This is a genomic window from Curtobacterium flaccumfaciens (genome assembly GCF_004361695.1).
GTDB lineage: Bacteria > Actinomycetota > Actinomycetes > Actinomycetales > Microbacteriaceae > Curtobacterium > Curtobacterium flaccumfaciens_B.
On record NZ_SNVW01000003.1, the window covers coordinates 1 to 57,671 of the forward strand.

50 protein-coding genes, 3 tRNA genes and 1 rRNA gene are annotated in these 57,671 nt (G+C 72.0%); 39 read left to right on the forward strand and 15 right to left on the reverse strand.

Annotated features, from left to right (window positions below; genetic code table 11):
• The first annotated feature begins 145 nt into the window (after positions 1-145).
• From rrf to EDF64_RS04865, 4 genes are all read left to right on the forward strand, one after another.
• Positions 146-262, forward strand: a 5S ribosomal RNA gene (gene rrf / locus EDF64_RS04850).
• Between the two features lie 136 nt (positions 263-398).
• The gene (gene gltX, locus EDF64_RS04855; RefSeq protein WP_133518961.1) at positions 399-1,886 is read left to right on the forward strand and encodes a glutamate--tRNA ligase; all 1,488 of its coding nucleotides are present in this window, start codon (positions 399-401) and stop codon (positions 1,884-1,886) included.
• Positions 1,887-1,897: 11 nt separating this feature from the next.
• Positions 1,898-2,875, forward strand: a complete 978-nt coding sequence (locus tag EDF64_RS04860; RefSeq protein ID WP_243736258.1) for an NAD(P)/FAD-dependent oxidoreductase — start codon at positions 1,898-1,900, stop codon at positions 2,873-2,875.
• Positions 2,876-2,919: 44 nt separating this feature from the next.
• Positions 2,920-2,991, forward strand: a tRNA-Gln gene (locus EDF64_RS04865).
• A gap of 134 nt (positions 2,992-3,125) precedes the next feature.
• Here EDF64_RS04865 and EDF64_RS04870 read toward each other — a convergent pair.
• Together EDF64_RS04870 and EDF64_RS04875 are read right to left on the reverse strand one after the other, a co-directional pair.
• On the reverse strand, positions 3,126-4,010 hold the full coding sequence (locus EDF64_RS04870) for a glycoside hydrolase family 16 protein (protein WP_133518962.1): 885 nt from the start codon (positions 4,008-4,010) through the stop codon (positions 3,126-3,128).
• Positions 4,000-6,180, reverse strand: coding sequence for a hypothetical protein (locus EDF64_RS04875; protein ID WP_133518963.1), 2,181 nt, complete (start codon positions 6,178-6,180; stop codon positions 4,000-4,002). Before EDF64_RS04875 ends, EDF64_RS04870 begins: the two co-directional genes overlap by 11 nt.
• Before the next feature lie 293 nt (positions 6,181-6,473).
• Between EDF64_RS04875 and EDF64_RS04880 the strand changes: the two genes are divergently transcribed.
• The 5 genes from EDF64_RS04880 (at position 6,474) to EDF64_RS04900 (ending at position 14,819) form a co-directional block, all read left to right on the forward strand.
• The gene (locus tag EDF64_RS04880; protein WP_208108838.1) at positions 6,474-7,805 is read left to right on the forward strand and encodes a glycosyltransferase family 2 protein; all 1,332 of its coding nucleotides are present in this window, start codon (positions 6,474-6,476) and stop codon (positions 7,803-7,805) included.
• Between the two features lie 153 nt (positions 7,806-7,958).
• Positions 7,959-10,775, forward strand: coding sequence for a non-ribosomal peptide synthetase (locus tag EDF64_RS04885; protein WP_133518964.1), 2,817 nt, complete (start codon positions 7,959-7,961; stop codon positions 10,773-10,775).
• A gap of 273 nt (positions 10,776-11,048) precedes the next feature.
• Complete coding sequence (locus tag EDF64_RS04890) at positions 11,049-11,879, forward strand: glycosyltransferase family 2 protein (RefSeq protein ID WP_133518965.1); 831 nt, start codon at positions 11,049-11,051, stop codon at positions 11,877-11,879.
• Positions 11,876-12,850 (forward strand): glycosyltransferase family 2 protein, encoded by a 975-nt coding sequence (locus EDF64_RS04895; RefSeq protein ID WP_133518966.1) that lies wholly within the window; start codon positions 11,876-11,878, stop codon positions 12,848-12,850. The genes EDF64_RS04890 and EDF64_RS04895 overlap by 4 nt, the downstream gene beginning before the upstream one ends.
• A 55-nt stretch (positions 12,851-12,905) precedes the next feature.
• A complete protein-coding gene (locus tag EDF64_RS04900; RefSeq protein WP_133518967.1) occupies positions 12,906-14,819 on the forward strand; it encodes a DUF7402 domain-containing protein in 1,914 nt (637 codons plus the stop codon).
• A gap of 267 nt (positions 14,820-15,086) precedes the next feature.
• Here the strand turns inward: EDF64_RS04900 and EDF64_RS04905 are convergent, their stop codons facing one another.
• The 5 genes from EDF64_RS04905 to EDF64_RS04920 form a co-directional block, all read right to left on the reverse strand.
• Positions 15,087-16,418, reverse strand: a complete 1,332-nt coding sequence (locus EDF64_RS04905) for a glycosyltransferase family 4 protein (RefSeq protein WP_166645609.1) — start codon at positions 16,416-16,418, stop codon at positions 15,087-15,089.
• Entirely contained in the window at positions 16,415-17,989 is a 1,575-nt protein-coding gene (locus EDF64_RS04910; RefSeq protein ID WP_133518969.1) for a lipopolysaccharide biosynthesis protein, read from the reverse strand. The genes EDF64_RS04905 and EDF64_RS04910 overlap by 4 nt, the downstream gene beginning before the upstream one ends.
• Complete coding sequence (locus EDF64_RS04915) at positions 17,986-18,897, reverse strand: beta-1,6-N-acetylglucosaminyltransferase (RefSeq protein ID WP_133518970.1); 912 nt, start codon at positions 18,895-18,897, stop codon at positions 17,986-17,988. Before EDF64_RS04915 ends, EDF64_RS04910 begins: the two co-directional genes overlap by 4 nt.
• Positions 18,898-19,043: 146 nt before the next feature.
• Positions 19,044-19,211 carry a hypothetical protein gene (locus EDF64_RS18095; protein WP_166645610.1) on the reverse strand — a complete coding sequence of 56 codons (168 nt, stop codon included), beginning with the start codon at positions 19,209-19,211 and terminating at the stop codon, positions 19,044-19,046.
• 98 nt (positions 19,212-19,309) lie between these two features.
• Positions 19,310-20,641, reverse strand: a complete 1,332-nt coding sequence (locus EDF64_RS04920) for a glycosyltransferase (RefSeq protein WP_133518971.1) — start codon at positions 20,639-20,641, stop codon at positions 19,310-19,312.
• Positions 20,642-20,934: 293 nt separating this feature from the next.
• Here EDF64_RS04920 and EDF64_RS04925 point away from each other — a divergent pair, with 293 nt between their 5' ends.
• The 12 genes from EDF64_RS04925 (at position 20,935) to EDF64_RS04980 (ending at position 29,208) form a co-directional block, all read left to right on the forward strand.
• The gene (locus EDF64_RS04925; RefSeq protein WP_133518972.1) at positions 20,935-22,218 is read left to right on the forward strand and encodes an ABC transporter substrate-binding protein; all 1,284 of its coding nucleotides are present in this window, start codon (positions 20,935-20,937) and stop codon (positions 22,216-22,218) included.
• Between the two features lie 149 nt (positions 22,219-22,367).
• Positions 22,368-23,345, forward strand: a complete 978-nt coding sequence (locus EDF64_RS04930) for a carbohydrate ABC transporter permease (protein WP_243736277.1) — start codon at positions 22,368-22,370, stop codon at positions 23,343-23,345.
• Positions 23,342-24,253: a carbohydrate ABC transporter permease gene (locus EDF64_RS04935; protein ID WP_133518974.1), complete on the forward strand. Its 912-nt coding sequence runs from the start codon at positions 23,342-23,344 to the stop codon at positions 24,251-24,253. Before EDF64_RS04930 ends, EDF64_RS04935 begins: the two co-directional genes overlap by 4 nt.
• Positions 24,254-24,258: 5 nt before the next feature.
• Positions 24,259-24,756 (forward strand): hypothetical protein, encoded by a 498-nt coding sequence (locus tag EDF64_RS04940; protein ID WP_133518975.1) that lies wholly within the window; start codon positions 24,259-24,261, stop codon positions 24,754-24,756.
• Between the two features lie 13 nt (positions 24,757-24,769).
• A complete protein-coding gene (locus EDF64_RS04945; protein ID WP_133518976.1) occupies positions 24,770-25,888 on the forward strand; it encodes a LacI family DNA-binding transcriptional regulator in 1,119 nt (372 codons plus the stop codon).
• Between the two features lie 306 nt (positions 25,889-26,194).
• Entirely contained in the window at positions 26,195-26,836 is a 642-nt protein-coding gene (locus tag EDF64_RS04950) for an MBL fold metallo-hydrolase (RefSeq protein WP_133518977.1), read from the forward strand.
• 179 nt (positions 26,837-27,015) lie between these two features.
• Positions 27,016-27,091: transfer RNA gene (locus tag EDF64_RS04955), tRNA-Glu, on the forward strand.
• 72 nt (positions 27,092-27,163) lie between these two features.
• Positions 27,164-27,239, forward strand: a tRNA-Glu gene (locus tag EDF64_RS04960).
• Between the two features lie 109 nt (positions 27,240-27,348).
• Positions 27,349-27,756, forward strand: coding sequence for a RidA family protein (locus tag EDF64_RS04965; RefSeq protein ID WP_208108839.1), 408 nt, complete (start codon positions 27,349-27,351; stop codon positions 27,754-27,756).
• 2 nt (positions 27,757-27,758) lie between these two features.
• Positions 27,759-28,220 (forward strand): fluoride efflux transporter FluC, encoded by a 462-nt coding sequence (locus EDF64_RS04970; RefSeq protein ID WP_133518978.1) that lies wholly within the window; start codon positions 27,759-27,761, stop codon positions 28,218-28,220.
• Positions 28,217-28,606, forward strand: coding sequence for a fluoride efflux transporter CrcB (crcB, locus tag EDF64_RS04975; RefSeq protein ID WP_133518979.1), 390 nt, complete (start codon positions 28,217-28,219; stop codon positions 28,604-28,606). Before EDF64_RS04970 ends, crcB begins: the two co-directional genes overlap by 4 nt.
• Positions 28,603-29,208, forward strand: a complete 606-nt coding sequence (locus EDF64_RS04980) for a histidine phosphatase family protein (RefSeq protein WP_133518980.1) — start codon at positions 28,603-28,605, stop codon at positions 29,206-29,208. The genes crcB and EDF64_RS04980 overlap by 4 nt, the downstream gene beginning before the upstream one ends.
• Positions 29,209-29,283: 75 nt before the next feature.
• On the opposite strand, the gene EDF64_RS04985 is transcribed toward EDF64_RS04980, so the two are convergent.
• Positions 29,284-30,351: an FUSC family protein gene (locus tag EDF64_RS04985; protein ID WP_133518981.1), complete on the reverse strand. Its 1,068-nt coding sequence runs from the start codon at positions 30,349-30,351 to the stop codon at positions 29,284-29,286.
• 171 nt (positions 30,352-30,522) lie between these two features.
• Here EDF64_RS04985 and leuC point away from each other — a divergent pair, with 171 nt between their 5' ends.
• The 6 genes from leuC (at position 30,523) to EDF64_RS05015 (ending at position 37,050) form a co-directional block, all read left to right on the forward strand.
• Positions 30,523-32,031: a 3-isopropylmalate dehydratase large subunit gene (leuC, locus tag EDF64_RS04990; protein WP_243736259.1), complete on the forward strand. Its 1,509-nt coding sequence runs from the start codon at positions 30,523-30,525 to the stop codon at positions 32,029-32,031.
• A complete protein-coding gene (gene leuD, locus EDF64_RS04995) occupies positions 32,031-32,627 on the forward strand; it encodes a 3-isopropylmalate dehydratase small subunit (protein WP_133518982.1) in 597 nt (198 codons plus the stop codon). Before leuC ends, leuD begins: the two co-directional genes overlap by 1 nt.
• Entirely contained in the window at positions 32,627-33,994 is a 1,368-nt protein-coding gene (murA, locus tag EDF64_RS05000; protein WP_133518983.1) for a UDP-N-acetylglucosamine 1-carboxyvinyltransferase, read from the forward strand. Before leuD ends, murA begins: the two co-directional genes overlap by 1 nt.
• Positions 33,995-33,999: 5 nt before the next feature.
• Positions 34,000-34,824, forward strand: a complete 825-nt coding sequence (locus EDF64_RS05005; protein WP_133518984.1) for a lysophospholipid acyltransferase family protein — start codon at positions 34,000-34,002, stop codon at positions 34,822-34,824.
• A 91-nt stretch (positions 34,825-34,915) separates the two neighbouring features.
• Positions 34,916-35,929 (forward strand): NAD(P)H-dependent glycerol-3-phosphate dehydrogenase, encoded by a 1,014-nt coding sequence (locus EDF64_RS05010; protein WP_133519281.1) that lies wholly within the window; start codon positions 34,916-34,918, stop codon positions 35,927-35,929.
• 38 nt (positions 35,930-35,967) lie between these two features.
• Complete coding sequence (locus tag EDF64_RS05015; protein WP_133518985.1) at positions 35,968-37,050, forward strand: D-alanine--D-alanine ligase family protein; 1,083 nt, start codon at positions 35,968-35,970, stop codon at positions 37,048-37,050.
• A gap of 22 nt (positions 37,051-37,072) precedes the next feature.
• Here EDF64_RS05015 and EDF64_RS05020 read toward each other — a convergent pair whose 3' ends face one another.
• Positions 37,073-37,558: a DUF3515 family protein gene (locus EDF64_RS05020; RefSeq protein ID WP_133518986.1), complete on the reverse strand. Its 486-nt coding sequence runs from the start codon at positions 37,556-37,558 to the stop codon at positions 37,073-37,075.
• 24 nt (positions 37,559-37,582) lie between these two features.
• Here EDF64_RS05020 and thiL point away from each other — a divergent pair, with 24 nt between their 5' ends.
• Positions 37,583-38,572, forward strand: a complete 990-nt coding sequence (gene thiL / locus EDF64_RS05025; RefSeq protein WP_133518987.1) for a thiamine-phosphate kinase — start codon at positions 37,583-37,585, stop codon at positions 38,570-38,572.
• A gap of 26 nt (positions 38,573-38,598) precedes the next feature.
• On the opposite strand, the gene EDF64_RS05030 is transcribed toward thiL, so the two are convergent.
• Positions 38,599-39,162 carry an RsmD family RNA methyltransferase gene (locus EDF64_RS05030; RefSeq protein WP_133518988.1) on the reverse strand — a complete coding sequence of 188 codons (564 nt, stop codon included), beginning with the start codon at positions 39,160-39,162 and terminating at the stop codon, positions 38,599-38,601.
• A gap of 129 nt (positions 39,163-39,291) precedes the next feature.
• On the opposite strand from EDF64_RS05030, the gene EDF64_RS05035 reads away from it, so the two are divergent.
• The 7 genes from EDF64_RS05035 to EDF64_RS05065 all read left to right on the forward strand — a co-directional run bounded on the left by EDF64_RS05035 (position 39,292) and on the right by EDF64_RS05065 (position 48,588).
• Positions 39,292-41,484 (forward strand): ATP-dependent DNA helicase RecG, encoded by a 2,193-nt coding sequence (locus EDF64_RS05035; RefSeq protein WP_133519282.1) that lies wholly within the window; start codon positions 39,292-39,294, stop codon positions 41,482-41,484.
• 48 nt (positions 41,485-41,532) lie between these two features.
• Entirely contained in the window at positions 41,533-42,027 is a 495-nt protein-coding gene (gene coaD / locus EDF64_RS05040; protein WP_133518989.1) for a pantetheine-phosphate adenylyltransferase, read from the forward strand.
• 143 nt (positions 42,028-42,170) lie between these two features.
• The gene (locus tag EDF64_RS05045) at positions 42,171-42,752 is read left to right on the forward strand and encodes a YceD family protein (protein WP_133519283.1); all 582 of its coding nucleotides are present in this window, start codon (positions 42,171-42,173) and stop codon (positions 42,750-42,752) included.
• A gap of 47 nt (positions 42,753-42,799) precedes the next feature.
• Complete coding sequence (gene rpmF / locus EDF64_RS05050; protein WP_071292475.1) at positions 42,800-43,003, forward strand: 50S ribosomal protein L32; 204 nt, start codon at positions 42,800-42,802, stop codon at positions 43,001-43,003.
• A gap of 13 nt (positions 43,004-43,016) precedes the next feature.
• Entirely contained in the window at positions 43,017-43,742 is a 726-nt protein-coding gene (rnc, locus tag EDF64_RS05055) for a ribonuclease III (protein ID WP_133518990.1), read from the forward strand.
• 4 nt (positions 43,743-43,746) lie between these two features.
• Positions 43,747-44,718 (forward strand): bifunctional DNA-formamidopyrimidine glycosylase/DNA-(apurinic or apyrimidinic site) lyase, encoded by a 972-nt coding sequence (gene mutM / locus EDF64_RS05060; RefSeq protein WP_133518991.1) that lies wholly within the window; start codon positions 43,747-43,749, stop codon positions 44,716-44,718.
• 102 nt (positions 44,719-44,820) lie between these two features.
• Positions 44,821-48,588, forward strand: coding sequence for a chromosome segregation SMC family protein (locus tag EDF64_RS05065; protein WP_133518992.1), 3,768 nt, complete (start codon positions 44,821-44,823; stop codon positions 48,586-48,588).
• A 175-nt stretch (positions 48,589-48,763) separates the two neighbouring features.
• On the opposite strand, the gene EDF64_RS05070 is transcribed toward EDF64_RS05065, so the two are convergent.
• Positions 48,764-49,789: a TerC family protein gene (locus EDF64_RS05070; RefSeq protein ID WP_133518993.1), complete on the reverse strand. Its 1,026-nt coding sequence runs from the start codon at positions 49,787-49,789 to the stop codon at positions 48,764-48,766.
• Positions 49,790-50,023: 234 nt separating this feature from the next.
• Between EDF64_RS05070 and ftsY the strand changes: the two genes are divergently transcribed.
• Positions 50,024-50,893, forward strand: coding sequence for a signal recognition particle-docking protein FtsY (gene ftsY, locus EDF64_RS05075; protein ID WP_133518994.1), 870 nt, complete (start codon positions 50,024-50,026; stop codon positions 50,891-50,893).
• 99 nt (positions 50,894-50,992) lie between these two features.
• Positions 50,993-51,151: a DUF4175 domain-containing protein gene (locus EDF64_RS18100; protein ID WP_137767577.1), complete on the forward strand. Its 159-nt coding sequence runs from the start codon at positions 50,993-50,995 to the stop codon at positions 51,149-51,151.
• An 87-nt stretch (positions 51,152-51,238) separates the two neighbouring features.
• Here the strand turns inward: EDF64_RS18100 and lipA are convergent, their stop codons facing one another.
• Both lipA and lipB read right to left on the reverse strand, forming a co-directional pair.
• Positions 51,239-52,222, reverse strand: a complete 984-nt coding sequence (lipA, locus tag EDF64_RS05080; RefSeq protein ID WP_208108840.1) for a lipoyl synthase — start codon at positions 52,220-52,222, stop codon at positions 51,239-51,241.
• Positions 52,219-52,908, reverse strand: a complete 690-nt coding sequence (lipB, locus tag EDF64_RS05085) for a lipoyl(octanoyl) transferase LipB (protein ID WP_133518995.1) — start codon at positions 52,906-52,908, stop codon at positions 52,219-52,221. The genes lipA and lipB overlap by 4 nt, the downstream gene beginning before the upstream one ends.
• Positions 52,909-53,117: 209 nt before the next feature.
• Between lipB and EDF64_RS05090 the strand changes: the two genes are divergently transcribed.
• Together EDF64_RS05090 and ffh are read left to right on the forward strand one after the other, a co-directional pair.
• Entirely contained in the window at positions 53,118-53,795 is a 678-nt protein-coding gene (locus tag EDF64_RS05090) for a VOC family protein (protein WP_133518996.1), read from the forward strand.
• Between the two features lie 44 nt (positions 53,796-53,839).
• Positions 53,840-55,396, forward strand: a complete 1,557-nt coding sequence (gene ffh, locus EDF64_RS05095) for a signal recognition particle protein (RefSeq protein WP_133518997.1) — start codon at positions 53,840-53,842, stop codon at positions 55,394-55,396.
• Positions 55,397-55,680: 284 nt separating this feature from the next.
• On the opposite strand, the gene EDF64_RS05105 is transcribed toward ffh, so the two are convergent.
• Together EDF64_RS05105 and EDF64_RS05110 are read right to left on the reverse strand one after the other, a co-directional pair.
• On the reverse strand, positions 55,681-56,361 hold the full coding sequence (locus EDF64_RS05105) for a response regulator transcription factor (protein WP_071292193.1): 681 nt from the start codon (positions 56,359-56,361) through the stop codon (positions 55,681-55,683).
• Complete coding sequence (locus EDF64_RS05110; protein ID WP_071292192.1) at positions 56,358-57,524, reverse strand: sensor histidine kinase; 1,167 nt, start codon at positions 57,522-57,524, stop codon at positions 56,358-56,360. The genes EDF64_RS05105 and EDF64_RS05110 overlap by 4 nt, the downstream gene beginning before the upstream one ends.
• Positions 57,525-57,671 lie beyond the last annotated feature (147 nt).

A 57,671-nucleotide genomic window follows, 5' to 3' on the forward strand; every position in this document is an offset into this window, starting at 1 on the left:
ATTTCCCACACTTTCGGGTGTGGGGCTCGCGTCCACTTTGTGGTTCCCGACAGACGATCGGGAACATGAAACTGAATACCGCTACACCCGCATTCTTTGGGGTGTCAGCCGGGACAGCTTTCGGATCCGTTCGGGTCGAAGGTGTTCCGGTGGTCATAGCGAGAGGGAAACGCCCGGTCACATTCCGAACCCGGAAGCTAAGCCTCTCAGCGCCGATGGTACTGCAAGGGGGACCTTGTGGGAGAGTAGGACGCCGCCGGACTCAACGTGCAACACCAGGGAACCCCTGACCATCCGTGGTCAGGGGTTTTCTGCGTTTCGGGGCGCAAGCAGAGTGCTCGAGGCGGTTCTGCACAGCCTCGTGGTGGCCGGTGCACGGCCGGTAGGATCGACGAGTCATGACTGCGCCATTCACCACCGCCTCCGGCTCCGACGTCCGTGTCCGCTTCTGCCCGAGCCCGACGGGCACGCCGCACGTCGGACTCATCCGCACCGCCCTGTTCAACTGGGCGTACGCGCGCCACACCGGGGGCAAGCTCGTGTTCCGCATCGAGGACACCGACGCCGCTCGTGACAGCGAGGAGTCGTACGAGCAGATCCTCGACGCGCTGCGCTGGCTGCGGCTCGACTGGGACGAGGGCGTGGAGGCCGGGGGACCGCACGGCCCGTACCGGCAGTCCGAACGCGCGGACGTCTACGAGGACGTGATCGCGAAGCTCAAGGCCTCCGGGCACGTGTACGAGTCGTACGTCACCCCCGAGGAGATGGAGGCCCGCAACCGGGCCGCCGGCCGTGACCCGAAGCAGGGCTACGACAACCACGAGCGCGACCTCACCGAGGCGGAGCGTCAGGCCTTCCGCGACCAGGGGCGCGAGCCCGCGCTGCGGCTCCGAGTGCCCGACCGTGACCTGAGCTTCCAGGACCTCGTCCGTGGCGAGATCACGTTCAAGCAGGGCACGTTCCCGGACTTCGTCGTGGTGCGCCCGAACGGCAAGCCGCTCTACACGTTCACCAACCCGGTGGACGACGCCCTCATGCAGGTCACCCACGTGCTCCGCGGCGAGGACCTGCTGTCGTCGACGCCGCGGCAGATCGCCCTGTACGAGGCGCTGTACGAGGTCGGGATCACCGAGTACATCCCGGTCTTCGGGCACCTGCCCTACGTCATGGGCGAGGGCAACAAGAAGCTCTCGAAGCGCGACCCCGAGTCGAACCTGTTCCACCACCGTGCCGCCGGCATGATCCCCGAGGGCCTGGTGAACTACCTCGCGCTCCTCGGCTGGTCGATCGGTCCCGACCGCGACGTGTTCTCGATCACCGAGATGGTCGCGGCGTTCGACGTCACCGACGTCAACCCGAACCCGGCCCGCTTCGACCACAAGAAGGCCGAGGCGATCAACGGGGACCACATCCGGCTGCTCGACGCCGACGACTTCCGCGGGCGGCTCGTGCCGTACCTGTCCGACTTCGTGTCCGATCCGATCACGCCGGAGCAGCAGGCCGTCCTGACGAAGGCGGCGCCGCTCGTGCAGGAGCGCATGCAGCTCCTCGGCGAGGCACCGGCGATGCTCGGCTTCCTGTTCACCGCCGACGACGACCTCGTGGTCGAGGACGACGCGCTCGCGACGCTGAAGGCCGATGCCGGCGACGTGCTCCGGGCAGCGATCACGGCGCTCGAGCCGCTCGACGTCTGGACGACCGAGGCGATCGAGGGCGCGCTGCGCGAGGCACTCATCGACGGTCTCGGCCTGAAGCCCCGTCTGGCGTTCGGGCCCCTGCGTGTGGCCGTCTCCGGCCGTCGCATCAGCCCGCCGCTGTTCGAGTCGATGGAGATCCTCGGGAAGGACTCCACCGTCACCCGCCTCCGCCGCCTCGCGGACCGCTGACGGACCGCACGGTGGACGCTGCTCCCACTGCCGACCCCGGAGCGCCGGACGCCGGTGCACGGCTGACGGTCGACGTCGTCGTGATCGGTGCCGGCCCGGCGGGCCTCAGCGCCGCGCTCAACCTCGTGCGGGCACGGCGGACGGTCCTGCTCGTCGACTCGAACCGGCCGAGGAACGCGGCGACGCTCCGGTCGCACGGGTTCCTCACGCGAGACGGCGTCTCGCCGCTCGAGCTCCGGAAGCTCGGGCGCGCAGAGGTCGAGGGGTACGACGAGGCGACGGTCGTGCAGGCCGTCGTCGACCGGGTGACCCCGGACGGCGACCGCTGGCTCGTGCACGGATCCTGGCGCGGGGCCGAGGTCGAGGCATCCGCCCGGGCCGTGGTGCTCGCGACCGGGCTGCGCGAGGAGTTCCCCGCGCTGCCGACGCTCCGTGCGTTCTACGGCACCGCCGTGCACAGCTGCGTCGAGTGCGATGCGTACGAGAAGGCCGGTGAGCCGCTGGCGTTCATCTGCGAGACCGACGACGTCGTCGACCGCGCCCTCTTCATCGCCGCGTGGACCGACGACCTCATCGTGTACACCAACGGTGCCGACGTGCTCGACGACGCGGGCCGGGCGCGGCTCGCCGCCGAGGGCGTGCGTGTCGACGAGCGGCGCGTTGACGACCTCGAGGGGGACCGGTCCGGGATGACGGGCGTTCGCCTCGCAGACGGGCACGTGGAGCCGCGCACGGGCGGGTTCGTCCGCCCGCGCTGGTCCGCCGACCTCGACTGGGTCGACGCCGACCTCGTGCGCGACGCCGAGGGCCTGGTGGTCGTCGACCGCTCGGGCCGGACCGCGGTCGACGGGCTGTACGCGGTGGGTGACGTGACGCCGCCCGGGCCGGAGCAGCTCATCGTCGCCGCCGGTCACGGAGCCGTCACGGCGGCCGCGGTGCACCGAGACCTCGTGGGTGGTCTCACGGACTCTCGGGATGCTGTACAGTAGTTGATCGTGCCCCGGGCAACCGGGACCGAAGGCCTCCGGGCCTTTGGGGTATGGTGTAATTGGCAACACAGCGGTTTCTGGTACCGTCGTTCTTGGTTCGAGTCCAGGTACCCCAGCACTCAGAGAACAAGCCCCCGGGATCCCCGGGGGCTTGTTCCGTTTCCAGCCTCGTTCTCGTTCACTTCCGTCGCAGTCGGGCCCAGCACGACACGCCGACGGCGCCGATCAGGACCAGCGCCGCCGATCCGGATCAGGAACGCGCGCGGCTCTGCCGGTACGCCACGACCCAGTCGACCTGCACGTGCCCGGACGCGTTCGTCGGGACCTCGTCGTCGTGGATGATCGTCTCCGCCTGCAGGGTGACCCGCATCGGGGTGGTCGGGACCGCGCCGGTGACCGTGTCGAGCAGCTCGTCGTCCCAGAAGAAGCGCACGGCGTCGGCGGTCCACTCCACGGTCGCGACGTGCCAGTCCGTCTGCCCGCCCGGGACGACCGGCGGGTCCTCCGGCAGGAACGTCATCGCCTCGGTGTCGGGGTCGTAGCTACCGGGGATGGCCGACACCGGCCGGACGTCACCGGACAGGTCGCCCTCGGGCCAGTCGATCTCGCCCTCGTTCCAGTCGCCGGACAGCGGCCAGAGGATCATCACGAACTTGTAGCCGGGTACTTCGTCCGCGCGGTAGCGGATCGACACCCGCTGGTGCGTGTACGCGCGGTAGCCAGCCGGCAGCACCGTGGCGACGAGGGGCTGCGACCCGCTGCTCCGCAGGTGGAAGTCGAGCACCGAATCGTGCACGGAGACCACCTGGTCCGGCGCGTAGAGGCCCTTGCCCGAGGTGTCCCGCATGCCGCTGTACTCCGCCATCCGCGGGTAGACGGCGAGCAGCTCGCCGAGTCCGGCGTCGAGGTCGAAGTCCTGCGCGAGGTAGGGGACCCACCGGGTGCCGGCGGACTCGAGGGCACCCGTCGGCATCGCCTCGGCCCGCGCGTTCGACCCGCCGGAGCGCATGGGGAGCACCACCGACGCGGTCCCGGCGACGGCCGCCACCCCGAGGACGCCGGCGATGGTCGCGCCGCTCCGGATGAACGACCGTCGGGTCGTCATCCGGTGGCGCGCCCCCGGCTCATGCTGCATCGTTCACCTCGTAGATCCGGACACCGTCGCGGTCGTACCGGAGCGTCGACTCGGCGGCCACGGACCGCTCGATGGCGTCGATCTGCTCCGCGGTGAGGGTGCCCCGGGTGACCGCGTCCGCGCGCTGGGTCGCGGAGAACACGAGCCAGGCGTCGCCGCCGAAGTCGCGGTCCTGCAGCACGCCGGTGAGGTCCTTCGCGGTCATCCCCTTCGGGAACCACGCGGCCTCGCTCTGCAGCGAGTCGACCTGGCCCCAGTGCCGGAGGTAGTTCTCGTAGTTCCCGCCGATGATCGACGGGAAGCTGCCCACCGTGGTGAGGCTGTCGTCGGCGGCGAACCGGCCGTCGAGCCAGCGGGCCGCGGCGACGTCGGACGGAGCCGTCTGGTTCGCCTGCTCGGTCTGGAAGGTCGCCCCGACGAAGAGTCCGGTGGTGACGGTCAGCACGAGGGCCATGGCCGCGAGGCGGAGACGGCGTCCGTGGAACGCGTGCACGGCGGCGATCGCGAGGAACGGCGCCGAGAACAGGATGACGCGGAACTTCGCCTCACCGCCGTAGCTCTGCCCGAGCACGAGCACGATCGGGCACGCCGCGAGCCACAGGATGACGAGCGCACGCCGTGCATGCCCGGCCCGGACCATGCGCACGAGACCGACGAGCGCGCAGACGGCCACGAGTGCCGTGATCGCCAGGACGGCCCGGCTCTGCAGGGTCGTGGCGATCGACGGGATCGCGATCGAGGTCGAGGCGGCGGTCACGTTGCTCACCGGGTCGAAGCCGGTGATGAGCCCGAAGTGCTCCTGGATGTAGTCCAGGTTCGGGACGAGGTACAGCAGCGGCAGCAGCGTCAGCGGGACCGCCAGCCACCAGGGCCGCAGGAAGCCGAGGACGAGCAGCGGCACGAACGCGGCGATGACGACGAACGGCGTGAGCTGGTGCGACGCGGTGATCACGAACTGCATCAGGACGACGAGGACCGCGGCCGAGACGACCGCCGTGCGGGTGCGCGGCGCGATCGTGGCGGCGACGGGACCCCGGCGTGCGCGGAACACCCTGCCGGTCACCGTCGCGGCCCACCGGCCGACCGCGTTCGGCGTGCCGCGCAGGACGGTCAGCGCGACCAGGACGGCCGCGAGGAACAGGAAGAAGGCGAAGGCCTGGGGGGAGTAGTAGTCCTGCCCGACCCAGTTCGCCGCGCTGAACAGGACCGCGGCGACGACCGCCCAGCGGCCGGTCGCACCGAGCGCCCGGGCGATGCCGAGGACGAGTGCGCCGCCGGCGAGGGCGAACGCGAGCTCGGTCCAGCGCACCGGGTCGGCTGCGTCGAGGTGACCGGTCGCGGCGCCGAGGAACGCGCTGAACCCGAAGAAGCCCGGCCACCGGTTGTAGATGTCGATCGAGGGGTCGACCGAGCCGTGCTGCAGGATGTACGCCGTCACCGCGATGTGCTTGAACACCCACGGCGGACGCGGCTCCGCGGCGACCAGGTTCGTCGTGCCGTACATGACGAGCACGAGCAGACCCGACGACACCGCGCGGATGACCACGTGGTGGCGACGGTCGACCAGCGTGACGAGGGCCACGACGAACACCATGCCGGCACCCGCCCACCAGATCGCGGGCAGGGCGGTCAGCAGCCCCCACTCGCCGAGGGCCGTCGAGTCGGTCTGCGCGACCCCGACCGCCCAGAGCGCGAGGCCGGTGACGAGCACACCCGACGCGGCGACGGTGCGGACGAGCACCGCGGTCGGCAGGACCGCCCGCACCCGGACCGGACGCCGTCCGACGCGGGCGGTCTGGACGCCCTGGCCGAGCGACACCCACCCGGCGACGAGCAGCAGGAGGCCGGCGGCGGGCAGCGGGACCCACTGCTGCGTCCACAGCATCGCGAGGCCGACGGCCGCGTCGATCGCGGCACTGGCGGCGACGACGAGCGCGGCGCGACCGATCGGTTCACGGAGACCGAGGAGCCGGACGACGGGCAGGCCGGGCACGACCAGGAGCGCGACGAGGACGACGACCGTCCGGAGCGGGCCGGACGCGTCGGCCGCGATGAGGGCGGCACCGGCGAAGCCGAGTCCCGCGGCGACGAGGGACGGCAGCGGCGACGTCGGCAGCGCACGGGAACCGTGGCGGAGCGACATCCTGGTGGGGGTCGTGGTGGCGGTCAAGGTACGACCACCGCGATCGGCTGACGCATCGAGCGTCCCTTCGGGTCGGGGCCGAACAGTGGCGGCGGCCTGCGGATGTTCCGGACGATAGCCGCGGCGGTCGGGGCCGCGGGAGGCCGTCCCCCGGGAAGTGCGGAGGCCCTGCGGCATTGCGGGTTCACGCACGCGTCGGAGCCCCCGTGCGGGCGAAACCGCACCGTTCCCGATGCTCGTTGACGCCCGCCGCGTCCCCGGCGACGGTGGAGTCGCCGGCCCCGCCCGTGCACGTCCCCGACACGAGACAGGCTCTCCCCATGACCGACACCATCCCGCGCTCACGCACGCCCCGCGTGGTGCTCGAACGACCCATGTCGAGCACCGAGGCCCCGACCTGGAGCGGTGCCGTCTGGGTCGGCGCGATCGACCTCGCGGACGTCCCCGGCGACGACGCGGGCACGATCGGCCTGCGCGACGCTGCCGGACACCGAGCGGCCCGGCTCCTCGTGCGTGACGGCGTCGCGCCCCTCGGCTTCGTCGACCTGCCGGTGACGGGCGAGACCGTCGCGGTCGACGCCCTCCGTGCCGCGGTCGCCGCGCTCCCGCCGGTGCCGCAGCCGCCGGTGCCGGTCCGGCTGCCGAGCACGAGCGTCGTCCTGTGCACCCGCGACCGCGCCGACCAGCTCCGCGGAGCCCTCGACTCGCTGCTCGCCCTGGACCACCCGGACTTCGAGGTCGTCATCGTCGACAACGCCCCGTCCGACGACGCCACCCGCGAGCTGGTCGCCGCCCTGACCGACCCGCGGGTGCGGTACGTCCGCGAACCCGTCCCCGGCCTCTCGAGCGCCCGCAACGCCGGCGTGCGCGCAGCACACCACGGCATCGTGGCGTTCACCGACGACGACGTCGTGGTCGACCGGTCGTGGCTCCGTGCCGTGGCGTCCGGGTTCTCCCGCGGCGACGACGTCCTGTGCGTCAGCGGGCTCGTCGCGAGCGGGGAACTCCGCACGCCCACGCAGCGCTGGTTCGACGAGCGCGTGACGTGGTCACGGAACCTCGTCCCCCGCATGCACCGGCTCTCGGCTCCGCCCGCCGACCGCCCGCTCTTCCCGTTCGCCGTCGGCGACTACGGCACCGGGGCGAACTTCGCCATGCGCCGCTCGGCCATCCTCGAGCTCGGGGGCTTCGACGAGGCCCTCGGCGTCGGGACCGTCACCGGCGGGGGCGAGGACATCGACATGTTCTCCCGCGTGGTGCTCTCCGGCGGTGCCCTCGCCGTGGAGCCCGCGGCGCTCGTCTGGCACCGGCACCGCGCGGACCTCGAGGCGCTCCGGGTCCAGGCGCGCGGCTACGGCACGGGCCTCGGCGCGTGGCTCACCAAGATCGCGCTGCGGCCGCGCACCCTCGGCATGGCGCTGCAGCGCGCCCCGCGGGCCGTCCGCCACCTCGTCGTCGGCTCCGCCACCGAGACCGCGCCAGTGGACACCGCACCCGCACCGGTGGCCGACGCGCCCCTCGACGACGCCGCGTTCCTCCGCGAGGTCGGGCGGATGCGGTGGATCGAGCTCTGGTCCGTCGGCCGCGGAGTCGTCCGCTACGGGCGCTCACGACGGACGGTCCGCGTCCGGCAACGCTCAGCGGACCAGTAGCAGCGTCATCGCCGCAGCACAGCAGATCGCGAGGATGCGCCAAACCGCAGCTTCCCCGCACCCCGGCCACACCGGCCTCGATCGCACGCGGTCCCTCCGCGTACGGTCCTCGAAAACGCGCGCCGCCGGCACGCACGACCCAGGGGAGTCCCGATGCAGACAGGCCCGACAGTGCACCACCGGACGACCGAACCGGTGATCCCGCCCGCCGACGACGACTCGGTCGTCGATCGCTGGGCACGGGTCGTCGCCGCGGTGCCGGAGGCCCCGGCGCTCGCCGGAGCCGGGACCGCACGGACCTTCCGCGAGACGGACCGGACGGTCCGCTCGCTCGCCCGCGTGCTCGGCGAGGTGCTCCGCCCCGACGACCGGTCGGGCGCCGGGGTCGGACCCGAGCGGACCGGCGCGTCCGTCCCGGTGGGGATCATGGCCGGGCACACCACGGAGACCGTGGTCGGCATGCTCGCGCTCTTCGCCGCGGGCCGCACGGTCGTCGTGCTCGACGACCACCTGCCGGAGGCTCGCCTGCAGCACGTGGTGTCGCTGGCGGGGATCACCGAGGTCCTCGCCGACGCGGCGCGGACGGACCTCGCGGCGGCCGTCATGCGCACGGCCGGCACCGCCGGCACCGTCCACCACCTCGACACCCTGATCGACGCGGCGACGGACACGGACACGGACGCGGCCACGGCCACGACCACGCCGACGAACGCCGGCACACCGACGAACGCCGGCACGGCGGCTGACAGCGCCACCGCGACACGACGCCCCGGCGGCGCCGACCCGGCGGCGATCGTCTTCACCTCGGGGTCGACCGGCCTGCCGAAGGGCGTCGCGATGACGCACCGGCAGCTCCTCCGGAACGTCGAGCAGAGCGCCGTGAGCGCCGCCTACCGCCCCGGCGACCTGGTCGGCGTCGTCCTGCCCCTCTCCTTCGCCGCCGGCATCCTGACCACGCTCGACAGCATGCTCAGCGGTGCCGCGGCGGTCCTGCTGGACGCCCGTGACCTCGGCACCGAACGGCTCCTCGAGGGCATGGACACCGAGCACGTCACGGCCGTCGTGTGCACCCCGCACCTCCTGCGGTCGATCGTCTCGACGGTGAGCGACCACGGCCTGGCGACGGTGGACCCGCGTCGGACCGCGCGCGACGACGTGCGGCACCCGGCACTCGCACGCCTCCGCTTCGTGATGACGGTCGGTGAGCCGATCACCGGCACCGACGTGCACGCGGCCCGCCCGGTCCTCGGCGACCGGACGGTGCTGTGGAACGGCTTCGGGTCGAGCGAGATGGGTGCGGTCTCGTACTTCCCCGTCGGACCCGACGACGACGTCCCGACGGGCGTGGTGCCCGCCGGGTACACGCCTCCGGGCAAGACCGCCCGCGTCCTCCGCGAGGACGGATCCGCCGCCGCCGCGGGGGAGACCGGCCAGCTCGTCGTCGTCTCCGACGGCATGACCGCCGGCTACTGGGGTGCGCCCGAGAAGACGCAGGAGCACCTCGGCGTCGACGAGGACGGCACGCCGCTCTGGCGGCAGGGCGACCTCGCACGCCTCGAGGCGGACGGCTGCCTCGTCCTGCTCGGTCGCGACGACGACGCCGTGAAGGTGCGCGGCTACCTCGTGGAACCGAGCGAGGTGGAGGCAGCGCTCCGCGCCGTCGAGGACGTGCACGACGTCGTCGTGACCGCGCTCGTCGAACCGCCCGCCGTCACCCGGCTCGTCGCCTACGTCGTCGGCCGTCCCGGTCGACGCACCCCGGCGCCCGCGGCGCTGCGGCGTGCACTGCGCGAACGACTGCCCGAGTACATGGTGCCGGCGGCGATCGTCCCGATGCCCGAGCTGCCCCGCAACGAGCGCGGCAAGGTGGACCGGGCGAAGCTGCCGGGCGCCCCGTCGCTCGAGGTCGAGATGGTCGAGGGCGAGTACGACCAGTGGGAGCTCGTCGTCGGGCAGATCTGGGCCGAGGTGCTCGGACTCCGCGGCGTGCACCTCGACGAGGACTTCACGGCGCTCGGCGGCGACTCGCTGTCGGCCGAGGAGATGCTCGCGATCGTGCAGGCTCGGCTCGGCGTGGACCTCCGTGCCTCCGAGCTCCTCGAACAGCCCACCCTGCGCGCCTTCGCCCGCCGGGTGCGGGTCGGCGCGAAGTCGCTCCCGAGCCACCCCGACGTGGTGAAGGTCTCCGAGGCGCGGCAACCCGGACGACCGCCGGTGTTCTGCCTGAGCGGTGCCGGTGCCCTCGGCCTGACGTTCCTGCCGCTCTCCCGCTACCTGCCGGAGCACGACGTGTACGCGTTCCAGCAGCACGGCCTCGAGCGACGGGCCGTCCCGGACTGGAGCATCCAGCGGACGGCGCGGCGCACGGTCGAGCTCATGCGGATCGTGCAGCCCCGCGGCCCGTACCTGCTCGTCGGGCACTCCCTCGGGGGCCTCGTCGCACTCGAGGTCGCGAAGCTCCTGACCGAGGGCGGCGAACACGTCGAACACGTCGCGATCCTCGACACCTACCTGCCGCGGAGCAGCGCCGAACAGGCGCAGCTGCACTTCGGCCGGATGGAGCCGACCCCGATCCGGAACCCCGCGCTCCGAGCCGTCAAGCACGGCCTCGACCGGATGGCCAAGCGGATCCTGCCGGCCGGCGTCCCCGTCGGCGAGGAGTTCGCGAAGCGGGTCCGCGCGTACGGCGCCGGTGTGCTCCGCTACGGCGGGCAGAAGGACTTCGACGCGCTCTTCGACCAGGCGAGCATCGTCACGCGCCGCCACACGCCCACGCCCTACGCCGGGGCCGCCACGTTCGTGCTCGCGGACGGCAACCCCGACGTCGACGGCTGGGGCGACGTGCTCCGCGGGACGACCGCGACCGTGCGGATCGAGAGCGAGCACAGCTCGCTGCTCCGCGAACCCCACGTGGCCGAGCTGGCCGCCGCCCTCCGGACCGCCTTCACGACGGACCGACCGGGTTCCTGACCCGACCACAGGGCTCCCTGGAGGCGCGTGGCGACCCCGCCACGCGCCTCCAGTCCGTCCGACACCCCGACACACCCGTGCGGTGCGGCTTGCGGGTTCCCGTATCCCCGGTGGGGGGTCCGCAACCAGTGGCCGACCGCATTGACCAGCTTCGTCCCCCGGACGATGGTGGTCACAGCCCAGCGAACGGTGTTCCCCCGTTCCGTCGCCCACCCAGCGCCGGGGCCACCACGAGACCACTCCCGCATGCAGCCTGAACCCGACAGGAGCACCATGTCCGCCAGCACAGCCCGGCCCCGAGACCCCCGCGTCTCGGTCGTCATCCCCGCGAGGAACGAGGCCCGAAACCTCGAGATCATCCTCCCGATGCTCCCGCCCGTGTACGAGGTCATCCTCGTCGACGGCAACTCGGTGGACGACACCATCGCGACGGCGCAGCGCCTGATGCCGACGATCAAGGTCGTGCAGCAGACCCGCAAGGGCAAGGGCAACGCGCTCGCCTGCGGCTTCGAGGCCGTCACCGGCGACGTCGTCGTCATGTTCGACGCGGACTGCTCCGCGGACGCCGCCGAGATCCCGCGCTTCGTGCAGGCACTCGTCGACGGTGCGGACGTCGCCAAGGGCTCGCGGTACGCACCCGGCGGCGGCAGCGACGACATCACGATCATCCGTGGCCTCGGCAACAAGGGGCTCAACATGGTCTCGAACCTGCTGCTCCGCGCGAAGTACACCGACCTCTGCTACGGGTACAACGCCTTCTGGGCGGACACCCTGCCGACGATCGGCCTGCTGTCCTCGACGCTCCCGCAGCCGTCGGACGGTTCGATGCGATGGGGCGACGGGTTCGAGATCGAGACCATCCTGACCTGCCGCTGGTCCGCCGCGGAGTTCGCGATCACCGAGGTGCCGAGCCACGAGAAGCTCCGCGTGCACGGCACCAGCAACCTCAACGCGGTCAGCGACGGCATCCGCGTCCTGAAGTCGATCATGCACGAGCGTCGCCGCGCCCGCGAGGCGAAGGCCCGCATGCGCCTCATGCCGACCCCGGTCCAGGGCCTCGTCGTCCCGGCCGCCGTCCCGGCGATGGACGAGGAAGCGGCGTGAGCCTCCCGACGGTCGCCGTCGTCATCTGCGCGTACACGCAGCAGCGCTGGGGCGACCTGCAGGACTCGGTCGAGTCGGCGAAGCGCCAGCCGGCCGCGACCGAGGTGATCGTCGTGATCGACCACGAACCCGAGCTGTTCCGCCGTGCCGCGGCGCGGTGGCCGGAGCTCCGGGTCGTGGAGAACGCCGAGGACCGTGGGCTCTCCGGCGCCCGCAACACCGGTGTGGCCCTGACGGACGCCGACGTCGTCGCGTTCCTCGACGACGACGCCACCGCCGACCCGGACTGGCTCGTGCACCTCGTCGACGCGCTCGAGGAACCCGACGTCGTCGGCGTCGGCGGCCGTGCGACCCCGTCGTGGCCGACCGCGACCGGCGCCGGCCCGTACCCCGACGAGCTCCTCTGGATCGTCGGCTGCAGCTACGCCGGCCTGCCCACCGAGTCCGCCGACGTCCGGAACGTGATCGGCTCGAGCATGGCGTTCCACCGTGACGTCGTCCTCGCCGCCGGCGGGTTCCGGTCCGGCATCGGTCGGGTCGGCAACCACCCGCTCGGCTGCGAGGAGACCGAGCTGTGCATCCGCATCGCCCGGATCCGTCCCGGCGCCCGGATCCGCTTCGAGCCGCGCTCGAACGTCTCGCACCGGGTGTCCCCGGACCGCGTGACGATGCGGTACCTGCGGCGACGGAGCTACTACGAGGGCATCTCGAAGGCCGTCCTCAGCCGTCGGGTCGGGGCCCGCGACTCGCTCTCCAGCGAGTCGACGTACCTCACCCGCGTGCTCCCCGGCGCGGTGCTCCGCGAGCTCGGCGCCATCGGCCGCGGCGGGGGACTGCGCGCCCTGGCGATCGTGACCTCCGCCGTCTCCACCGTCCTCGGCTACGGCGTCGGACGCGTGTTCGGCACCGTCGTCGTCCGGGCTCCGGCGCCGGCTCCGGCGCCCGTGCAGCTGCCCGTCGCAGCACCCTGACGCGGATCCTCCCGCGTCGACCACCACCCGCACACCCACGCACAAGAAGAACGACATGCAGCGAGACACCCCGACCCCGAGTTCCACCCTCCGACGACGTTGGCGGGTGGCACTCGCGGTCGCGGCAGCGGTCGTCATGGGCGGGACGGTGTCCGCACCGAGCCTCCTCGCCCAGTCGAGTGCGGGGGCGGCGACCACGGCCGACTGCAGCGCCGGCAAGGTCCTGACGGTGGTCGCGCACGCCGACGACGACCTGCTGTTCGAGGGGACCGAGCTCCGGAAGGACATCTCATCGGGCCAGTGCGTCCGCTCGGTGATCGTCACCGCGGGCGACGCCGGCAAGAACGCCACGTACTGGAAGGGCCGGCAGACCGGCCTCGAGGCCGCGTACGCGAACCTCGCCGGCGTGACGAACGCCTGGACCTCGTCGTCGGTCAGCGCCGGTGGCAAGACCGTGGTCACCCGGACGCTCACGGCGGCGCCGCGGCTGAGCCTGGTGTACCTGCAGCTGCCGGACGGCAACATCGACGGGTCCGGGTTCGCCGCCACGCGGTACCAGAGCCTGCAGAAGCTGTACCAGGGCTCGATCACGAGCATGAACACCGTGTCGGGCGCGAACTACGCCACCACGTACACCCTCGCGCAGCTCAAGGCGACGCTGCTCGCGCTGATGAACGGGTACGCCCCGCAGGCCGTGCACACGCTCGACCACGTCGGCACCTACGGCGACGGGGACCACAGCGACCACCACACGGTCGCCTACCTGACCCAGGCGGCGCAGCAGCAGCTCACCTCGGCGAGCACGCTGACCGGCTACATGGGGTACCCGATCGCGGACCGCCCGTCGAACCTCACCGCCGCGCAGACCCAGGCGAAGGGCAACACGTTCTTCGTCTACGCCGCCCACGACGCCGAGACGTGCGCGTCCGTCGCGTCGTGCTCGTCGCGCCCCGAGGGCTCGTGGCTCAGCCGCGAGTACACCGTCGGGCCGCAGCAGCCGACCGATCCCGGAACCGGGAGCGGCACGGTGGGTGCGGACGTCACCTCCGGTGCGGCCGTCACCGCGAGCAGCGAGAACCCGGCTGACGGGCAGACCGCGGTGAAGGCCGTCGACGGCGTGGCCAGCGGCTACCCCGACGCGCCGACCGCCGAGTGGGCGACCCGCGGCGGCGGGACCGGCTCGTGGCTCCAACTCACCTGGTCGAGCCCGGTCACGCTCGGCGCGATCGACCTCGCCGATCGGCCGAACGCCGACGACCGGATCACCGCCGGAACGCTCACGTTCTCCGACGGCACCACCGTCGCCGTGCCGTCGCTCGACAACGGCGGCGCGTTCACCCGCGTGGCGTTCTCGTCACGGCAGGTCACCTCGGTGCGGCTCACCGTGACCGGTGTGAGCTCGACGACACGGAACGTCGGACTGGCGGAGATCCGGGCGTTCGCGCCGGGGACGTCCACCCCCACGCCGACGCCGACGCCGACGCCGACGCCCACGCCGACCCCGACCCCGACGCCCACGCCGACCCCGACGCCGACGCCGACACCGGGTGGGACCGACGTCACCGGATCGGCGACGGCCACCGCGGCCTGGGACGACCCCTCCACCGGGCAGACCGCCGCGAAGGCGATCGACGGCGTCGTCAGCGGCTACCCCGCGAACCCCTCGGCCGAGTGGGTGGCCCCGTGGGGCACGACCGGCGTCTGGCTGCAGCTCGACTGGACGTCCGCGAAGTCCCTGGGCCGCATCGTCCTCTCCGACCGTCCGAACACCGACGACCAGGTGACGAGCGGGACGCTGACGTTCTCCGACGGCAGCCAGGTGCAGGTTGGGACCCTCCCGAACGACGCGACGCCGACGACCGTGACGTTCGCCTCGCGGAACGTCACCTGGGTCCGGTTCACGGTCACCGGGGTGTCGGCCAGCACCCGGAACGCCGGGCTGGCCGAGATGCGGGCGTACACGGGCTGATCGAGCCGGGCCGGCGGTGGACGACCCCCCTGACGGACGGGAGGCGCGGTGCCAGCTGGCACCGCGCCTCCCGTCCGTCGTGGCGTCACCGCACGGCGATCGCCGGGTGACGCGCGCGCGTCCGGTCCGGGCGATCCGCCGGATCGGCGCCGGCGGGCCGCATCCGTCCGCGCGGATGGCGGATCCGGACCGATGAGACAGACAGACGGACGGACGGACGGACGGACGGACGGACGGACGGACGGACGGACGGACCGACGGTGCCGGCTAGCGGCGTGCGTGCTCGAGCAGGGCGCGGACGAGACCGCTGACGTGCGGCCCGCGGCCGTAGCGGTCGCGCACCCAGGCGCGGCACCGGTCGCCGAGGGAGGGGTCGTGGTCGAGACGGTCGAGCGTGTCGAGCACCGTGGTGGCCAGCGCGTCGGCGTCCGTCGGGTCGACGGTGGACGACGCCCACTCGCCGGAGAGGATCTCGCCGGTGCCGCCGCCGGCGGCGGCCACGACCGGTCGTCCGGTCGACATCGCCTCGACGACGACCCGGCCGAAGCCCTCCGGTTCGATGGAGGGGGCGACGACCATGTCGGCGGCGTGCAGGAGCGGGATGACGTCGTCGCGCTCGGGGAGGACCACCACGGAGCCGGCGGGGAGCGCTGCCACGGCGCGGCGGAGCTCCTCGGCGTCGGCCGGTGCGACCGCACCGGCCAGGACGAGCACCGGGGGGCGTCGTGTGTCGGCCGCCGGGTCCGCGTCGACCGGCCCGCGTGCGGGCGTGAGCGCTGGGGTGCGGGTGTGGACGGCTCGGAGGAGCGCGGCGGCGTGCTCGCGTTCGGCGTCCTGCTCGAGGACGATCCGCCACGCGTCGAGCAGGGCGAACACCCCCTTGGAGTGGGAGAGGCGCCCGTAGTACAGGACGACGCGGGCGTCGTCGTCGAGCCCGAGGGTGCGGCGTGCGCGCTGGGTCGTGGCCGGTGACGCCGCGGGGAAGAGCGCGGTGTCGACGCCGTTCGGGACGACGGTGATCCGGTCGGCGGGGATGCCGACGGCGGCCCAGGCACGCGCCATCGCGTGGGAGACCGCGAGGTAGTGCGTCCGGCCGCCGGCGATCGCACCGAGGCGGCGGTAGTTCGGCGCGTGGTGCAGGTGCACGACGAGCGGGACGCCCGACACCACGGAGGCGACGCGCCCCCAGGGCAGGTGCTCCGGGCGGTTGAGCCAGATCACGTCGAGGTGCGACCCGCGCAGGCGGAGTCCGTCACGGACGAACCGGGTGGCGTCGCGCAGCGCGCTGCCGACGCCGAACGCGCGGTCGCCGGTCTGGTGCAGGGGGACGGCGAGCCGGTCGTACTCGGCGCTGCCGGGCGACGTCTCGACGGGCCGCGTCTCGACGGGCCGCGTCGTGCCCGCGGGCAGCGGTGCGTCCGTGGGTCGAGTCGTGTCCGTTCGCCGAGACGGTTCCCCGTGCCAGACCTCGACCTCGTGGCCGGCGCGGAGGAGTTCGCGGGTGTCCTCGAGGACGCAGCGCTCGACGCCCCCGGTGAGGGCGAGGTCGTTCGTGACGACGCCGATCCGGAGCCCGCGGTGTTGTGTCTGCCGGGTCACGCCGTGCCTCCCCGGGCGATCCGGAGCCGGCGGACGAACCAGGGCAGGCAGCCGACGACGCCGACGATCCGGACGACGTTCCACACCGTGTCCTGCGGGACCAACACCGAGGCGCCGGCCACGAGCACGACGGCCACGAGGACGAGGACGGTGCGGGCCCGTGGGCCGCGCCACTCGCGGTGGTCCGGCAGCGAGCGCTGCTGCAGGGCGGCGAGCACCGCGTAGGCGAACACCGTGGAGACCGCGGCGCCGAGGATGCCGAGCAGGGGGACGAGCAGGATGTTCGCACCGATGTTCACGGCACCGGCGATCGCGGCGATCACACCGACGGCGACCCCGCGACGCTCGACGAGCAGGAGCCGACCGGTGGCACCGCTCGCGATGACCGGGAACGCCGTGAGCGCCACCACGAAGACCACCACGGTGAGCTCGTGGACCCGGTACGAGGCGGGGGCGAGGATCGGCAGCGCGACCGGGGAGACCAGGGTCACGGCGAGCAGCACGGGGGCGAGCAGCAGGTACAGCTGGTCGCGGGCGTGCAGGGCGAGGCGGCGTCGGGCGACGGCGTCACGGAGAGCCGCGAAGTGCGGTGCCCAGGCCTGGTTCGTGAACGTCAGCAGGAGGATCACGGCGGACCCGACGACGTAGGCGATCTGGTAGCGGGCGACCTCGTCCGGGCCGAGCATCCGCTGCACGATGATGCGGTCGCCGGCGTTCAGCACGAAGTAGGACAGGTTGCCGAGCGCGATCGGGATCCCGAGCTTGAACGCGCGGACGGCGGTGCGGCGGTCGAACAGGCCGGCGAGCCGGGGGCGCGTCGCCGCGAAGCCGATGACCATCGCCGCGGCCTGTGCGAACACGCCGCCCCACGCGTACGTGGTGGCGTCGGCGTGCACGAACGTCAGCAGGCCGAGGCCGATGATCGAGCCGCCCACCGAGGACAGCAGGCTCGTGACCGCGAAGACGCGGATGCGGTCCTGCGCGACGAGGATCGCGAGGGACAGCTGGACGACGGCGGCGGGGAAGATCCAGAGCACGGCGACGAGCAGGATCGGGTGCTCGCCGACGAAGCCGGCCGCGTCGCCCCAGAGCGGGATCGTGGCGAGGGCGACGGCGGTGACGACGGCGGCGAGGACGATGCCGACCGCGATGAGGCCGCGGGCCTTCCGGTCGTCGCCGTCCTCGGCGCGCTGCAGGACCGACGCCTGGTCGAGTCCGGCGACGGCGAGCACGACGAGCGCCTGGTACAGGGCGATCGCGGACGCGAGCAGGCCGAACTCCGTCAGCGGCATGAGGTGCGCCAGGACGGGGGAGATGAGCGAGCTGACGACGAGCTGCATCGACCAGACGACGACGTACAGCAGGCCGCGCCCGAACAGGACCGAGGCGCCCTTCTGCACGGCGGTGCTGCCGGTGTCCGGCACGGTGTGGGCGGCTGCCTCGACCGCGGCGGCGGCCTCGCCGGCCTCCACCGCTGCGGTGGCGTCGGTGCTGGCGGTCGCAGCACTCGCGGTCGCGGCGGCGGCCTCGGCGGCGTGCCGGGCCTCGCGGCGGGTCTGGGGAACGGTCACGAGACGCCGACCTCCGGGGTGTGCGCGTGCGGCCGGAGCTCGAACGCCTGGTCGACCAGGTCGAGCAGGTCCGAGCTCGTCGCCGTCGAGAACTTGCGGGCGAAGAGGTGCGGGATGGCGGTCGGGTCCGTGGTCCACCGTTCGAGCAGGCGTCCGGCGTGCGCGATGCGGAGCCACGGCGGGCTCTTCATCTTCGAGCCGTCCCAGCCGATGAACCACAGGGTGTGCTCGACGTGCTCCTCGGCGAAGCCCTCGACGAGCGCCGGCGAGTTCAGGACCGTCGGCACGAAGGACTCGTCCGCGATCCAGGTGCGACGCCAGAAGCGGACGAGGTCGGGACGGGTGTCCACGACGTCGACGACCGCGGCGGCGTGCTTCGCGCTGAGGACCTTGAGCTGGGACCCGCCGGTGAGGACGACGTCGCGCGGGATGCGGCGCGGGATCGGCAGCCGCAGCATGTGCTTCCGCCAGGCCCAGTGCGGGTACCGCATGCGGGCGACACCGCCGCTGGCACCCCAGGCGGCGTGCGGGAGCGGGTGCGGGATGAGGAACGTCTGGTCGCGGTGGGCCTCGAGCAGCGCCGTGATCTCGGTGGGGTTCGCGAGCGGGTAGTCGCTGCCGGTGAGCACCGCCACGTGGGACGCCCCGGTCTCGGCGAGTGCCGCGCGGTAGCCGGAGACCTCGGCGGCGACGTTCTCCCACTTGGCCCATCCGGTCCGCAGCCGCGGGAGGAGCCGGACGCGGTCCGGCAGCCCCTCCGTCATCGCGCGGTGGACGGTCTCCGGCGTCCGGGCGTCGACGTGCAGGAACACCGGGAACGGGTCGAGCGCCTCGACGAGTCGGCGGACGTGCTGGGGGTCCTCGTGGGCGAGGACGATGCACGCGAGCGCCGCGGGGGAGTTGGCCATGCTCCGAGTGAACAGGGCCGCTCGGAGGCCGACAAGGCGGCCCCGACCGGGTGCGGGGAAGCGGCGGTTTCCCGCAGGGGTCCGCGCGCGGGGCGGCGGGGGGCGGTCAGTGCGTGCGGGTCGGTGCGTGCAGGTCGTGCCTGCGCTCAGCGACCGCGGCGGTACTTGGGGCAGTCGCAGAGGGCGCAGTCGGTGCCGGGACGGTAGTGCTCGTGCGCGTCCTGCGCGTGACCGCACACGCAGACGGCCGTCGCCGTGGTGACGAGCAGCAGCGGTGCGGCGGCGTCGAGCACGGGTGTGGGCCCCAGCGACATGCGTCCTCCTCGGCCCGTCCGGTACGGGCCACTGCACCGATCCTACGGGCAGGGAGCGCGCACAGCCGACGCTCGGAGAGCCGTCAGCCGCGTGGGGGTCAGCGCGCGTCGAAGCGGCCGGCCTCGACGTCGCGCCACCGGCGACGGCTCCGGAACCACGCCGCGGGCCCGGCGGGGAACCCGCGGAGCTCGTGGTACGCCAGCGACCGCGGCACGCCGGCGTCCGGCACCGTCGGCACGTCGGACTGCGGGGTCGCGACCGGGGCGCTCCCCGTCCGCAGGCGACCGACGGTCTCGCGGACCTTCACCAGCGCGGCCGTCGGCACGAGTCGCGCCAGGACCGCCACGTGGCGACGGTCCTTCGCCGCGAGCGCGCACATGAGCGCGGTGAAGCCGACTCCGTTGCCGTGCAGCTGCTTGTGGAGGTCCTCGATGCTCCGGCGGTGCCGGTGGTGCACGACGGCGCGGGGCTCGAAGCCGATGCGTCCGCCGCGCCACAGCGTCTCGACGAACATCGCCAGGTCCTCGCCCCCACGCGCCGGGGAGCCGGCGCCGAGCGTCGTGTCGAACCCGCCGACGGCGTCGATCACCGAGCGTCGGAAGGCCATGTTCGCACCGGCGCCGTAGGCCCCGATGCCGTACACGGCGAAGTGCTTCGCGACCGAGCCGTCGGGGCGGACGGCCCGGACCCGCGCGTGCCGCATCGTGCCGGTGACGTCGTCGGGGACGATCGTGACGGGGGCGAAGGTGCGCTCGCCGCTGAACCCGCCGTAGTAGGCCTCGTACCAGATCTGCGCCGGCGTCGAGAGCTCGGTCGGCAGGATCACGCCGGAGACGGCGTCGAGTCCGGGTTCGCGGACGAACCGTGCCCCGAGGGCGCGGAGCCACTGCGGGTCGACGCGGACGTCGTCGTCGGTGAACGCGACGACCTCGCCGCGAGCGGCCAGGACCCCGGCGTTCCGACCGGCGGACAGGCCCGGTCGCCGCTCGGTGACGAGCCGGACGTCGCGGCCGGCCAGCAGCGCCGGCAGCCGGTCGTCCGCCGGCACCCGGACCCGGTTGTCGACGACGATGACCTCGTGGTCGGGGTAGTCGAGGTGTTCGAGGACGTCGAGCAGTCGTCCGAGGTCCTCGACCCGGTCGACGATGGTCGACACGACGACGGAGATCACCGGCAGACGGTCGTCGGCCACCGGTTCGAGGTCGGCGAGCACGGTCTCGCGGAGTGTCCCGAGCGCGCGGGTCGCGTCCGCGGGGTCGTCGGTGAGCAGGACGTCGAGCGTGCCGGTCGGGTGGCCGCCCCGGTAGCCGATCACCAGTGCGGACGAACCGGTCTCGTCCGCGACGAGGCGGGGGAGCGGCGCGTCGAGGTCGACGTCGATCACGCGGCGGGGCGCGGGGACGGGACGAGCGGTGCTGGTGATGGCCATGGCTGGACGGTAGGTGCGGGTACCGACGACCGACAACGGGCACCGCGCCCACTGGCGGTGAACGTGCGGAACCCCGCACGCCCAGGCGTCGACGTCCGCAGCGGCATGTGAGCGCTCACCCAGGAAGTCACCGGAACTCCCGAGGTCACGCTCAGGTCACGGAGTTGATGCAACCGGTTGCGGAACGCCGGGAGCGGGCGTACGTTCCTCCTCCAGCGGGCAGCGTCGCCTGCTCCAGGCCGCGTCGTCGCACCCGATCGGCGCCCCCTGGTGATCTCGATGAGGAGACAACCTTGAAGACAACTCGCGCCAGGGTGCGCTTCGCCTCGGTCGCCGGGGTCGCCGTCATCGGCCTCGTGCTCACCGGCTGCTCGAGCGGCAGCTCGGCCTCGGACGACTCCAAGAACGGGCAGGACAGCCGCGGCCCGATCACGTACGTGCAGGGCAAGGACAACTCGAACGTCGTCCGCCCGCTCATCGCCAAGTGGAACAAGGCCCACCCGGACGAGAAGGTCACCTTCAAGGAGCAGTCCGACCAGGCCGACCAGCAGCACGACGACCTCGTGCAGCACTTCCAGGCCAAGGACGAGAACTACGACGTCGTGGACGTCGACGTCGTCTGGACCGCCGAGTTCGCCGCGAAGGGCTGGCTCACCCCGCTGACCGGCAAGATGAAGATCGACACCTCGAAGCTGCTGCCGGCGACGGTGAAGACGGCGACGTACAACAACACGCTGTACGCGGCGCCGCAGACCTCCGACGGCGCGCTGCTGTACTACCGCAAGGACCTCGTCAAGACGCCCCCGACCACGTGGGCCGACATGATGAAGGACTGCGACATCGCGAAGCAGGCCGGCATCGGCTGCTACGCCGGACAGTTCGCGAAGTACGAGGGCCTCACCGTGAACGCCTCCGAGGCGATCAACGGCTCGGGCGGCTCCGTGCTGAGCAAGAGCGGCACGCCGGACGTCGACACGAGCGACGCCAAGGCCGGCCTGCAGAACCTGGTCGACGCGTTCAAGGACGGGAACATCCCGGCCGAGGCGATCACCTACCAGGAGGAGCAGGGCCGCACGGCGTTCGAGGACGGCAAGCTGCTGTTCCTGCGCAACTGGCCGTACGTGTACAGCCTCGCGAAGACCGACGGCTCGTCGAAGGTGAAGGACACCTTCGGCATCGCCCCGATCCCCGGCGCCGACGGCACCGGCGCGTCGACGCTCGGTGGCCACAACGCGGCGATCAGCGTGTACTCGAAGCACAAGGCGACAGCGCACGACTTCCTGGAGTTCCTCGAGTCCAACGAGACGCAGAAGTTCTTCGCCACCCAGGGCTCGCTCGCCCCGGTCGTCGGGGACCTCTACACCGACTCCGAGCTCACCGCGAAGCTGCCCTACCTGCCGACGCTGCTCAAGTCGATCGAGTCGGCTGAGCCGCGCCCCGTCACGCCGTTCTACCCGGCCGTGACGAAGGCGATCCAGGACAACACCTACGCGGCCCTCAAGGGTTCGAAGAGCGTCGACGAAGCCATGAAGGACATGCAGGCGGCCCTCAAGACGGCCACCAGCAGCGGCAGTTAGCCGTCACCACCTGCCGGACTGAAGGCGCGGTGCCATCCCGCACCGCGCCTCCAGTCCGCCATCCACTTGCGTTCCGACACCCCCGGCAAGGAGGCCGTCACGTGTCAGCAGCAACCGAGATCCCCGCCGCCATCCCGAACCCCCAGGGCCTGGAGCCGAAGCAACCCCGGCGCAAGGGCGGACTCAACGCCGAACACGGCCGCTGGGCCGTGTACCTCATCGGCCCGACGATCGTGCTCCTCGCCGTCGTCATCGGCTACCCGGTGGTCAGCGCGATCATCCAGTCGTTCCAGCTCGACGCCGGACTCGACAAGGCGACCGGCCTGTTCGTCGAGGGCGGCTTCGCCGGACTCACGAACTACGTGCACTGGCTCGGCCAGCAGTGCGGCAACACCACCTGCCCGCCCGGCAGCATCGGCTCGCAGTTCTGGGTGTCGATGGGCAACACGTTCTTCTTCACGGTCGTGACCGTGCTCGCCGAGACGCTCATCGGCGTCTGGATGGCGATCATCATGAACCGCAACTTCAAGGGCCGCGCGCTCGTCCGTGCCGCGATCCTCGTGCCGTGGGCGATCCCGACCGCCGTCACCGCGAAGCTCTGGTACTTCATCTTCGACGCGAACGGCGTCCTCAACCACGTGCTCGGCCAGCAGATCCTCTGGACGAGCGGCGAGTGGGCGTCCCGCTGGGCGGTCATCATCGCCGACACCTGGAAGACCACGCCGTTCATGGCGCTGCTCATCCTCGCGGGACTGCAGCTCATCCCGGAGGAGGTCTACGAGGCCGGCAAGATGGACGGCGCCTCCACGATCCAGCGCTTCATGCTCATCACCCTGCCGCTCCTCAAGCCCGCGCTCATGGTCGCGATCCTGTTCCGCGTGCTCGACGCCCTGCGCATGTACGACCTGCCCGCGATCCTCACCGGCGGCGGCGGTGGTTCGGGCAACGCCACCACCACGCTCTCGATCCTCGTGGTCGAACAGATCCGGCAGGGGTTCAACTCCGCGTCGGCACTCTCCACCATCACGTTCCTGGTGATCTTCGTCGTCGCGTTCCTGTTCGTCCGGTTCCTCGGCGCGAACGTCGTGCAGACGCAGGCAGCCCAGCAGAAGGGTGAACTCAAGTGACCCTCGCAGCCGACCGACCCCGGTCCTCCGCGCGCTCCCGCGACGTCGCCGTCGACCGTTCGCAGGTACGCGTCCAACGCCACACCGGACCCAGGTTCCGGACCGGCATCCAGGCGACGATCATCGCCGTCTGGTGCCTGCTGCCGTTCTACTGGATGGTGGTGACGAGCTTCCGCGACGTCGGGTTCACGTTCGACGCCACACCCTGGCCGACCCACGTGACGCTCGACAACTACGCGACGGCGTTCTCCACGTCGCTCGGCAACCACCTCGGACGGGCGCTCGCGAACAGCCTGCTCATCGGTGGCGTCGTGACGATCATCGCGCTGCTCGTCGGCACGAGTGCGGCGTACGCCCTGGCCCGCCTGGAGTTCAAGGGGAAGTCCCTCATCGCCGGCGCGATCCTCGCCGCGTCGATGTTCCCGGGCGTCGCGCTCATCTCCCCGCTGTTCCAGCTGTTCACCGACATCGGCTGGATGGGCTCGTACCAGGCGCTCATCCTGCCGAGCATCTCGTTCGTGCTGCCGCTCACCGTGTACACGCTCGCGAGCTTCTTCCGCGAGATGCCGTGGGACCTCGAGGAGGCCGCACGCATCGACGGGTGCACCCGGGTCCAGGCGTTCCGGCGGATCATCATGCCGCTCGCCGCACCCGCCGTGTTCACCACCGCGATCCTGGCGTTCATCTCGTCCTGGAACGAGTACCTCATCTCGTCCCAGCTCTCGAGCGACGCCACCCAGCCGGTCACCGTCGCGATCGCGTCCTTCGCCGGCTCGCAGCCGCACCAGGAGCCGTACACCGCCGTGATGGCGGCCGGGACGATCGTGACGATCCCGCTCGTGATCCTCGTGCTCGTGTTCCAGCGGCGCATCGTGGCCGGCCTCACCGCCGGCGGAGTGAAGGGCTGACGGCCGTGGCACAGCGCGGACCCTCCCGTCCCACCGCCCGCATCGAGGAGGCCCTCGGCTTCGTCGGGATGTTCGGCGTCCTGTTCCTCGGCGTCACCGTGTTCTGCGAGGTCACCGGACGGCCGGCACTCGGCTGGGCGCTCACCCTGCTGGTGTGCGTGCTCGGCGTCGTCGCGCTCGACCGGTGGCGGGTCGCGGTGCTCCGGCGCACGGCTTCGGCCGACGGCGTCGGGGGAGTCCCCGCGGCGCCGGTCCGGCGGGCTGGTGCCGGTGCTCCGGCCGGTGCGGGCGCTGCTGCTGGTGCCGCTACCGGTGCCGGTGCCGCTGCCGCACCGTCCCGGCGGGCCGCCACCGCTCCGTCAGTGGACGGGCGCGTCCACCGCCACGTCGGCTGGGACGAACTCGCCCCCGCCGGACGCCGGCAGGTCCACACGACCCGGCCGACGCCCGCGCCAGCGCAGACCGGCGCCGTCGGTGACGTGACGCGGCCGTCGGACGGCTGACGGGCCTCCCGGCATGCCCATGGGCATCCAGGAGATCGCGACCGTCACCGGGCTGTCGAAGTCGACGGTGTCCCGCGCCCTGCGCGGGATGCCGAACGTCGCCGACACCACGATCGACCAGGTGCGGCGGGTCGCCGACGAACTCGGGTACGTGCCGAGCTCGGCGGCGGCCGGCCTCGCCACCGGACGGCAGCGGGCCGTCGGGGTCGTCGTGCCCGTGATCGACCGGTGGTTCTACGTCAAGGCCCTCGGCGGCGTCGACGCCGAGCTGCGGCGGGCCGGGTACGACCTCGTGCTGTACAACCTCGGCGGGCCCGGGGGAGACCGTGACCGGGCGTTCCGGCGATCGATGCTGCGGCACCGGGTCGACGCGCTCGTCCTGCTGTCCCTGGTGCTCGACGAGACCGAACGGGCCGAGCTCGAGCTCACCCGGCACCCGATGATCGTGATCGGCGGGCCGGCGCCGGGCCTCCGGAACGTCGGCGTCGACGACGTCGTGGTGGCCGGGATCGCGGTCGACCACCTCTGCTCGCTCGGACACCGGGACGTCGCCTACGTGGGTGGGCAGGACGAGGCCGGGATGAACGTCGCCGTGCCGTGGCTGCGCCGGGACGGGTTCGCGTTGGCCATGCGCGCGCACGGGCTGTCCGTACGCGAGGAGTGGGTGCTCGACGGGCGGTTCTCGTTCGCGGGCGGGGCGGACGCGGGGCGGGCGTTGTTCGGCGGGGGTGGCGCTGGTGCGGCGCGCGCTGCCGATGTCTCCGGCGCTGCTGGCCGCGCTGGGGCTGCTGGTGACGCTGGCGCTGCGCGTGCTGCCGGCGCCGCGCGCGCCACCGGCCCGCGCCGGCCGACCGCGGTGTTCTGCGCCTCGGACGAGATGGCGCTCGGGGTGGTGCTCGCCGCGCAGCAGGCCGGGCTCTCGGTCCCCGAGGACGTCTCGGTGATGGGCATCGACGGGCACGAGTACGGCGAGGTCGTGGGACTCACCACCGTGTCGCAGGACCCCGTCGCGCAGGGGCGGATCGCGGCGCGGGCGGTGCTCGCCGAGGTGGACGGTGCGGCGGCGGGGCCGTTGCCGGCGGCGCCGGCGCACCTCGTGGTGCGGGCGACGACGGCGCCGCCCCCGCGGTGAGCGCGGGGCGGGCGGGCGGACGGTGCGGCGTGGGTGGGCGCGGTGTGCGGGTGCGGCCGCTTCGCACAACCGAAGTCACGCGGAACCGCGCCGACGCGCGGTTCGGACGCACTTGCGTTGTGCGCGGCGGCGCCGCCGCGGCGCCGGCCCGGCGTCACCGCGGCGCACGCCCGGTTCGAACCATGAAAGCGACACCGAACCGGGGGTGACGCCCGGTTCGATGTCGTCCGCGTGGTTCGACACCGCCCCGAGCGAAGCGCCGAGCCGGCCCGCCACCCCGCCACCCCGCCGCGTAGGGTCGCCCCCATGGAGGTCACCAAGCTCGAACACGCCTGCCAGGTCCTCACCGAGGGCGAGGCCCGCCTCGTCATCGACCCCGGCAACTTCACCCGCCCCGTCGACGTCACCGGCGTCGTCGCCGTCGTCATCACGCACGAGCACCCCGACCACGTCACACCCGAGCAGCTCGACCGCATCCTCGCCGCGAACCCCGGCGCCGTCGTCCTCGGCCCGGCCGGAGTCGCCGCCGCGCTCGCCGAGTCCGCCCCGCACATCCCCGTCGACGTCGTCACCGACGGCGATCACCGCACCGTCGGCCCGTTCGACCTCGCCTTCCACGGCACCCGCCACAACGTCATCCACTCGAGCATCCCGGTCGTCGACAACACGGGCGTGCTCGTCAACGGCGCACTGTTCTACCCCGGCGACTCCTACACCGACCCCGGAGTGCCGGTCGAGGTCCTCGCCGCACCCGTCGGGGCCCCGTGGCTCAAGGTCGCCGAGATGATGGACTACGTCGCCGCGCTCGCACCCCGCCACGCGTACCCCGTCCACGAGGCCACCCTCTCCGACGTCGGGTACGGCATGCACACGGGTCGCCTCCGCGACGTGGTCGAGCCCGGTGGGTCGCTCGTGGTCCTCGCGCCCGGCGAGTCGCTCACGATCTGAGTCGGTGCGGTCGACGGCCTGGAGGCACGGATCACCCTGCCCCGTCGGCCCTCGTCCGGCGGTGGTCGGCCCGCCGCCTGTCGCCGTATGCCCGTCGCGGCATGACGGCACACCCGGGCGACACGCCTCGTTTTGGCAGAGCGTTACGGCTTGTGCAATACTTGTCGAGTTGTCGGAACGGCCCCATCGTATAGCGGCCTAGTACGCTGCCCTCTCACGGCGGTAACGCGGGTTCGAATCCCGCTGGGGTCACCACAGGTGGCTAGCCTCCGAGTCCGACAACGAGCATGAGCCCCCGCTCCCGGGCGGGGGATTCCCATGTGTGACGGCCCCATCGTATAGCGGCCTAGTACGCTGCCCTCTCACGGCGGTAACGCGGGTTCGAATCCCGCTGGGGTCACCACCACGAAACCCCCGACGAGCTCCGGCTCGCCGGGGGTTTCGTCGTATCCGGCTGTCCCCTCGTCCCACGCGGTACACCGTGACGGTCTCCGGTCTGCCAAGGTGGAGCGATGACCAGTGCGGTGCAACTCATCCGGTCCGACGCGCTCAGTGACGTCGCGGAGTACGCCTACGCATCGACCGTCCCCGCGGGCACCCGCCTGGTGTTCCTCGCCGGCTCGTGCCCGATCGACGTCGACGGCAGGACGGTCGCCGTGGGGGACGTCCGCGGTCAGGCCGAACAGTGCGTCGCGAACCTCCGGACCGCCCTCTCGGCCGCCGGAGCGGACCTCGGGGACCTCGTGCAGACGCGCGTGCTCGTCGCGTCGTCGCAGCAGGCCGACCTCGTCGCCGCGTGGGAGGTCGTCCGCGCCGCGATGGGCGACCACGACGTCCCGAGCACCCTGCTCGGCGTGACGGTCCTCGGGTACGACGACCAGCTCGTCGAGGTCGAGGCGATCGCCGCCGTGGCGGACTGACGATGTCGACGCACCAGCACGCGCAGTCGGATCGCCCACCGCACCTCCGCTGGGGGTTCCTCGGTCTCGTCGCGCTCGGTGGCGCGATCGGCACCGGCGTCCGCGCGGTCCTCGCCGACGCGTTCCCCGCACACGACGGCATCAGCTGGGTGATCCTGGCGATCAACGTCGTCGGGGCGTTCTGCCTCGGGCTCCTGCTCGAGACCCTCGCGCACCGTGGGCCCGACGTCGGGCGACGTCGCACCGTGCGGCTGTTCGTCGGCACCGGTGTCCTCGGCGGCTTCACGACCTACAGCACGCTCGCGGACGACACCGCACGGCTGCTCGACGTCGGCCGGTGGGGTGCCGGCAGCGGGTACGCCCTGCTCTCCGTGGTGCTCGGCCTGCTCGCCGTCGCCGCCGGGATCTGGATCGCTGGGCGGTTCCGGCCGCGGTCGGCCACGCCCGAGGGGAGCGCGCGGTGAACCCGCTCGAACTGCTCCTCGTCGCGGTCGGCGGTGGCATCGGGGCGGCCCTCCGGTTCCTGCTCGACGGGGTGGTCAAGGCCCGGGTCGAGGGTTCTCGCCTCGGCGCCTTCCCCGTCGGGACCCTCGTGATCAACGTCACCGGGTCGCTCGTCCTCGGGTTCCTGACGGGGCTCGCGCAGGCGGGCACGATCCCGCTCTCCGCGGTCGCGGTGCTCGGAACGGGCATGATGGGTGGGTACACGACGTTCTCGACGGCGAGCGTCGAGACCGTACAGCTCCTCCGGACCGGCAGACCCCGGCTCGCCGTCCTGAACGGCCTCGGGATGCTCGTCGTCTCGGTCGGCGCAGCTGCGCTCGGCCTCTGGCTCGGAAGGAACTCATGACCTCGGAACGCCCCGGCGAACTCGTCCTCGTCCGTCACGGAGAGACGGAGTGGTCGAAGAGCGGGCAGCACACCGGCCGCACCGACATCCCCCTCACGGAGAACGGGATCGAGCAGGCGCGGCGGGCCGGCCGCTACCTGGCCGACCGCTCGTTCGCGCTCGCGCTGTCGAGCCCGCTGCAGCGTGCGCAGGACACCGCGCGGCTGGTCGGCGTCGACCCCGAGCTCGACGAGGACCTGTACGAGTGGGACTACGGCGCGTACGAGGGCCTGACGACGCCGCAGATCAAGGTGCTCCGCCACGGGCCGTGGGACCTCTGGACCGACGGCGTGCCGGCGGGGGAGACCCCCGGTGAGAACGCCGCCGAGGTCCGCGTCCGCGTCGAGCGAATCCTCAACCGCGTCCGACCGGTGCTGGCCGAGGGGGACGACGCGCTGGTCGTGGCCCACGGGCACGTGCTCCGGGCGCTCGGCGCCGCGTGGATCCGCCTCGCGCCCCAGGACGGTGCCGTGCTGAAGCTCGGCACCGCGACCGTGAGCACCCTCGGGTACGAGCACGGCCGCCCCGTCATCGACTCCTGGAACATCCAGCCCCGCGACTGACCCGCGCCGTGACCTCGCACCGTGCGAGGTCACGCCGGGCGCGAGGGCGACGGGCGCGCCGTCGCCGGGCGCCCGTCAGACCGTGCGGATGCCGGTGGTCGCGCCGAGCGCCCGGCCCCGGCGGCGCTCGATGGCGCGCCCCACGAACAGGAGCGCCACGCTCACCAGGGCACCGAGCGTCGTCTGCGCGACGCGGTCGAGCGCGAGGAGCTCCGGCGCCTCCGGCAGGCTCAGCCACGACACCGCGAGCGCGAGCGGCGTGAGGAACAGCAGCGTCACGGCGTAGTTCCGCGCCACGAAGATCTCCGCGAAGAACTGCCCGATCACCGCGATGACGACGATCCACCACGCCGACGGCTCGAGCAGCAGGATGCCGACGGCGATGACCGTCCCGCCGATCGTGCCGATGAAGCGCTGGAACGCCCGGATCACGGTGTGGCGCTGCCGGAGCGCGGGCAGCGTGGACACGACGGCGATGACGGCCCAGTACGGGTGCCCGAGCCACGGGATCGTCGAGGCGACGGCCCCGGCGACGAGCGACCCGACGACGTTGAGTCCGACGGTCTCCCAGAGCGCCGCGGTGCGGAGGACGGCAAGTGAGCGGTGCTTCCGCTGCGCGAGCGGGCGGAACCGGTGGGGTGCGCGGGGATGGAACACCCGGCGGAGGACCGAGCCGGACATCGCCACGAGCCACGCCCACGCGACGGAGCAGACGATGATCGTCGCGACGAGCGGGACGTCGGTGGGCTTGAGCGGCACGAGCGCGGAGACCACGAACGCGAACACCGGGAAGATCGGCTGCGCGGGGATGGTCTGCAGGGCGCTCAGCGTGCACACCGCGACGACCAGCACGACCACGAGACCGACCGCCTGCAGCCAGAGCGGGGAGCCGAGCAGTGCGACCCCGATCCCGCCGAACATGCAGAGTGCCTGCAGCGCGCCGGCGATCCCGGTGGTGACGGCCCGCTGTCGGTAGGGCTCGGTGGCCCCGAAGATCGCGGTGAACCCCGCGAACATGGCGAACGCGGCGTACCCGGGCATCCCGTGGGCGATGAGCAGCGCGAGTGGGGCACCGCCGGCGATCGCGGCGCGTGCTGCGCCCTCGAGGTTCACGGTCCGGGTCGAGTGCGCAGGTGTGGTCATGTCGTGACCATCTTCCCACCGCGACGGGTGTCGTCGAGTCGACCCGCGCCTCCAGGCCGTCCGTCGCACCGCCCGCCGGACGCGACACCGCGTTGGTATACCAACCTGGTAGAGTCACCGGGACGCGCCGCAGCAGCGGCGTCCGACGACGAGAACGAGGAGGCCGAGCCGATGGGAAAGACGCTCGCCGAGAAGGTGTGGGACGACCACGTCGTGGTCAAGGGCGAGGACGGGAACCCGGACCTCCTCTACATCGACCTCCACCTCGTGCACGAGGTCACCAGCCCGCAGGCGTTCGACGGCCTGCGCCAGGCCGGCCGACCCGTCCGCCGCCTCGACCTCACGATCGCGACCGAGGACCACAACACGCCGACCCTCGCGATCGACCGCCCGATCGCGGACCCGACCAGCCGCATCCAGATCGAGACCCTCCGTCGCAACTGCGAGGAGTTCGGGGTCCGTCTGCACTCGCTGGGCGACAAGGAGCAGGGCATCGTCCACGTGGTCGGCCCGCAGCTCGGCCTGACCATGCCGGGCATCACGGTGGTCTGCGGCGACTCGCACACCAGCACGCACGGCGCGTTCGGGGCCATGGCGTTCGGCATCGGCACGTCCGAGGTCGAGCACGTCCTCGCGACGCAGACCCTGCCGCTCAAGCCCTTCAAGACGATGGCGATCACGGTCGAGGGCACGCTGCGCCCGGGGGTGACCGCGAAGGACATCATCCTCGCCGTCATCGCGAAGATCGGCACCGGCGGCGGACAGGGCTACGTGCTCGAGTACCGCGGCTCCGCGATCCGCGCCCTCTCGATGGAGGGGCGCATGACGATCTGCAACATGTCGATCGAGGCGGGCGCCCGCGCCGGCATGGTCGCACCCGACCAGACCACCTACGACTACGTGCAAGGCCGCGACCACGCCCCGACCGGCCCGGACTGGGACGACGCCGTCGCGTACTGGGACACGCTCGGCACCGACGACGACGCCGTGTTCGACGCCGAGGTCTTCATCGACGCCGACGAGCTCGAGCCCTTCGTCACGTGGGGCACGAACCCCGGGCAGGGCGTCTCGCTGTCCGAGAACGTCCCCGATCCCGCGAGCTACAACGACCCGAACGACCAGGCGGCGGCCCGCCGTGCGCTCGAGTACATGGACATCGAGGCCGGCACGCCGATGAAGGACATCGCCGTCGACGCGGTGTTCATGGGGTCGTGCACGAACTCGCGCATCGAGGACCTCCGGGCCTTCGCGTCGATCATCCAGGGCCGCCAGAAGGCACCGGGCGTGCGCGTGATGGTCGTCCCGGGGTCCGCTCGGGTCCGGCTCGAGGCCGAGGCCGAGGGGCTCGACGTCGTGATCAAGGAGTTCGGCGCCGAGTGGCGGTTCGCCGGTTGCTCGATGTGCCTCGGCATGAACCCCGACCAGCTCGCGCCGGGGGAGCGCTGCGCCTCCACCTCGAACCGCAACTTCGAGGGACGTCAGGGCAAGGGCGGACGGACCCACCTGGTGTCGCCGCTCGTCGCCGCGGCCACCGCGGTGCGCGGGACGCTGTCGAGCCCGTGGGACCTGGCGACGGACGACGAGATCGCGGCGGCGACGAGCGCGGCCGCGACCAGCGTGGCCGCGACCAGCGCGACCGCGACCAGCACTGCCAGCACGACCACCGAGGGGACCTTCTGATGGACAAGATCACCACCGTCACCGGCATCGCCGCCCCGCTGAAGCGGTCGAACGTCGACACCGACCAGATCATCCCCGCCGTCTACCTCAAGCGCGTCACGAAGACCGGCTTCGAGGACGCCCTCTTCGCCGGGTGGCGGCAGGACCCCTCGTTCGTGCTCAACCAGCCGGAGTACCAGGGCGCTGCCGTCCTGGTGGCCGGCCCCGACTTCGGCACCGGTTCGTCCCGCGAGCACGCCGTCTGGGCGCTCCGCGACTTCGGCTTCGCGGTCGTCATCTCACCCCGGTTCGCGGACATCTTCAAGGGCAACGCGGGCAAGCAGGGACTGGTCACCGCGATCGTGACCGAATCGGAAGTCGAGCGTCTCTGGGCCACCATCGAGGCGACCCCGGGGGTCGAGGCGACGGTTGACCTCGTGGCGCAGCGCGTGTCGCTGGGGGATGTGGACGTCCCCTTCGAGATCGACGCTTACACTCGTTGGCGGTTGATGGAAGGGCTCGACGACATCGGGCTCACCCTCCGTGACGAGACCTCGATCACGGAGTTCGAATCCCGCCGCTCCAGATGGCGGCCGAAGACATTGCCGGTGAAGTAGTGAACTCTCTCGTACAGGACGCAGCGGCTGCAGGGGCGCGCGTGGGCCTCAAGTCGGACGAGATCGTCATCCGCGGGGGCAAGCCGCTCGTGGGGCGCATCGAGGTCCGTGGGGCGAAGAACCTCGCGACCAAGGCCATGGTGGCGTCGCTGCTCGGTGACACCCCGTCGATCCTCAAGGACGTCCCGGACATCTCCGACGTCAAGGTGGTCCGCGGACTGCTCGAGGTGCACGGCGTGCGCATCACCGATCCTGCACGAGGCGAGCTCATCCTCGACCCGTCGAACGTCGAGTCGGCGCACTTCGCCGAGATCGACGCGCACGCCGGGTCGAGCCGCATCCCGATCCTGTTCTGCGGTCCGCTGCTGCACAAGCTCGGCGAGGCGTTCATCCCCGACCTCGGCGGCTGCCGCATCGGCGACCGCCCGATCGACTTCCACCTCGACGCCCTCCGCGCCATGGGTGCGGTCGTCGACAAGCAGGTCAACGGCATCCACCTGACCGCTCCGGACGGCCTCAAGGGTGCCTCGATCGAGCTGCCCTACCCGAGCGTCGGTGCGACCGAGCAGGTCCTGCTCTCCGCGACCCTCGCCGAGGGCGTCACCGAGCTCCGGAACGCGGCCATCGAGCCCGAGATCATGGACCTCATCGCGATCCTGCAGAAGATGGGCGCGATCGTGTCCGTCGAGCCGAACCGCGTCATCTTCATCGAGGGCGTCACGTCCCTGCGCGGCTACACGCACCGGGCGATCAACGACCGCAACGAGGCCGCCAGCTGGGCCTCCGCCGCACTCGCGACCAACGGCGACATCTTCGTCGAGGGCGCGAAGCAGCAGGAGCTCATGACGTTCCTCAACGTCTTCCGCAAGGTCGGCGGCGGGTTCGACATCCAAGAGGACGGCATCCGCTTCTACCGCGAGCTGGAGACCCTCAAGCCCGTCGTCATCGAGACCGACGTGCACCCCGGCTTCATGACGGACTGGCAGCAGCCGCTCATCGTCGCGCTGACGCAGGCCGAGGGCCAGAGCATCGTGCACGAGACCGTGTACGAGAACCGCTTCGGCTTCACGGACGCGCTGAACGAGATGGGTGCCGAGATCGTCGTGCACAAGGAGGGGCTGCCCGGGCACGACCGCCGTGTCGCCCGTCGCCCGTTCGAGCAGGCCGCGGTCATCACCGGTCCGACGAAGCTGCACGCCGCCAACGTGCGCGTCCCCGACCTGCGCGGTGGCTTCAGCCACCTCATCGCGGCGCTCACCGCCGACGGCGAGTCGCACATCACGAACGTCGGGATCATCAGCCGCGGCTACGAGCACTTCATCCCGAAGCTGCGGAAGCTCGGGGCCGACTTCGACTTCGCAGGCTGAGCGCGGTGCAGGCTGAAGGAAAAGGTGACGGCCTCGAGGCGCGGCGTGCGTCCGCCTCGGACGTCGCGACCGGCGTGCCGGTGCGTGGGCGCCGGTGGCGACGCGGTGAGCTGAACACCGCCTTCCGCATCGTCGCGTCGGTGGTCATCCCCACCTTCCGGTTCTCGGCCCGCTACCACTGGCACGGCCCGAACCGCCTGCCGGCGGACGGGGCGTTCGTGCTCGCGCCGAACCACTTCACCAACATCGACCCCCTCGTGGTCGGCACCGCCGTGTACCTCAGCAAGCGGGCACCGCGGTTCCTCGCGAAGGCGTCCCTGTTCCGGGTGCCGGTCGTCGGCAAGCTGATGTCCGGCATGGGACAGATCCCGGTCGAACGGTCGGGGCGGACCCGGCTGAGCGACCCGCTCGGTGGCGGACGGTCGCTCGTCGAGCAGGGCGGCGCGATCATCGTCTACCCCGAGGGCACGCTCACCCGCGATCCCGACCTGTGGCCGATGCGCGGCAAGACCGGCGCGGTCCGGATCGCGCTCGAGAACGACGTGCCGCTCATCCCGATGGCCCACTGGGGCACGCAGAACATCATGGCGCGGTACGGCAAGAAGCTCCGGCTCTTCCCGCCGTCCCGGGTCGACGTCATCGTCGGCGACCCGGTCGACCTCTCCGTCTACCGCGGGCGTCCGATCGACCAGCAGATGCTCGGCGAGGCCACCGAACTCGTCATGCGCCACATCACCGCACTGCTCGAGGAGCTGCGCGGCGAGCAGGCACCCGCGACCCGCTGGGACCCGGCGGCGAACAACCAGAAGGAGACCGGCCGGTTTGAGTGATCAGGGACCGGGCCTCCGCCCGCACGAGGACCACCCGGACCCCGCCGTCGCGGCGCCCGGAGCGTTCGACACGGCTGCGATCCGCGTCGTCATGCAGTCCACCGACAAGCCGCGCGTGGCCGTCATCGGTGCCGGCAGCTGGGGGACGACGTTCGCGAAGGTCCTCGCCGAGGGCGGCGCGACCACCGTCGTGTGGGCCCGTCGCCCCGAGGTCGCACGCGAGATCACCGAGACCAAGCGCAACTCCGAGTACCTGCCGGGCATCAACCTGCCCCGCACGCTCACGGCCTCGACGTCGCTCGAGCGGGTGCTCGACGGTGCCTCGCAGGTCTACGTGTCGGTGCCGTCCCAGACGCTCCGCTCGAACCTCGCCGCGATCCGCGCACTGCTCGGCCCGGACGTGCCCGTCGTCAGCCTCATGAAGGGCGTCGAGAAGGGCACCGGCCTCCGGATGAGCGAGGTCCTGCTCGAGGGCCTCGGCATCGACCGAGACCGCATCGCCGTCGCGAGCGGCCCGAACCTCGCGCTCGAGATCGCCCGTCGGCAGCCGACCGCCGCCGTCGTGTCCTCGTCGTCCGCCGAGACCGCCAGCGCGGTGGCCGCCGTCGCGACGAACCCGTACTTCCGGTCGTTCATCAACACCGACGTGATCGGGACCGAGTTCGGCGGTGTGCTCAAGAACCTCATCGCGGTCGCCATCGGCATCGTCGACGGCGTCGGCTACGGCGAGAACACGAAGGCGTCGATCATCACCCGCGGCCTGGCCGAGATGACCGACTTCGCCGTGTCGCTCGGCGCGCAGCCGTCCACGCTGTCCGGCCTGGCGGGCCTCGGCGACCTCATCGCCACGTGCCAGTCGCCGCTGTCGCGCAACAACACCGCCGGCCGACTGCTCGGGCAGGGGTACCGCTTCGACGAGGTCGTGCGGCAGATGAACCAGACGGCCGAGGGCCTGGCGTCGGTCGCGCCGATCCTCGAGCTGGCCGCGGCGAACGGCGTCGACATGCCCATCGTGGGGCAGGTCGCCGAGGTCCTCGCCGGTAGGCTCGATCCGCGCAACATCGCGCCGCACCTCACCGAGACCGACGAGCCCCAGGGCGAGTGAACGGTCCGACCGTGCCGACGATCTCCGAGGGGACACCCATGTCAACGACCACCGTCGCCGTGCTCTTCGGCGGGCGCTCCAGCGAGCACGAGATCAGCTGCGTGACGGCCGGCGGCATCATGGACGTCGTCGACCGGGCCGAGTACGACCTCGTGCCCATCGGCATCACCAAGGACGGCGCGTTCACGCTGCAGTCCGACGACCCGACGCAGTGGACCCTCCGCGACGGCGTGCTCCCGACCGTCCCGGACAACGGCACCCGCGTGGCGTTCCCGACCTCGCCGGCGAGCAACGAGCTCGTCGTGTCGTACCCGGACGGCACGGTCGCGGGCATCCCCGTCGACGTGGTGTTCCCCATCCTGCACGGTCCGTTCGGCGAGGACGGCACGATCCAGGGGCTCCTCGAGATCGCCGGACTGCCCTACGTCGGTGACGGGGTGCTCGCGAGCGCCCTCGCGATGGACAAGCACGTCGCCAAGGCCGTGCTCGAGCACGCCGGGCTCCGCGTCGCGCCCTGGACGACCGTGCTCCGCCGCGAGTGGGCGGCCGACCCGGTGGACATCGCCGAGACGATCGCCGCGCACGGCTGGCCGCTGTTCGTGAAGCCGGCCCGCGCCGGTTCGAGCATGGGCGTGTCCCGCGTCGACGAGCCGTCGCAGCTCGGCGCCGCGATGGACCTGGCGTTCGAGCACGACTCGAAGGTGATCGTCGAGCCGCGGGTGATCGGCCGCGAGGTCGAGGTCGCCGTGCTCGAGGGCCGCGACGGTGTGCCGCGCACGAGCCTGCCGGGCGAGATCGTCGTCGCGGAGGACGGCTTCTACGACTTCGCGTCGAAGTACCTCGGCGGGGACGAGTCGCTGCTCTGCCCGGCGCCCCTGACCGAGGCGGAGACCGACGAGGTCCGGTCGATCGGCGCGCGTGCGTTCGAGGCGATCGGTGGCGCCGGGCTCGCCCGCGTCGACTGCTTCCTGACGGACGACGGGTTCGTCGTGAACGAGGTCAACACGATGCCGGGCTTCACGCCGCTGTCGATGTACCCGCGCTGCTGGGCGGCGTCGGGGGTGTCCTACGGCGAGCTCGTGACGGAGCTCATCGAGCTGGGGCGGGCCGCCGTCCGCTGACGCGCGCCGGGTCCCGCGCCGGTCAGCCCTGCACGTCGGACGGGTCGAGGCACTTGTGCCCGTCCTTCGGCAGGCTCGACACCGCGTCGGTGACGTCCTGGATCACCTGGCTCGTCGTCTTCGTCGAGTCGATGACGACCTGCGCCGCCGGGGAGCGGCCGAACGTCGTGTACACGACCTGCTTGCCGCGGTCGTCCCGGATCCAGTCGACCCCGCCCAACGAGAAGCACGGCAGGTCGGACACCGTGGGGACGGCCACGCCGCAGTGGTAGACCGCCACCTCGGGGTCGCCCCACGCGGCCGTCGACTGGGCGTTCGTGTTCCGCAGGTCGAACTTGGTGTCGACCGCGGCCGGCAAGCGCACCTGGACGTCCGCGCACGCCGCGGCGTTCGCCGAGGGTGCCGGGGACATCGCGACGGCGTTCGTGCAGCCCGTGAGTCCTGCGGCGACGGCGACCACGACGGCCGCGATCGCGATCTTCCGGGTGGGGCGGCGCACGGTGTCCATCGACGTCCAGGCTACCGTTCTCGTGTGGACGCGACGCACGACGCCTGGGCCGGACCGACCGTGGGGGACCTCGGCGAACTCGTCGTCCTCGACCGCATCGTCCGGCGGCTGCCCGCGGGGACGCCGGTCCTCGGCCCCGGTGACGACTGCGCGGTGGTCGCCGCTCCGGACGGTCGCTTCGTGGTGACGACGGACATGATGGTGCACGGCCCGGACTTCCGGTGGGCGTGGTCCTCGCCGGAGGACGTCGGCTGGAAGGCCGCGGCGACGAACCTCTCCGACGTGGCCGCGATGGGCGCCGTCCCGAGCGGCCTCGTCATCGCCCTGGCCGCACCCCAGGACACCCCGGTCGCCGTCCTCGAGGCCTTCGCCGACGGCGTCGGCCTCGCCATCGCGGCCCTGGCACCCGGGTGCGGTGTCGTCGGCGGCGACCTGTCGACCTCCGCCACGTTCACCGTCTCGGTGACGGCCTTCGGCGACCTCGAGGGGCGGCCGCCGGTGCTCCGGTCGGGTGCCCGCGTCGGGGACGTCCTCGCGGTCTCGGGGGAGCTCGGTGCGGCCGCGCGGGGGTTGTCCCGGCTCTTCCGCGAGGGCGTCGACGACCACGGTGAACCCTCGCGCGCCGCGGTGCTCGCGAGCTGTGCCGACGCGGACCCGGACGTGCTGCGGCAGCGCCGACCCGTTCCGCCGATCGCCGACGGACCGCTCGCCGCCGGTGCCGGGGCGACGGCGATGCTCGACCTGTCCGACGGGCTGGCGATCGACGCCGGACGACTCGCCCGTGCGAGCCGGGTGACGCTGTCGCTCGAGGGGGACCTCGACGAGGTCGCGTTGCACGGGGGTGAGGACCACGGCCTCCTCGCGACGTTCCCGGCGGATGCCGTGCTGCCGGGAGGCTTCCGGCGCATCGGCGTCGTCCGGGAGCGCGCCGATGCCGATCTCGTGCGTGATGGCTCACCGGTGCCGACGACCGGGTGGGACCCCTACGCCGACTGGGACGGCGCCGCCGGCTGACGCCGTGCGCGGGCGTCGTGCGCGGGTCAGGCCGCGGGGACCACGGCCTCCCACGCGACGGTCTCGCCGTAGCTCCGCTTGCTGAACGGCTCGAGCCCCGCCGGCCACGCGGGCTCGGGGGAGCGCTTGCTCCGCTCCACGATCACCACGGCGTGCTGCGTCAGCTTCGGCGCCAGCGCCTCGAGCACCTCGGCCAGTTCGTGCTCGGTGACGTCGTACGGCGGGTCGATGAACACGAGGTCGAAGGTCCGCACGGTGCTCCGCAGGTACCCGAGCACCGGCTGCGGCTGCACGTCGATCCGCACGCCGGGCACGCGCTGCTGCACCGCCTTCGCGTTCGCCCGGCACGCCTGCGCCGCCGCCGAGGCCCGGTCGACGAGCACGACCTCGACCGCTCCGCGCGACGCCGCCTCGAGCCCGAGGGCCCCCGTGCCCGCGTACAGGTCCGCCACGGACGTGTCGTCGACCAGCCCGCGTGCCTCGAGCGACGAGAACAGCGCCTCGCGCACGCGGTCGCTCGTCGGCCGCGTGCCCGACTTCGGCACGCGGAGCGTCGTGGAGCCGGCGGCACCGGCGATGATGCGGGTCATGCAGCCACCGTAGCGGGCCGCGGGCCGCCTCCTGGAGTTGTCCACAGCCGACCTGGAGGCGCGTGGCGCGTCGGTCCCGCCGGGTACCGTTGACGTGTGGTCACGACCGGAACGACAACCGAGCCGGCGGTGCCGGACCTCGGTCCCGCGCCGCTCGACGCGCGGCTGGCGAACGTCCTCGGCGGACGGACGGCGAGCGCGATCGAGAAGGCGTTCGGGTACCGCACCGTGGGCGAGTTCCTCGAGCACGCGCCCCGCCGGTACGCGGAACGCGGTGCCCTGACCGCGCTCGACTCGCTCGCGATCGGCGAGTCGGTGACGATCGTGGCCGAGGTCGTCGACGTCCGCGAACGCACCATGCGCGCCCGGCGCGGGTCGATCCTCGAAGCGAAGATCGGTGACGGCAAGGGGCTGCTGACCCTCACGTTCTTCAACCAGGGCTGGCGCACGAAGGACCTCGTGCCCGGCGCCCGCGGCATCTTCTCGGGCAAGGTCGGGGACTACCGGGGCGCTCGGCAGCTGGCGCACCCCGACTACGAGCTGTTCGATCGCGACGACCCCCGTGCGGCGGCGGATCCCGAGTCCGAGGAGGCCATCCGGTTCTCCCGCCAGCCGATCCCCATCTACCCGGCGACGTCGACCCTGACCTCGTGGCAGATCGCGAAGTCGATCGCCATCGTGCTCGACACGCTCCCCGACGTCCCCGACCCGATCCCAGCCCGTGTCCGCAACCGGCTCGACCTCGTCCCGTTCCGCCGCGCACTCGAGCTCCTGCACCGTCCCGAGAAGGTCGCCGACTTCAAGCGCGCGCAGGACGCCCTCCGCTACCGCGAGGCGTTCGTGCTCCAGACCGCACTCGTCCAGCGGCGCATCGCCTCCCGGGCGACGGCGGCCACGCCTCGATCGGCGTCCCCCGGTGGCATCCTCGAGCGCTTCGACGCCACCCTGCCGTTCACGTTGACCGATGACCAGCAGACCGTCGGCGCCGAGATCGACCATGACCTGGCCGGCGACTGGCCGATGCACCGCCTGGTGCAGGGCGAGGTCGGATCCGGCAAGACGCTCGTGGCGATCCGTGCGATGCTCACGGTCGCCGAGTCCGGCGGGCAGTCCGCCCTGATCGCCCCGACCGAGGTGCTCGCCGCCCAGCACCTGCGGTCGATCGTGAAGTTCCTCGGCCCCGACCTGGCGGCCGAACTGCGACCGGTGATCCTGACGGGCTCGCAGTCGACGGACGAACGACGCCGGGCGCTCCTCGCGGCGGCGTCGGGCAGCTCTCGGCTGGTCGTCGGCACGCACGCCCTGCTCGGCGACCGCGTCGACTTCGCCGAGCTCGGACTCGTCGTGGTGGACGAGCAGCACCGGTTCGGCGTCGAGCAGCGCGAGGCGCTCCGGACGAAGGGCGCGACCCCGCCGCACGTGCTGGTGCTCACGGCGACGCCGATCCCGCGAACCGTGGCGATGACGGTGTTCGGGGACCTCGACGTCTCGACGATCACCGGGCTGCCCTCGGGCCGCGCCGGGGTCGAGACGTTCACGGTCCCGCTCGCCGAGCACCCGGGCTGGGAGTCCCGCATCTGGACCCGGATGGCCGAGGAGCTCAGCGCCGGCCGACAGGCGTTCGTGGTGTGCCCGGCGATCGACGACGCCCACGCCGAGGACGACGGCGAGCCCCAGCCGGAGGCCGAGGACGACGCTCCGAAGCGGCTGCCGGCGACCGTCCTGGCGACGGCGGAACGGATGCGTGCGATGCCGGTGCTCGACGGCCGCAGCATCGCGGTCCTGCACGGGCGCATGACGGCGGAGGAGAAGGACCGCGTCATGACCTCCTTCGCAGCCGGCGGCATCGACGTCCTGGTAGCGACCACCGTCATCGAGGTGGGGGTCGACGTGCCGAACGCCTCGATGATGGCGGTGCTCGACGCCGACCGGTTCGGCGTGTCCCAGCTCCACCAGCTCCGCGGTCGCATCGGCCGTGGCCAGTACGCCGGCGTCTGCCTGCTCGTGACGGGTGCGGAGCTCGAGACCACCTCGCGTGAACGCGTCGACGCCGTCTCGGCCTCGGACGACGGCTTCGAGCTGGCGCGGGTCGACCTCGAGCTCCGGCGCGAGGGCGACGTCCTCGGCGAACGACAGTCCGGCGGACGTTCGTCGCTCAACCTGCTGCGCGTCGTGGAGCACGCCGACCTGATCGTCGACGCGCGGGAGGAAGCCGAGCGCGTCCTCGAGCCGGACCCGCAGCTCGAGGGTCACCCGGCACTCCGCGAGGCCCTGGCGCGCCGGCTCGACGAGTCCGACGCCGCCTTCCTCGGCAAGAACTGACCCGACCGGCGAGCAGACGCCCGGCGCTCGACCGGTATCGTCGCGGGCATGGCACAGATCGCGGTGGTCCCCGGTTCCTTCGATCCCGTGACCCTCGGGCACCTCGACGTGATCGGCCGTGCGGCGCAGCTGTTCGACGAGGTCCACGTGCTCGTCGTGCACAACCCCGACAAGAAGCCGGCCATGTTCGACGCCGTCGACCGTGTCCGTCTGATCGAGGAGTCACTCGTCGAGACCGGCGTCTCCGACAACGTCCGGGTGGGCGAGTGGACCTCCGGGCTGCTCGTGGACTACTGCCGCCAGGTCGGTGCGACGGTCCTGGTGAAGGGCGTGCGCTCCGGCGAGGACGTCGCCTACGAGACCCCGATGGCGATCATGAACCGGCACCTCGCCGACGTCGAGACGGTGTTCCTCCTGCCGGAGGCATCGCGGGCGCACGTGTCGAGCTCGCTCATCCGCCAGGTCGCGTCCCTCGGCGGCGACGTCGCCCCGTACGTGCCCGAGGTGGTCGCGGCGGCGCTGCACGAGCACACCGGGCGCTGATCCGCGCCGGCCCGCACCGCCGGCCCGCACCGCTGAACCGCGCCGCTCAGCCGTGCCGCTCGGCGCCCGGAGCCGGGACACGCCTGCCCTCGCCTCGACTCACGAGCGTTCGGGATGTAGGCTCGTCGATCGTGTCTTCCCACGTGAACAGCCCCTACGCCCTGCGCGTGCGCGACCTCGCGCACCGGCCGGGCGAGATGCGCGAGCACACGCTCGACATCGAGGTGCCCGACGCGATGGGTGCCGGCGTCATCGCCGTCCGCCAGGGCGCGCAGATGCACATCGACGTCCGGCTCGAGGGCCTGCACGAAGGCGTCCTCGTCTCCGGGCACGCCTCGGCCGAGGCGGTGGGCGAGTGCTCGCGCTGCCTCATCGACATCAGCGAACCCGTCGAGGTCGATTTCGCCGAGCTCTTCGCGTATGATGCCTCGGAGGAATTCGACTTCTTCGTGCACGACGACCTCGTCGACACGGAAGAGGTCGTCCGAGACGCGGTGGTGCTGGCGCTGCCGTTCCAGCCGGTCTGCCGACCGGACTGCCCAGGCCTCGATCCCGTGACGGGTGAGCGACTGGCGGACATCGGTGAGTCCCGTGCTCACGAGGTCCTGGATCCCCGGTGGGCCGCCCTGAGCGGACTCACCGTCCTCGACGAGGACGAAGCCAGCACGACAACGCCCCAGACCACCGAGGGTCAGGAGCGGTCCGAAGCCGACCAGGCCGACTGACCGCCGTCCCTCGCCACTGACCACCGACCAACCGAAAGAGAACCACCATGGCCGTTCCCAAGCGCAAGCAGTCCCGTGCCAACACGCACGCCCGTCGTTCGCAGTGGAAGGCCGCGCCGGTCCAGCTCGTGAAGACGATCGAGGGTGGCAAGGTCACCTACAGCCTCCCGCACCGCGCCAAGGTCGTCGAGGACTCCGCCGGCACGCCCCTGTACATGGAGTACAAGGGCCGCAAGGTCGCCGACGTCTGATCGGACAGCACGCATGACAGCGACGTCCGGCGCCACGGGGTCCCGCCCCGTGGGGTCGGACGTCGTTCGTCTGCGTGACAGCCTCGGGGCCGACATCGACCTCGAGCTGCTGCAGCTCGCCCTGACGCACCGCTCGTACGCGTACGAGCACGGGGGCATCGGGCACAACGAACGCCTCGAGTTCCTCGGGGACTCCATCCTCGGCCAGGCCGTGACCGTGAAGCTCTACCGGTCCTTCCCCGACCTCGACGAGGGCGACCTCGCGAAGCGTCGTGCGAGCCTCGTGTCGACCGTGGCCCTCGCCGAGATCGCCCGGATGATCGGGCTCGGCAAGTACCTCCGCCTCGGCAAGGGCGAGGAGCAGACCGGCGGTCGCGACAAGTCGTCGATCCTGGCGGACACCGTCGAGGCCGTCATCGGTGCGGCGTACCTGTCGGCCGGCCCGGATCCCGCGACCGAGCTGGTCCTCCGGCTCGTCGACCCGCTGCTGGTCGACCCGGACCGCTTCGGCGCCGCGATGGACCCGAAGACCAGCCTGCAGGAGCTCGCGTCCAGCCTGTCCCTGGGCAACCCGTCGTACCGCGTGACCGAAGCCGGTCCGGACCACGACAAGACCTTCCACGCGACCGTGGTGCTGCAGGGTGAGGACGTCTCCACCGGCTCCGGGTCGAGCAAGAAGACCGCCGAGATGGCCGCCGCGCTCGAGGCGTGGACGCGACTCTCCGGCCGAGCGGCCTGACCGCGTGCCCGAACTCCCCGAGGTCGAGGTCGTCCGCGCCGGCCTCGAACCCGCGGTCAGCGGCGCGCGGGTCCTGCACGTGGACGTCGTCGACGAGCGCGCCCTCACCCGCCACGACGGCCCCGCCGAGGACTTCGCCGACCGGTTGACCGGCCGGACCATCGCCGCCGCCGTCCGCCGGGGCAAGTTCCTCTGGATGCCCCTCGAGCCGCGGCACGCCGGCGACCAGCCGGAGGCCCTCGTCGCCCACCTCGGCATGAGCGGCCAGATCCTGCTCGGTCGGGGGCGCGAGGCCGCCAAGCACCGGCGGATCCTGCTCGACGTGCAGCCTGCGGGCACCGATCGTGACGGCGCGGCCGAACCCCCGGTCGAGCTCGAGTTCGTCGACCAGCGCACGTTCGGCTCGATGGCGATCGACCCGATGGTGCCGACGATCGACGGCGCCCCCGCCGGGTCCGCCGGACACGTCGACGAGACCGACCCGAACGCAGTGTGGCGTCGGAGCATCCCGAAGCAGGTGTCCCACATCGCCCGCGACCCGCTCGACCCCGCGTTCGACGACGACCGGTTCACCGCGATGGCGCGGAAGCGGTCGAGTGGCATCAAGCGGGTCCTGCTCGACCAGGGCGTCGTCAGCGGCATCGGCAACATCTACGCCGACGAGTCGCTGTGGGCGGCGAAGCTCCACTACGACCGGCCGGCGGAGCGCCTGACCCGAGCCGATCTCAGCGGGCTCCTCGCCGAGGTCCGGAGCGTCCTGCGCCGTGCCCTCGAGGACGGCGGGACGAGCTTCGACGCGCAGTACGTCAACGTGAACGGCCAGTCCGGGTACTTCTCGCAGCGGCTGAACGTCTACGGGCAGCAGGGGAAGCCGTGCCCGCGCTGCGGGACGACGATCGTGCGCGAGGCCTTCATGAACCGGTCCAGCCACCGTTGCCCCGTGTGCCAACCCGCTCCACGGCCGCGCAGGCGTTAGCCTGACGCCGAGCGAGCACCGCCCAGCAGCACAGCCCAGCAGCAGCGAGCACCACCCAGCAGCACAGCCGCCAGCACGCGAGCGAGCACACCCGGAGACCGCATGTACTTGAAGAGCCTGACCATCAAGGGGTTCAAGTCCTTCGCGCAGCCGACGACGTTCGCGTTCGAGCCCGGCGTGACCTGCATCGTCGGGCCGAACGGTTCGGGCAAGTCGAACGTCGTGGACGCGCTGGCCTGGGTGATGGGGGAGCAGGGCGCGAAGACGCTGCGCGGCGGCAAGATGGAGGACGTCATCTTCGCCGGCACCTCGACGCGCGGCCCGCTCGGCCGTGCGCAGGTGCTCCTCACCATCGACAACACCGACGGCCTGCTGCCGATCGAGTACTCCGAGGTGACGATCTCCCGCACGCTGTTCCGGAACGGCGGCAGCGAGTACGCCATCAACGGGGAGAACTGCCGGCTCCTCGACGTCCAGGAGCTGCTGAGCGACACCGGACTCGGTCGTGAGATGCACGTCATCGTCGGCCAGGGTCAGCTCGACAAGGTCCTGCACGCCACCCCCGAGGACCGCCGCGGCTTCATCGAGGAGGCGGCCGGCATCCTCAAGCACCGCCGCCGCAAGGAGAAGACCCTCCGCAAGCTCGAGGCGATGCAGACGAACCTGACGCGCCTGTCCGACCTGGCGGGGGAGATCCGGCGGCAGCTGAAGCCGCTCGGCTGGCAGGCCGAGGTCGCCCGGAAGGCCCAGTCCGTCGCCGCCGTGGCCCGCGATGCGAAGGCCCGCATCCTGGCGGACGACGTCGTCCGGCTGCGTCGCGAGCTGCACGAGCACCAGGAGGTCGAGGCCGGCCGGAAGTCCGAGCGCATCGTCCTGCAGGAGCGACTCGACCAGACCCGGATCCGGCAGCAGCACGTCGAGCAGAGCATGGTCGGCGACGACGTCGACCGGGCCCGCACCGTCGTGCACCGGCTGGAGAGCGTGCAGGAGCGGCTCCGCGGGCTGTCGAGCCTGGCGAATCAGCGGCTGATGTTCCTCGCCCAGCAGGCCGACGCGCCGCAGCAGGGCCCCACGATCACCCCGGAGCGCGTGCAGGGCGTGCGCGACGAAGCGGACCGGCTCGAAGCACGTGCGTCGGCGATGGCCGGCGGGATGGCGAGTGCCGCACGCGTCGTCCAGGACGCCCGTGCCGCCCTCGACGCCCTCGACGAGCACATCGCCGCGCAGGCCGCCCTCGTCTCCCAGCACGACCTCGAGGCGCAGCGGCTCGCCTCCGCGGTGGACGTCGCGCGCTCGAAGCGTGGTGCCGCGGTGGCGGACCGGGAACGCCGTGAACGCGCCCTCACCGAGGCGGGCGAGCGCGCCGACCGTGCGGCCGCAGCCCTCGCCGAGCTCGGCACCGACCCCTCCGAGGGCGTCGACGAGGACGCCCTCGCGACCGCGCTCGAGGCCGCCCGCGAGCAGCAGGAGGCCGCACAGGCCGCCCGCGACGGACACCGCGACCGCCTGCACGCCCTCGAACGCGAACGTGACGCCCTCGACGCCCGGGTGGCGGCGCTCGGCATGTCCATCGACGTCCGCGACGGCTCGCAGGCGCTCATCGACGCCGGTCGCGCCGGCATCGTCGGCCGCCTCGCCGACGCGCTGACGGTCGCACCGGGGTTCGAGGGCGCGATCGCGATCGCCCTCGACGGACTCGCCGACGCGGTCCTCGCCGACGACCGGTCGGTCGCGCTCGACGCCGTCGCACACGCCCGCAGCGAGGACATCGGCCGCATCGACGTCGTCGTCGCCGACGCCTCCGGCCCGTCGACGGGCCTGCCGGCAGGGCTGCCGGCGGGCGTCCGCCGTGCGCTCGACCTGGTGCAGGGACCGCCGGCCATCGCCGCGATCCTGCGCGACACGCTCGTCGCCGAGACCGAGGACGTCGACCTGGAGGCAGTGCTCACCGCCGCCCCGCAGGCCACGGTCGTGACGCGGTCGGGTGACCTCGTCCGCGCCGTCCGCGTGACGGGTGGCGGCGAGCGCGTGACCTCGCGCATCGAGCTCGTCGCGGAACGCGACGACGCCGTGACGCGCCGCGACGCCATCGCGAGGGACGCGGAGGACGCGGCCACGCGCCTCCAGGCCGCCCGTGCCGCCGTCGAGGTCGCACGACGCCAGGCGGACGAGGCCGACGCCCGGTCGCGCGCGTACGCGAAGGCGACGGCCGAGTACGACCGGACCAGTGCGTCGACGCGGGCGAAGGCGGAGAACGCGGCCGCCGAGGTCGAGCGGCTGCGCGCCGCCCTCGCCGAGACCGACGGCGCGGTGGAGGCAGCGGACGCCGCGCTGGCCGAGGCCGAGCGCAGCCACCAGGAGTTCACCGAGCGCCCGCGTCCGATGGTGGACGCCTCCGAACGGCCGGCGCTGCAGGACGCGCTCGAGGCCGCGCGCGCCGCGGAGATCGAACAGCGCATCCAGGTCGAGACCGTCCGGGAGCGGGTGCGGTCCGAACGACACCGTGCCGTCCAGCTGGAACGGCAGCTCGAGGCCGAGCGTGCCGCCGCCGAGGAAGCAGCGCGGCTCGCGGTCATCCGGCGCGGGCAGATCGCCGTGGCGGAGAAGGTCCTCGCCGACCTGCCGGGCCTGCTCGCCGCGGTGGACCGCTCGCTCGCCGAGGCGCGGGTGCAGCTCGCGACGGAGGAGTCCGAGCGGTCGAAGCGCAACACTGAGCTGCAGACGATCCGGAACGAGGAACGGGAGCTCCGAGAGCGCCTGCAGACGATCACCGACGGCGTGCACTCGCTCGAGATGGAGATCTACGAGAAGAAGCTGCACGTGTCGGGAGTGCTCGACCGGGCGCAGAGCGAACTCGGACTCGGCGAGGCCGTCCTGGTGGCTGAGTACGGGCCGGACGTGCCGGTCCCCGTGGACGTGCTGGTCGACCCCCGGGTGCTGGCCCGGAAGCACCGCGAGGCCGAACGTGCCCGCGTGGCGGCCGAGGCAGCGGCGGCGGTCGAGCCCGACGGCGAAACCGACACCGACGCGGACGCCGACGCTGCCGCCGCCGACACCGACGCTGCGGACGACGCGGACGCCGCTGACCTCCCCGCGCTCGTCGACGCGGAGTCCACGCTCCCCGGCGGCCCGGCGCTGCCCGAGTTCGACGCCACCGACGAGGTCGACCCCGCCGACGTCGAGACCGTCCCGTACGTCCGCGCCGAGCAGGAGCGGCGGCTCAAGGCGGCCGAGCGCGACCTCGGACAGCTCGGCAAGGTGAACCCGCTCGCGCTCGAGGAGTTCCAGGCCCTCGAGCAGCGCCACGCGTTCCTCGCCGAGCAGCTCGACGACCTGCAGAAGACCCGCACCGACCTCATGACGATCATCGACGAGCTCGACACCAAGATGCAGTCGATCTTCGACTCGGCGTTCTCGGACACGAAGGAGGCCTTCGACGTCATCTTCCCGATCCTGTTCCCGGGCGGCTCGGGGTCGATCACGCTGACGAACCCCGACGACCTGCTGCGCACCGGCATCGAGGTGCAGGTGAAGCCCGCGGGGAAGAAGATCGACCGCCTCACGCTGCTGTCCGGCGGAGAGCGGTCCCTCGCGGCCGTGGCGCTGCTCGTCGCGATCTTCACCGCCCGGCCGTCGCCGTTCTACATCATGGACGAGGTCGAGGCGGCGCTGGACGACGCGAACCTCGGGCGGCTGCTGACCGTCTTCGAGCGGCTCCGGGCGTCGTCGCAGCTCATCGTCATCACGCACCAGAAGCGCACGATGGAGATCGCCGACGCCCTCTACGGCGTCTCGATGCGGCAGGACGGCGTGTCCGCCGTCGTCGGCCAGCGGGTGCAGCAGCGCGAGCCGGCCGACGCGGTCGCGTAGCCGCGCGGAGCGCACGCGCGGGCCCACGCGAAAGCGACAGTTCGCGGCGGCCACGCGAAAGCGACAGTTCGCGGCGGCCACGCGAAAGCGACAGTTCGCCGCGAGACTTCCGCGGTGAACTGTCGCTTTCGTGACCGGGACGTGGTGTCGCTGGCGGGATGTGTCGCTTCGACGCCTACTTCGCGTCGGCCTCGACCGTGCGCTGCGAGCCCGTCGGGGTGAGCCCGCGCTCCTGGCGCTTCTTCGAGACCACCAGCGACGCGACCGTCGCGACGGCGATCGTCAGCATGATGAAGCCGAGCGAGAACCAGATCGGGATCTCCGGCGCCCACTCGATGTGCTCGCCGCCGTTGATGAACGGCAGCTCGTTGACGTGCATGGCGTGGAAGACGAGCTTCACACCGATGAAGCCGAGGATGACCGCCAGGCCCTGACCGAGGTAGATGAGCCGCTCGAGCAGCCCCGCGATGAGGAAGTACAGCTGGCGGAGGCCGAGGAGCGAGAACGCGTTCGCGGTGAACACGATGAAGGCGTCCTGCGTGAGGCCGAAGATCGCCGGGATCGAGTCGAGTGCGAAGAGCACGTCGGTCAGACCGATCGCGACCATGACGAGGAGCATCGGCGTGAAGAGGCGCTTGCCGTCGACCTTCGTGGTGAGACGGTCGCCGTCGTAGTCCTTCGACGTCGGGATGACGCGGCGCAGGATGCGGATGAGGCGGGAGTCGCCTTCTTCGGCGGAGTGCTCGTTGCCACCGCGGGCCTGCGACCAGGCGAGCCAGAACAGCAGCGCGCCGAACAAGTAGAAGACCCACGAGTAGTTCTCGATGATCGTCACGCCGAGGGCGATGAACACGCCACGGGCCACCAGGGCGATCGCGACGCCGACGAGCAGCACCTTCTGCTGGAACTCCTTCGGCACCGCGAAGCTCGACATGATGATGAGGAAGACGAAGAGGTTGTCGACCGACAGCGCCTTCTCGGTGAGCCACCCGGCGAAGTACTCACCGCCGGCCTGGCCGCCGCCGAAGACCCAGATGCCGATGCCGAACACGATCGCGAGCGCGATGTAGACGACGGACCAGAACGCGGACTCGCGGATGTGGGGCACGTGCGGGGTGCGCACGTGCGAGAAGAAGTCGAACACCAGCAGCGCGAGGATGCCGGCGATGGTGATCAACCAGACGAGGAGTGGGACGTCCAACGGGGTTCCTTCAGGTGAGGGCGTGACCGGGTGCGTGTCGTCGTGAACACGCGGGTACGCCGAGGCCTGAAGGTCTCTTCCGTCGTCTCCGGCACGATGTCCCGGTCACGACCGGCGCCCCGGGTCCGGATCGTTCCGGACCGTACTGACGGGGACACCGAGGAGGAATACTCCCCTTCGTGGTCCCGAGCATACCGGGCACAGCGGACGTGCGCCGCGCTCTAAGCTGGGAGCATGGCGAGTTCCTGGTCACTGTCTTCCCGGTTGCGCGGGCTGTTCCAGCGCAAGACGATCGACGAGACGACGTGGGACGAGCTCGAGACCGCGCTCATCGGTGCGGATTTCGGCCCCGACATCGCGGACGAGATCATCGAGGACCTGCACGCACGCGTCGACCGCTACGGCACGACCGACCCCGCGGACCTGCAGCGCATGCTGCGCGAGGTGCTCGAGGAGCGGCTCTCGAAGCTCGACACCACGCTCAAGCTCAGCGCGCGGCCTGCGGTCGTGCTGGTCGTCGGGGTGAACGGCGTCGGCAAGACCACCACGATCGGCAAGTTCGCGAAGTTCCTCAAGACCTACGACCGCACGGTGCTCGTGGGCGCGGCGGACACGTTCCGCGCGGCCGCCGTCGAACAGGTCGCGACGTGGGCCGAGCGTGCCGGCGTCGACGTCGTGCGGCCGTCGCAGCCCGGGCAGGACCCGGCGTCGGTGGCCTACCAGACGGTCGAGAAGGCCATCCGCGACAACACCGAGATCGTCGTCATCGACACCGCCGGCCGCCTCCACACCAAGGCCGGCCTGATGGACGAGCTGACGAAGATCAAGCGCGTCGTCGAGAAGCAGACCGAGATCTCCGAGGTCCTCCTGGTCCTCGACGCCACCACCGGGCAGAACGGGCTCGCTCAGGCGCAGGCGTTCATCGAGGGTGCCGGTGTCACCGGACTCGTCATCACGAAGCTCGACGGCTCCGCGAAGGCCGGGTTCGTGCTCAGCGTGCAGGAGAAGACGGGCATCCCGATCAAGCTCATCGGGCAGGGCGAGGGCATCAACGACCTCACCGGGTTCACCCCGCACGTGTTCGTCCAGAACCTCGTCGGCTGAATCCGTCCCCGCCGGGGCGAACGCGGTCCGCCCCGCGCGAGTAGTGTCCCCTTCGGCCCGGGCACCCGCTCGGTCTCGTTCCAGGGATTGGAGACCCTCATGCCCGCACTGCTGATCATCGCGATCATCGTCGGCCTCGTCCTGCTCTTCAGCGGCATCTTCGTCGGTGCCCTGAAGTTCCTGCTCTGGGTGGGCATCGTGCTCATCCTGCTGGCGGTCATCGGCTGGCTCCTCCGGAGCATCCGCGGTCGCGCGTAGCGACCAGGCGCCCTGAACAGGGGCAGCAACGGACGGGAGGCACGGTGCCAGCTGGCACCGTGCCTCCCGTCTGTCCGTGGTCGCGTCCTAGACCGCCTGCCGACCCGCGGGGGCGGCCAACAGGTGCGACAGGTGCTCCGGTACCGTCCCACCGCGTGCGACCGTGGCGCGTGCCCACAGGCGTCCCGCGCGGTACGAGGAGCGCACGAGCGGACCGGCGAGGACCCCGGCGAACCCCATCCGCTCGGCGACCTCGCGCAGCTCGACGAACTCCTCGGGGCGCACCCAGCGGGCGACCGGCAGGTGGCGCGGCGAGGGGCGGAGGTACTGCGTGAGCGTGATGACGTCCGTCCCGGCGTCGTGCAGGCGCTGCAGGGCGTCCTCGATCTCGGCGCGCTCCTCGCCCATCCCGAGGATGAGGTTCGACTTCGTGACGAGCCCGGCGTCCCGCCCCTGCGTGATGACGTCGAGCGAACGCTCGAAGGTGAACGCCGGTCGGATCCGCTTGAAGATGCGCGGGACCGTCTCGACGTTGTGGGCGAAGACCTCGGGGCGCGCGTCGAACACCTGGCCGAGCTGGTCCGGGCGGCCGTTGAAGTCGGGCACCAGGATCTCGACGCCGGTGCCGGGGGAGTGCTCGTGGATCTGGCGGATGGTCTCGGCGTAGAGCCACGCGCCGCCGTCCGGCAGGTCGTCGCGCGCGACGCCGGTGACCGTGGCGTACTTGAGGCCCATCGACGCGACCGAGTCCGCGACCCGGCGTGGTTCGTCGCGGTCGAGCGGCTCCGGCTTGCCGGTGTCGATCTGGCAGAAGTCGCAGCGCCGGGTGCACTGGGATCCGCCGATGAGGAAGGTGGCCTCGCGGTCCTCCCAGCACTCGAAGATGTTCGGGCAGCCGGCCTCCTGGCAGACCGTGTGCAGCTGCTGGTCGCGGACGAGGCCGGAGAGCTCGCGGAACTCCGGGCCCTGCGTGGCGCGGGTCTTGATCCACGCGGGCTTCGTCTCGATCGGCGTCTCGGCGTTGCGGGCCTCGACGCGGAGCATCCGCCGGCCGTCGGGGGCGAGGGTCATACGAGGGTCTCCTGTCGTGCGGTGCGCGTGCTGCTGATGCGGCGGCCGGTGTGCATGCCGTCGACGGCCTCTTGGACGCGGCGTGCCACGAGCGGCACGAGGTCGTCCGTGCCGACGTGTCGGCCGGCGGATGCGGTGAGCGTCGTGACGCCGGCGTCGGCGATGCCGCACGGCACGATCGCGGCGTACGCGTCGAGGGCGTTGTCGCAGTTGATGGCGATGCCGTGGCTCGTGACGCCCTCGGCCACGTGCAGTCCGATCGCGCCGACCTTGGCGTCCGGGGTGCCGTCGCTTCCGCGTACCCAGGCGCCGCTCCGGCCCTCGACCCGCTCGGCGTGCACCCCGACGGCCGCCGCGGTGTCGATGATCACCTGCTCGAGGTCCCGCACCCACGCGACCACGTCGAGGGGCTCGGCGAGCCGGACGATCGGGTAGGCGACGAGCTGTCCCGGGCCGTGCCAGGTGATGCGGCCTCCGCGGTCGACGTCGACCACGGGGGAGCCGTCCGTCGGCAGGTCGGACGGCTCGGTGCGGCGGCCCGCCGTGTACACGCAGGGGTGCTCGCAGAGGACGAGTGCGCCGGGGGAGCGCCCGGCGACGACGGCGGCGTGGAGGTCCCGCTGCAGTGCGAGTCCCTCGGCGTGGTCGAGGAGCCCCGTGCGTCGGACGATCTCGAGTTCCGGCATGCGCGCCAGGCTACGACAGTTTCTGGACGCCGTCCAACAACGGGTGCGGGGCCGTTCCGCGCGTGGTGGGCTGATCCGCGCGAAGGAGGACGAATCGCGCGAAGGAAGCAGGAAGGTTCGGCCTCCCACGCGCGGAACCGCCTCCCATTCCGTGTGTGATGGGACGGAACGCTTGACCTCAACCGTGGTTGACCGGGTCGGATGGTGGCATGGAGATCCGGCAGGTACAGCTCACGACGCGCTCGGTCGACGAGACGGCGCATTTCTACGCTCGGCTCGGCTGCCCGGTCGGACGGGACGGCGACGCGGTCCGCGTGACGGTGGGGTCGACGCAGCTCGTGTTCCGCCCGCTCGAGGGCATGACCGGGGCACACCACCTCGCGTTCACGATCCCGACGGGGTCGTTCGTCGCCGCGAAGGAACGGATCGCCGGCGTGGCGACGCTGCTCGGCACCGACGACGCCGACGAGTTCGAGGGGCCGCCGAACTGGAACTCGCGCTCGGTGTACTTCGAGGGGCCCGACCGGCAGCTCCTCGAGCTCATCGAGCGGCGCGACCTCGACACGGGCGGCGCGGGCGCGGGCGGCGCGGGCGACACGCGCCCGGACGGCCCGCCGTTCCTCGTCTCGGTGAGCGAGGTGGGCATCGCGGTCCCGGACGTGCTCGGTGCCGTCGAGGAGCTCGGGCGGCACGGCCTCGCCCCGTACGCCAACGCCCCCAGTGCGGACTTCGCCCCCGTCGGCGACCTGCACGGCCTGCTCGTCCTGGTGTCCCCGACCCGCAAGTGGTTCCCGACGCTCGACCGCAGCCCGTCGACCGCGCCGATCGTCATCGACATCGGGCTCGGCGACACCGTCGAACTCGCCGAGGGCGTCCTCCTGCGGTGAACGGGCGTCGGCGTCCGGGGCGAGCCTTGTAGAATCGACGGATCATGGCGCAATTCGGTTCACTCTCCGATCGGCTGACCGAGACCTTCCGCAACCTGCGGAGCAAGGGTCGGCTGACTCCGTCCGACGTCGACGGCACCGTCCGCGAGATCCGGCGGGCGCTCCTCGACGCCGACGTCGCGCTCGAGGTCGTCAAGGCGTTCACCGCAGCCGTCCGCGAGCGTGCCCTCTCCGACGAGGTCAACCGCGCGCTCAACCCGGCGCAGCAGGTCGTCCAGATCGTCAACGAGGAACTCGTCGGCATCCTCGGTGGCCAGCAGCGACGCCTCGAGTTCGCGAAGCGGCCGCCGACGGTCATCATGCTCGCGGGTCTGCAGGGTGCCGGTAAGACGACCCTCGCGGGCAAGCTCGGCAAGTGGCTCAAGAAGGACGGCCACACCCCGATGCTCGTCGCGGCGGACCTCCAGCGTCCGAACGCCGTGCAGCAGCTGCAGGTCGTCGGCGAGCAGGCCGGCGTGCACGTCTTCGCTCCGGAGCCCGGCAACGGCGTCGGCGACCCCGTGAAGGTCGCGAAGAACGCGATCAAGGCCGCGGTCGACCAGCAGTACGACACCGTCATCGTGGACACCGCCGGTCGACTCGGTGTCGACGCCGAGCTCATGAAGCAGGCGGCGAACATCCGCAAGGCCGTCGACCCGGACGAGGTCCTGTTCGTCATCGACGCGATGATCGGTCAGGACGCCGTCACCACCGCGCGTGCCTTCCAGGAAGGCGTCGACTTCACCGGCGTCGTCCTGTCGAAGCTCGACGGCGACGCCCGTGGTGGTGCGGCCCTGTCGGTCGCCAGCGTCACCGGCCGTCCGATCATGTTCGCGTCCACCGGTGAGGGCCTCGACGACTTCGAGCCGTTCCACCCGGACCGCATGGCGAGCCGCATCCTCGACCTCGGCGACATCCTGTCCCTCATCGAGCAGGCGCAGGGCGCCTTCGACGAGGAAGAGGCCCGCAAGGTCGCGGACAAGATCGCGACCGACAACTTCACCCTGAACGACTTCCTGCAGCAGATGCAGCAGCTCCGCAAGGCCGGCTCGATCAAGGGCATGCTCGGCATGCTCCCGGGTGCCAAGGGCATGCGCGAGGCGCTCGACAACTTCGACGAGCGTGAGATCGTCCGCACCGAGGCGATCATCCAGTCGATGACGCCGCAGGAGCGCGAGCTGCCGAAGCTCCTGAACGGCTCCCGCCGCCTCCGCATCGCCAAGGGTGCCGGGTCGACCGTGACCGAGGTGAACGCCCTCGTGAACCGGTTCGAGCAGGCGGCGAAGATGATGAAGACCGTCGCCCGTGGTGGCGTGCCGCAGATGCCGGGCATGGGTCCGATCCCGGGCATGCACGGCGGCAAGAAGCAGCAGCAGTCCGGCGGCAAGAAGAAGTCGAAGGTGGGCAACCCCGCGAAGCGTGCGGCCCTGGCGGCCGGCGCCGCGGCGGCGCCGCAGCAGGCCCCGCAGGGCTCGGGTCTCGGACTCGGCGGCGGTGCGAAGGGCGGCAAGGCCCCCACCGAGGAAGAGCTGGCGTCGCTCCAGAAGTTCCTGGGTCGCTAGTCGCGACCACCTGACGGACTGGAGGCGGGGGGGCCGCGGGGCCCCCCCCCCCCCGCCCGCGGGGGGGGGGGCCGGGGGGCCCCCCCCCCCCCCGGGGGGCCCCCCCGACTGCCAGGGGGGGGGGGGGGGCGCCGAACCCCCCCCCCCCCGTGTGCGGCCCCCCCCCGCGGGGCCCCCCCCCCCCCCCCCCCAACCCCCCCCCCCCCCCCCCCCCCGGGGGGGGGGGGGGGGCGGGGCCCGGGCCCCCCCCCCCGCGCCTCCAGGCGTTGCGCGACCGACGGGCGTCAGCCCTCGATGCGGTACCCGAGCCCGCGCACGGTGACCAGGATCTCCGGCGCGCTCGGCACGCGTTCGATCTTCGAGCGGATGCGCTTGATGTGCACGTCGAGGGTCTTCGTGTCGCCGAAGTAGTCCGAGCCCCAGACCCGGTCGATGAGCTGCCCGCGGGTGAGCACCCGGCCGGCGTTCCGGAGCAGCAGCTCGAGCAGCTCGAACTCCTTGAGCGGCATCGGCGTCTCGGAGCCGTCCACCGCCACGGTGTGCCGCTCGACGTCCATCCGGATCCCGCCGACCTGCAGGATGCCGCTCTCCGCCGGGTCGTCCTCGGTGCGGCGCCGGAGCACGGCACGGATGCGGGCGAGGAGCTCCCGGGTCGAGTACGGCTTCGTGACGTAGTCGTCGGCACCGAGCTCGAGCCCGACGACGATGTCCACCTCGGAGTCCTTCGCCGTGAGCATGATGATCGGGATGTTCGACCGGGTGCGGATCTGTCGGCACACCTCCGTGCCGGAGAGCCCCGGCAGCATGAGGTCGAGGAGCACCAGGTCGGGGTTCTCCGCGTCGAACTTCGACAGCGCGGTCACACCGTCCGCAGCGACGGAGGTGTCATACCCCTCGCGCTGCAGCAGGAACTCCAGGGGCTCGCTCAGGGCCGGCTCGTCGTCGACGATGAGGATCTTGGTCACGATTGCTGCTCTTCCAGTTGCTCTTCGAGTGCGGTGGTCAGTTCGGGGTCCGCCTCGGGCAGGCGGATGGTGAAGGTCGATCCCTTGCCCGGCTGCGACCAGACACGGACGTCGCCGCCGTGGTTGCTCACGACGTGCTTGACGATCGCGAGACCCAAGCCGGTGCCGCCGGTCGCGCGGGAGCGTGCCGGGTCGACGCGGTAGAAGCGTTCGAACACGCGGTCGAGGTCGGCTTCGGGGATCCCGACGCCCTGGTCCGTCACCGCGATCTCGACGAAGCCCTTCGACGACCGCACGCCGACGCCGACGCGGGTGTGGTCCGGCGAGTACTTCACGGCGTTCGCGATGAGGTTCGACACCGCGATCTGCAGCAGGCCCGGGTCGCCCATCACCCGGAGCTTCGATTTCTTCGCCCGCACGAGCTCGATGTCCCGGGCACGGGCGACGATCTCGTTCGTGTCCACGGCGGCCTGCACGATGCGGTCGATCGACGTCTCCTCGCTGTTCTCCAGCGTGTCGACGGACTGCAGCCGCGAGAGCTCGATGATGTCCTTCGTCAGGGCCGCCAGTCGTTCGGACTCGGTGACGAGCTGCGCGGCGAACCGCCGCACGTGCTGGGGTTCGTCGGCGGCCGCGACGAGGGTCTCCGAGAGCAGCCCGATGGCGCCGATCGGGGTCTTCAGCTCGTGCGAGATGTTCGCCACGAAGTCACGCCGGACCTCGTCGATGCGGTGGCTCTCGGTGAGGTCGTCCGCCGTGACGAGGACGTACCGGTTGCCGAGCTGCGCGGCACGGAAGCTGAGGTAGCCGATGAGCTCACCCCGGCGGCCGCGCGGGAGTTCGAGGTCCTCCGACCCCATCTCACCGCTCTTCCGCACCCGGTCGACCAGGTCCGCGAGCTCCTGGTGGACGAGCTTCCGCCGCACCACCAGTCCCACCGTCAGTGCCTGCGGCGACGCGGCGACCACCGTGTTCGACGGGTCGACCACCACGGCCGGGTTGTGCATCGTGGCGATGACCGCGGCGACGCCGTCCGGCAGCGTGCGTTCCGCCACGTCGGCTGCACGAGCCGTGCGCTCGGCGGTGATGATCAGCACCACGACGCCCGCGCCGAAGACCCCGCCGAGGAGCATCGACAGTGGCACGAGCCACGCGTTGTCCATGCCGTCAGTGTAGGAGTGGTCACACGGGGTTCGGGCGCCGTTCACCCCCGTTCGCGGCGGTTCCGGCTCCGGATCGCGAAGCGTTCAGCCGCACGTCACCGTTCGTTCACCTGAGCTGACGACACTCGACCGGTACGCAGAGAGAGG

Bases quoted from the DNA above. Each gene is read 5' to 3' on its own strand.
- gltX (WP_133518961.1), top strand. From the start codon at position 399: ATGACTGCGCCATTCACCACCGCCTCCGGCTCCGACGTCCGTGTCCGC.
- EDF64_RS04870 (WP_133518962.1), bottom strand. From the start codon at position 4,010: ATGCAGCATGAGCCGGGGGCGCGCCACCGGATGACGACCCGACGGTCG.
- EDF64_RS04880 (WP_208108838.1), top strand. From the start codon at position 6,474: ATGACCGACACCATCCCGCGCTCACGCACGCCCCGCGTGGTGCTCGAA.
- EDF64_RS04885 (WP_133518964.1), top strand. From the start codon at position 7,959: ATGCAGACAGGCCCGACAGTGCACCACCGGACGACCGAACCGGTGATC.
- EDF64_RS04890 (WP_133518965.1), top strand. From the start codon at position 11,049: ATGTCCGCCAGCACAGCCCGGCCCCGAGACCCCCGCGTCTCGGTCGTC.
- EDF64_RS04900 (WP_133518967.1), top strand. From the start codon at position 12,906: ATGCAGCGAGACACCCCGACCCCGAGTTCCACCCTCCGACGACGTTGG.
- EDF64_RS04915 (WP_133518970.1), bottom strand. From the start codon at position 18,897: ATGGCCAACTCCCCCGCGGCGCTCGCGTGCATCGTCCTCGCCCACGAG.
- EDF64_RS18095 (WP_166645610.1), bottom strand. From the start codon at position 19,211: ATGTCGCTGGGGCCCACACCCGTGCTCGACGCCGCCGCACCGCTGCTG.
- EDF64_RS04920 (WP_133518971.1), bottom strand. From the start codon at position 20,641: ATGGCCATCACCAGCACCGCTCGTCCCGTCCCCGCGCCCCGCCGCGTG.
- EDF64_RS04945 (WP_133518976.1), top strand. From the start codon at position 24,770: ATGCCCATGGGCATCCAGGAGATCGCGACCGTCACCGGGCTGTCGAAG.
- EDF64_RS04950 (WP_133518977.1), top strand. From the start codon at position 26,195: ATGGAGGTCACCAAGCTCGAACACGCCTGCCAGGTCCTCACCGAGGGC.
- EDF64_RS04965 (WP_208108839.1), top strand. From the start codon at position 27,349: ATGACCAGTGCGGTGCAACTCATCCGGTCCGACGCGCTCAGTGACGTC.
- EDF64_RS04970 (WP_133518978.1), top strand. From the start codon at position 27,759: ATGTCGACGCACCAGCACGCGCAGTCGGATCGCCCACCGCACCTCCGC.
- EDF64_RS04980 (WP_133518980.1), top strand. From the start codon at position 28,603: ATGACCTCGGAACGCCCCGGCGAACTCGTCCTCGTCCGTCACGGAGAG.
- EDF64_RS04985 (WP_133518981.1), bottom strand. From the start codon at position 30,351: ATGACCACACCTGCGCACTCGACCCGGACCGTGAACCTCGAGGGCGCA.
- leuC (WP_243736259.1), top strand. From the start codon at position 30,523: ATGGGAAAGACGCTCGCCGAGAAGGTGTGGGACGACCACGTCGTGGTC.
- leuD (WP_133518982.1), top strand. From the start codon at position 32,031: ATGGACAAGATCACCACCGTCACCGGCATCGCCGCCCCGCTGAAGCGG.
- EDF64_RS05010 (WP_133519281.1), top strand. From the start codon at position 34,916: ATGCAGTCCACCGACAAGCCGCGCGTGGCCGTCATCGGTGCCGGCAGC.
- EDF64_RS05015 (WP_133518985.1), top strand. From the start codon at position 35,968: ATGTCAACGACCACCGTCGCCGTGCTCTTCGGCGGGCGCTCCAGCGAG.
- EDF64_RS05020 (WP_133518986.1), bottom strand. From the start codon at position 37,558: ATGGACACCGTGCGCCGCCCCACCCGGAAGATCGCGATCGCGGCCGTC.
- EDF64_RS05030 (WP_133518988.1), bottom strand. From the start codon at position 39,162: ATGACCCGCATCATCGCCGGTGCCGCCGGCTCCACGACGCTCCGCGTG.
- coaD (WP_133518989.1), top strand. From the start codon at position 41,533: ATGGCACAGATCGCGGTGGTCCCCGGTTCCTTCGATCCCGTGACCCTC.
- rpmF (WP_071292475.1), top strand. From the start codon at position 42,800: ATGGCCGTTCCCAAGCGCAAGCAGTCCCGTGCCAACACGCACGCCCGT.
- rnc (WP_133518990.1), top strand. From the start codon at position 43,017: ATGACAGCGACGTCCGGCGCCACGGGGTCCCGCCCCGTGGGGTCGGAC.
- EDF64_RS05065 (WP_133518992.1), top strand. From the start codon at position 44,821: ATGTACTTGAAGAGCCTGACCATCAAGGGGTTCAAGTCCTTCGCGCAG.
- ftsY (WP_133518994.1), top strand. From the start codon at position 50,024: ATGGCGAGTTCCTGGTCACTGTCTTCCCGGTTGCGCGGGCTGTTCCAG.
- EDF64_RS18100 (WP_137767577.1), top strand. From the start codon at position 50,993: ATGCCCGCACTGCTGATCATCGCGATCATCGTCGGCCTCGTCCTGCTC.
- lipA (WP_208108840.1), bottom strand. From the start codon at position 52,222: ATGACCCTCGCCCCCGACGGCCGGCGGATGCTCCGCGTCGAGGCCCGC.
- lipB (WP_133518995.1), bottom strand. From the start codon at position 52,908: ATGCCGGAACTCGAGATCGTCCGACGCACGGGGCTCCTCGACCACGCC.
- EDF64_RS05090 (WP_133518996.1), top strand. From the start codon at position 53,118: ATGGAGATCCGGCAGGTACAGCTCACGACGCGCTCGGTCGACGAGACG.
- ffh (WP_133518997.1), top strand. From the start codon at position 53,840: ATGGCGCAATTCGGTTCACTCTCCGATCGGCTGACCGAGACCTTCCGC.
- EDF64_RS05110 (WP_071292192.1), bottom strand. From the start codon at position 57,524: ATGGACAACGCGTGGCTCGTGCCACTGTCGATGCTCCTCGGCGGGGTC.